General features: G+C 59.9%; 44 protein-coding genes. 35 read left to right on the forward strand and 9 right to left on the reverse strand.

The window, feature by feature from the left end:
* Nucleotides 1–723: 723 nt before the first annotated feature.
* The 20 genes from ACUTSC_RS22895 (at nucleotide 724) to ACUTSC_RS22990 (ending at nucleotide 24047) form a co-directional block, all read left to right on the forward strand.
* Nucleotides 724–966: a hypothetical protein gene (locus ACUTSC_RS22895; RefSeq protein WP_445653557.1), complete on the forward strand. Its 243-nt coding sequence runs from the start codon at nucleotides 724–726 to the stop codon at nucleotides 964–966.
* Between the two features lie 72 nt (nucleotides 967–1038).
* Complete coding sequence (locus tag ACUTSC_RS22900; RefSeq protein WP_197768693.1) at nucleotides 1039–2049, forward strand: ATP-binding cassette domain-containing protein; 1011 nt, start codon at nucleotides 1039–1041, stop codon at nucleotides 2047–2049.
* Nucleotide 2050: 1 nt separating this feature from the next.
* The gene (locus ACUTSC_RS22905; RefSeq protein ID WP_445653558.1) at nucleotides 2051–3106 is read left to right on the forward strand and encodes an ABC transporter permease; all 1056 of its coding nucleotides are present in this window, start codon (nucleotides 2051–2053) and stop codon (nucleotides 3104–3106) included.
* Nucleotides 3107–3124: 18 nt separating this feature from the next.
* Nucleotides 3125–4033, forward strand: coding sequence for a thiopeptide-type bacteriocin biosynthesis protein (locus ACUTSC_RS22910; protein ID WP_197768695.1), 909 nt, complete (start codon nucleotides 3125–3127; stop codon nucleotides 4031–4033).
* Entirely contained in the window at nucleotides 4020–5366 is a 1347-nt protein-coding gene (locus ACUTSC_RS22915; RefSeq protein WP_197768696.1) for a YcaO-like family protein, read from the forward strand. The genes ACUTSC_RS22910 and ACUTSC_RS22915 overlap by 14 nt, the downstream gene beginning before the upstream one ends.
* Before the next feature lie 6 nt (nucleotides 5367–5372).
* Nucleotides 5373–5996: a hypothetical protein gene (locus ACUTSC_RS22920; protein ID WP_197773971.1), complete on the forward strand. Its 624-nt coding sequence runs from the start codon at nucleotides 5373–5375 to the stop codon at nucleotides 5994–5996.
* Complete coding sequence (locus tag ACUTSC_RS22925; protein WP_197768698.1) at nucleotides 5996–8398, forward strand: nitroreductase family protein; 2403 nt, start codon at nucleotides 5996–5998, stop codon at nucleotides 8396–8398. The genes ACUTSC_RS22920 and ACUTSC_RS22925 overlap by 1 nt, the downstream gene beginning before the upstream one ends.
* A gap of 1 nt (nucleotide 8399) precedes the next feature.
* Nucleotides 8400–9431, forward strand: coding sequence for a PqqD family peptide modification chaperone (locus ACUTSC_RS22930; protein WP_197768699.1), 1032 nt, complete (start codon nucleotides 8400–8402; stop codon nucleotides 9429–9431).
* On the forward strand, nucleotides 9428–11965 hold the full coding sequence (locus ACUTSC_RS22935; protein ID WP_197768700.1) for a lantibiotic dehydratase: 2538 nt from the start codon (nucleotides 9428–9430) through the stop codon (nucleotides 11963–11965). The genes ACUTSC_RS22930 and ACUTSC_RS22935 overlap by 4 nt, the downstream gene beginning before the upstream one ends.
* Nucleotides 11958–12173 carry a hypothetical protein gene (locus ACUTSC_RS22940; RefSeq protein WP_197768701.1) on the forward strand — a complete coding sequence of 72 codons (216 nt, stop codon included), beginning with the start codon at nucleotides 11958–11960 and terminating at the stop codon, nucleotides 12171–12173. Before ACUTSC_RS22935 ends, ACUTSC_RS22940 begins: the two co-directional genes overlap by 8 nt.
* 6 nt (nucleotides 12174–12179) lie before the next feature.
* Nucleotides 12180–13214: an efflux RND transporter periplasmic adaptor subunit gene (locus tag ACUTSC_RS22945; protein WP_445653559.1), complete on the forward strand. Its 1035-nt coding sequence runs from the start codon at nucleotides 12180–12182 to the stop codon at nucleotides 13212–13214.
* The gene (locus ACUTSC_RS22950) at nucleotides 13207–13917 is read left to right on the forward strand and encodes an ATP-binding cassette domain-containing protein (RefSeq protein WP_197768703.1); all 711 of its coding nucleotides are present in this window, start codon (nucleotides 13207–13209) and stop codon (nucleotides 13915–13917) included. The genes ACUTSC_RS22945 and ACUTSC_RS22950 overlap by 8 nt, the downstream gene beginning before the upstream one ends.
* A 59-nt stretch (nucleotides 13918–13976) precedes the next feature.
* Nucleotides 13977–15071: an ABC transporter permease gene (locus ACUTSC_RS22955; RefSeq protein WP_443003566.1), complete on the forward strand. Its 1095-nt coding sequence runs from the start codon at nucleotides 13977–13979 to the stop codon at nucleotides 15069–15071.
* The gene (locus tag ACUTSC_RS22960) at nucleotides 15068–16237 is read left to right on the forward strand and encodes an ABC transporter permease (RefSeq protein WP_197768705.1); all 1170 of its coding nucleotides are present in this window, start codon (nucleotides 15068–15070) and stop codon (nucleotides 16235–16237) included. Before ACUTSC_RS22955 ends, ACUTSC_RS22960 begins: the two co-directional genes overlap by 4 nt.
* Before the next feature lie 354 nt (nucleotides 16238–16591).
* Nucleotides 16592–20569: a non-ribosomal peptide synthetase gene (locus ACUTSC_RS22965; RefSeq protein WP_197768706.1), complete on the forward strand. Its 3978-nt coding sequence runs from the start codon at nucleotides 16592–16594 to the stop codon at nucleotides 20567–20569.
* Between the two features lie 20 nt (nucleotides 20570–20589).
* On the forward strand, nucleotides 20590–22155 hold the full coding sequence (locus ACUTSC_RS22970; protein WP_445653560.1) for an MchC protein: 1566 nt from the start codon (nucleotides 20590–20592) through the stop codon (nucleotides 22153–22155).
* Nucleotides 22152–22586: a toxin-activating lysine-acyltransferase gene (locus ACUTSC_RS22975; protein WP_033644038.1), complete on the forward strand. Its 435-nt coding sequence runs from the start codon at nucleotides 22152–22154 to the stop codon at nucleotides 22584–22586. The genes ACUTSC_RS22970 and ACUTSC_RS22975 overlap by 4 nt, the downstream gene beginning before the upstream one ends.
* Nucleotides 22587–22631: 45 nt before the next feature.
* Complete coding sequence (locus tag ACUTSC_RS22980; RefSeq protein WP_197768708.1) at nucleotides 22632–22970, forward strand: hypothetical protein; 339 nt, start codon at nucleotides 22632–22634, stop codon at nucleotides 22968–22970.
* A gap of 106 nt (nucleotides 22971–23076) precedes the next feature.
* A complete protein-coding gene (gene speG, locus ACUTSC_RS22985; RefSeq protein ID WP_004941631.1) occupies nucleotides 23077–23628 on the forward strand; it encodes a spermidine N1-acetyltransferase in 552 nt (183 codons plus the stop codon).
* A 203-nt stretch (nucleotides 23629–23831) separates the two neighbouring features.
* Entirely contained in the window at nucleotides 23832–24047 is a 216-nt protein-coding gene (locus tag ACUTSC_RS22990; RefSeq protein WP_135638483.1) for a hypothetical protein, read from the forward strand.
* Nucleotides 24048–24076: 29 nt separating this feature from the next.
* Here ACUTSC_RS22990 and ACUTSC_RS22995 read toward each other — a convergent pair whose 3' ends face one another.
* The 4 genes from ACUTSC_RS22995 to ACUTSC_RS23010 form a co-directional block, all read right to left on the reverse strand.
* Nucleotides 24077–24898, reverse strand: coding sequence for a hypothetical protein (locus ACUTSC_RS22995; protein ID WP_197768709.1), 822 nt, complete (start codon nucleotides 24896–24898; stop codon nucleotides 24077–24079).
* 228 nt (nucleotides 24899–25126) lie between these two features.
* Nucleotides 25127–25939: a phosphate ABC transporter ATP-binding protein PstB gene (pstB, locus tag ACUTSC_RS23000; protein WP_197773964.1), complete on the reverse strand. Its 813-nt coding sequence runs from the start codon at nucleotides 25937–25939 to the stop codon at nucleotides 25127–25129.
* Nucleotides 25940–25967: 28 nt separating this feature from the next.
* Entirely contained in the window at nucleotides 25968–27617 is a 1650-nt protein-coding gene (pstA, locus tag ACUTSC_RS23005) for a phosphate ABC transporter permease PstA (protein ID WP_197768711.1), read from the reverse strand.
* Complete coding sequence (locus tag ACUTSC_RS23010) at nucleotides 27614–29785, reverse strand: ABC transporter permease subunit (protein WP_197768712.1); 2172 nt, start codon at nucleotides 29783–29785, stop codon at nucleotides 27614–27616. The genes pstA and ACUTSC_RS23010 overlap by 4 nt, the downstream gene beginning before the upstream one ends.
* Before the next feature lie 395 nt (nucleotides 29786–30180).
* On the opposite strand from ACUTSC_RS23010, the gene ppk1 reads away from it, so the two are divergent.
* The 6 genes from ppk1 to ACUTSC_RS23040 all read left to right on the forward strand — a co-directional run bounded on the left by ppk1 (nucleotide 30181) and on the right by ACUTSC_RS23040 (nucleotide 39764).
* Nucleotides 30181–32244, forward strand: a complete 2064-nt coding sequence (gene ppk1 / locus ACUTSC_RS23015) for a polyphosphate kinase 1 (RefSeq protein ID WP_033648827.1) — start codon at nucleotides 30181–30183, stop codon at nucleotides 32242–32244.
* 10 nt (nucleotides 32245–32254) lie between these two features.
* Nucleotides 32255–33805, forward strand: coding sequence for an exopolyphosphatase (gene ppx / locus ACUTSC_RS23020; protein WP_016926719.1), 1551 nt, complete (start codon nucleotides 32255–32257; stop codon nucleotides 33803–33805).
* Between the two features lie 181 nt (nucleotides 33806–33986).
* Nucleotides 33987–34169, forward strand: coding sequence for a YfgG family protein (locus ACUTSC_RS23025; protein WP_004941600.1), 183 nt, complete (start codon nucleotides 33987–33989; stop codon nucleotides 34167–34169).
* 103 nt (nucleotides 34170–34272) lie between these two features.
* Nucleotides 34273–35706 (forward strand): magnesium transporter, encoded by a 1434-nt coding sequence (gene mgtE / locus ACUTSC_RS23030; protein ID WP_197768713.1) that lies wholly within the window; start codon nucleotides 34273–34275, stop codon nucleotides 35704–35706.
* A gap of 185 nt (nucleotides 35707–35891) precedes the next feature.
* The gene (locus ACUTSC_RS23035; protein ID WP_197773960.1) at nucleotides 35892–39218 is read left to right on the forward strand and encodes a diguanylate cyclase; all 3327 of its coding nucleotides are present in this window, start codon (nucleotides 35892–35894) and stop codon (nucleotides 39216–39218) included.
* A gap of 192 nt (nucleotides 39219–39410) precedes the next feature.
* Nucleotides 39411–39764 carry a DNA-binding protein gene (locus ACUTSC_RS23040; protein ID WP_197768715.1) on the forward strand — a complete coding sequence of 118 codons (354 nt, stop codon included), beginning with the start codon at nucleotides 39411–39413 and terminating at the stop codon, nucleotides 39762–39764.
* Nucleotides 39765–39776: 12 nt separating this feature from the next.
* Here the strand turns inward: ACUTSC_RS23040 and alkA are convergent, their stop codons facing one another.
* Nucleotides 39777–41267: a DNA-3-methyladenine glycosylase 2 gene (alkA, locus tag ACUTSC_RS23045; RefSeq protein WP_197768716.1), complete on the reverse strand. Its 1491-nt coding sequence runs from the start codon at nucleotides 41265–41267 to the stop codon at nucleotides 39777–39779.
* A gap of 164 nt (nucleotides 41268–41431) precedes the next feature.
* Between alkA and yegD the strand changes: the two genes are divergently transcribed.
* Both yegD and ACUTSC_RS23055 read left to right on the forward strand, forming a co-directional pair.
* The gene (gene yegD / locus ACUTSC_RS23050) at nucleotides 41432–42784 is read left to right on the forward strand and encodes a molecular chaperone (RefSeq protein WP_197768717.1); all 1353 of its coding nucleotides are present in this window, start codon (nucleotides 41432–41434) and stop codon (nucleotides 42782–42784) included.
* A 51-nt stretch (nucleotides 42785–42835) separates the two neighbouring features.
* Nucleotides 42836–43402, forward strand: a complete 567-nt coding sequence (locus ACUTSC_RS23055) for a GNAT family N-acetyltransferase (RefSeq protein ID WP_197768718.1) — start codon at nucleotides 42836–42838, stop codon at nucleotides 43400–43402.
* Here the strand turns inward: ACUTSC_RS23055 and ACUTSC_RS23060 are convergent.
* Nucleotides 43399–44016, reverse strand: coding sequence for a pyridoxamine 5'-phosphate oxidase family protein (locus ACUTSC_RS23060; protein WP_063990495.1), 618 nt, complete (start codon nucleotides 44014–44016; stop codon nucleotides 43399–43401). The two genes, ACUTSC_RS23055 and ACUTSC_RS23060, sit on opposite strands and share 4 nt — an antisense overlap.
* Nucleotides 44017–44084: 68 nt before the next feature.
* Nucleotides 44085–45038: an aldo/keto reductase gene (locus ACUTSC_RS23065; protein ID WP_197768719.1), complete on the reverse strand. Its 954-nt coding sequence runs from the start codon at nucleotides 45036–45038 to the stop codon at nucleotides 44085–44087.
* 273 nt (nucleotides 45039–45311) lie between these two features.
* Here ACUTSC_RS23065 and ACUTSC_RS23070 point away from each other — a divergent pair, with 273 nt between their 5' ends.
* Genes ACUTSC_RS23070 through baeR form a run of 6 tightly spaced genes read left to right on the forward strand, consistent with a single transcriptional unit; the run spans nucleotide 45312 to nucleotide 56297 of the window.
* Nucleotides 45312–46565 carry an MdtA/MuxA family multidrug efflux RND transporter periplasmic adaptor subunit gene (locus tag ACUTSC_RS23070; protein ID WP_197768720.1) on the forward strand — a complete coding sequence of 418 codons (1254 nt, stop codon included), beginning with the start codon at nucleotides 45312–45314 and terminating at the stop codon, nucleotides 46563–46565.
* Entirely contained in the window at nucleotides 46565–49684 is a 3120-nt protein-coding gene (locus ACUTSC_RS23075; RefSeq protein ID WP_197768721.1) for an MdtB/MuxB family multidrug efflux RND transporter permease subunit, read from the forward strand. The genes ACUTSC_RS23070 and ACUTSC_RS23075 overlap by 1 nt, the downstream gene beginning before the upstream one ends.
* On the forward strand, nucleotides 49681–52761 hold the full coding sequence (gene mdtC, locus ACUTSC_RS23080; protein WP_197768722.1) for a multidrug efflux RND transporter permease subunit MdtC: 3081 nt from the start codon (nucleotides 49681–49683) through the stop codon (nucleotides 52759–52761). The genes ACUTSC_RS23075 and mdtC overlap by 4 nt, the downstream gene beginning before the upstream one ends.
* A 10-nt stretch (nucleotides 52762–52771) precedes the next feature.
* Entirely contained in the window at nucleotides 52772–54202 is a 1431-nt protein-coding gene (gene mdtD / locus ACUTSC_RS23085; protein WP_175089952.1) for a multidrug transporter subunit MdtD, read from the forward strand.
* Entirely contained in the window at nucleotides 54199–55581 is a 1383-nt protein-coding gene (gene baeS, locus ACUTSC_RS23090; protein ID WP_197768723.1) for a two-component system sensor histidine kinase BaeS, read from the forward strand. Before mdtD ends, baeS begins: the two co-directional genes overlap by 4 nt.
* Nucleotides 55581–56297, forward strand: a complete 717-nt coding sequence (baeR, locus tag ACUTSC_RS23095) for a two-component system response regulator BaeR (protein WP_197768724.1) — start codon at nucleotides 55581–55583, stop codon at nucleotides 56295–56297. Before baeS ends, baeR begins: the two co-directional genes overlap by 1 nt.
* A gap of 4 nt (nucleotides 56298–56301) precedes the next feature.
* On the opposite strand, the gene ACUTSC_RS23100 is transcribed toward baeR, so the two are convergent.
* Nucleotides 56302–56691, reverse strand: coding sequence for a type II toxin-antitoxin system VapC family toxin (locus ACUTSC_RS23100; RefSeq protein WP_060441149.1), 390 nt, complete (start codon nucleotides 56689–56691; stop codon nucleotides 56302–56304).
* 3 nt (nucleotides 56692–56694) lie between these two features.
* Nucleotides 56695–56958: an antitoxin gene (locus tag ACUTSC_RS23105; protein ID WP_049204860.1), complete on the reverse strand. Its 264-nt coding sequence runs from the start codon at nucleotides 56956–56958 to the stop codon at nucleotides 56695–56697.
* A 337-nt stretch (nucleotides 56959–57295) separates the two neighbouring features.
* On the opposite strand from ACUTSC_RS23105, the gene ACUTSC_RS23110 reads away from it, so the two are divergent.
* On the forward strand, nucleotides 57296–57634 hold the full coding sequence (locus ACUTSC_RS23110) for a YegP family protein (RefSeq protein WP_016926703.1): 339 nt from the start codon (nucleotides 57296–57298) through the stop codon (nucleotides 57632–57634).
* The last annotated feature ends 37 nt before the right edge of the window (nucleotides 57635–57671 follow it).

Below are 57671 nucleotides of genomic sequence, written 5' to 3' on the forward strand. Positions count from 1 at the left end.
AAGTGATCCTTAACTGATCGGCATTACAGTCAGAGACTGGCGTTTTTTTTCGCTGCCCGCCGCGATGGTTCCAAAAGGCTCGCGGCGCCGTGGCCAAACTGCCCGCTTCAGGGCCAACCCCGTCGTGAGCGCCCCCCAGCATGTCGCATCAATGCCCCGCCTGGAGCTGAACGCATCACGGGCGCTAAGCCAACTGTGGTTCCGCGTGCAATAATCCTTGTCAAAAAATAAAACTATCATAATGTTTTCCATCCTAAACAATATTAGGTGAAATTTTTCAAAAAAGAATATATTCATCCCTTATACATAGTTTTAAATTAAATAAATTAACGTAAACCCCATGATTACTGTGAGCTTCGTTGCAATAACAGAAAACACCCCTGCCAATTGTAATGATGTGTTGCCGTTCTATTACAAGTATGTAAGAGTATGTCTAACACGATAACTTGACGTTACATACATAGGATTCCTTTCATACTCGCAGGCACCAGTCATATATGACGCCTTCAAATGCAAATAATTCAACATGAAAGAATTTAGTATCGCCGCTGCTTATTTTTATATAAATTAGCGTGATATTAAAATTGATTTTTATTTTTCAGATAAATATTTAGTGGGGAATACCCCATTGAGATGAATTCGTTTGAATATATTTCAACGATATACAGCAGCTCGAATCATGTTATAGCTAACTCATCAATAAACTGATTAATAAGGATATTTATGCTTAATCATACCTCTCTGACTCGTCAATCCCACCGTTTCGATATTGTTCTCGACTCGCCTTCCATGCCCTCTGACGGCATTGATTTAATAGTCGAAGAACTGCCTGAAACGCTGCACTTTGCCAGCGATTGCGCTTCAACCGGCAGCAGCGTCAGCACCGCCTCTACAGCAGGCTGCGGCTGCATTGCAACGGCGAGCTGCATCGGCACAATGGGCAGCGTTACCAGTAGCGGCAGCTAAATCATTACCCACAACCGGTACAAGATACTGTGCCAGTTAGTTATCTGAAACTCTACTCACTGGCTTTAAACAATGAGCACGTACACTGACGCCACTTTAGATTTCGACAGCAATCATAAGCCAACCCTGGATATATCCTGGGATCGCCAACGGCCGCTATTAGACGTCGAGTCACTGAATAAGTTTTATGGTGACACGCAAGTTCTTCATGATATCTCGCTGCAAATCAAGCCGGGAGAAATCATTGGATTGGTCGGACCTAACGGTGCCGGCAAAACGACGCTCATGGAAACCTTGTACGGAGGACAGCCCTTTGAAAGCGGCTTGGTGCGCTTATTTGGCGAAGACGTTCGACAAGGGCTTAATCACGTCATCAAGCAACAGTTAGGCGTCGTTCCGCAATCCTTTAGTTTGCCTTCACTGCTGCGCGTTGAAGAGATCATTTCGCTCTATCAGGTACTTTATACGGATGCGCTGTCGGTTAAGCAGTTATTGGACATTGTGGCGCTAAAAGCGCAGCGTAAAATGCGTTTCTCGCGGCTTTCAGGGGGGCAAAAAAGACGTTTGGCGTTGGCGCTGGCCTTAGCCGGCAAGCCCAAGCTTCTTTTGCTGGATGAACCCACCAGCGATCTTGACCCGCAAAGCCGACGCTATATTTGGCGGCACATCATTGCGAATTCTCGTCAATCTGGTACTGGCGTATTGATCGCAACTCACCAAATGGATGAGGCGGAGAATTTATGCGACCGGGTGATGATCATCAACCACGGCCGGTTGCTGGAGAATGCCAGCCCACAACAGCTTATTGAGCGTTATTGTCCTGGTCATCATATCCGATTCTCAGTGCCTTTGACGTCGGTTGACGAGTTCCTTGCGCTCTTCCCTGAGGCGACGCAGGAAAGCGATGAACATGATCAAACCTTCCGCCGCCTACATATTCCCACCCAAGAATTGGCACAGGTGTTACCGCAAGTGATTGCGTTATCACAACGATTGGGTTGTGAACCCGAACAAATGCAGGTAAGCAAAAACACCCTCGAGGATGTGTTCATTCATCTGACAGGCGAAGCATTAAGGGATTAACATGAGCCATAGCTGGCAGATTTATCGGCGCTTCTTCGGCGCCAACACCAAAGAATATTTACGCGATCCGCTATCAACCTTATTTTCTCTTGTATTGCCGTTATTTTTCATCTTTACCTTTGGCATAACGGCAAAGATTATTAACGGCAATCATCAACCGTTCTCCATGCAGGTGAGCGTTGTCGGAGACACGCCGGAAACAGAGGCTCTCTGGCTTAAATTGAACAATTATCCTGGCCTTGCCGTCCAGCGCCAGCTTAGAAGCGATCCAGAAGCGCTGGTGCGCGCGAATGAAGTGAACGCGGCGGTGAGTTGGGATGCAGTACAACAGCGCCCTTCGATCACCACGACGGAATCCATGAGCTCCGTCGCTCAACTGGTTTCCGCCGCACTCAATCAGCAACCGGCCGACGCCCAGCAGCCGATACGCTTCATTACGCTGAAAACTGAGCGTTTCAACTATTTTAGTTTTATCTTCCCGTCCTTGCTGACGCTGGCCCTGTTGCAAGTCGCCTTATTTGGCACGGCGACGCCGCTGATCGCCGCGCGTGAAAAAGGCACTTACCGCTATTACGGCGTCATTCCGTTGCCGCGCTGGATCCTGCTCGCGTCGCAGGTCAGCGTCCGCCTGGTAATATCACTGGTTCAGATCGCCCTGTTAATGCTCATTAGCAGTCTGGTCTTTGGCTTTACCCTTCAGCATCCCCTGCTGTTTATCGTGCTGCTCGTCGCCGGTGCGCTGTTGCTGGTGAGCTTTGGGTATGCGCTGGCCGGCTTATTCCGCACGAATACCGTCGCGACAATCGCCCTGACCTTACTCAACTTTTGGTGCATGTGTTTCGGGCAATTGTTCCTCGATCTGAGCGCATTCCCGCCACTCAAATGGTTAATTTTGACGACGCCTGTCGGTTTTGTCTCCGATGCGCTGCGATACGCCATGAATGGCAGCGAAGGCGTATTCCCCTTCTTCATTAACTGTATCGGCATGGCGATATGGGGCGCGATCACGCTGTTTGTCGGCGTTAAGTGTTTCCTTTTTCAGCCAAAACAATCTTAAAAAAACAGGTACGCAAAGATGAAAAACAGATCGGCATCTTGGCATTTTTACAAGCTGTATATCGGTAGCCATCATGATGGAATGGACTTTCTGATCACCCAGGGATTGACCCAAGCACTGGCGTACGCTCCTGATTCTCCTTGGTTCTTCTTACGTTATATCGATGAAAAGGGATTACATTTACGCGTTCGTTTTCTGCTGCAGGAAAAGGACAGCCAGCGCCTGGAAACCGCCATTTACGCGGCGCTGCATGATGCGTTGAATAGCCTGCCGCTGCGCCCGGCCAGCCTGTGGACGCCATTGGTCAGCTTCCGTGGCAACACGCCGTTTCCCGCGCATGAACTCCCGGTTCATTGCGAACGCGCAGAATATGAGCCGGAAACGGACGTCTACGGGGGCGAAACGGGCATTGGCATCGCCGAAGCGCTGTTTCACCAATCCAGTGACATTGTCCGTGCCATATTGCTGGCCGAGGCAGGCGGTGGCATGACGCGCAAAGAGTTTGCGTTGCCTCTGATGCTGGCCATGTTGGAAACGTTCATTCCTGTTGCCCGGCGTTCCGCCTTCCTTGAAAGCTTCTCGACTTTCTGGCTGGCGGGTTCTGCGGATATCGGAATGATCAAAAACAGCTTTACCGATCGCGCATGGGAACTGATTGATGAAAACTCGGTTCTTCTGTCGCCGCAGATACGGCAAGACGCGCAAAGCGCCGAACTGGTGGATCGCTGGCAGTCTGCGCTAGACCAGACCCGGCGTAACTATGAACGCCATTGCGAACGATACAGTGACGGCCTCGCGAAAAATCTGGCATTCCAATTCATGCACCTAATGAACAATCGCCTTGGCTTAAGCACGCTGGATGAGGCCTGGCTGGCCGTGTTGCTGAGCAAAAGCCTGGAAAGCGGAGTTATTCATGCATCATCATAACTTTGCCGTTTCCGCGTCCATGCGTCAGAAATATCCGTTCATGTCGCTGCTCTCGCCGCTGACGGGCGTTGTCGGCAGCGTCTACCCGTTGGAACCGCAGGAGATGCATATCCCCCGTTTTTCGTCGGTTTTGGCCAGCCTGGGCAATCTGTCAATGCCATATCCCCATATCATTGACAATAAAGGCAACGACCTGCAAAAAATCGCGCTTGCTGGCTGCGGCGCCGATGAACACGTCGATATGGCGATCGTCCGCGCTGTCGCCGAAGCGGCAGAGCGATACGCCACCTGCGTCTACCATCCTCGCGATGTTTCGGTCGCCAGCTTCCGCGAACTCGGGGCTGACGGTTTGGCGGCCGACAGCCTGCCCCGTTGCAGCGAGGAGGAGCTCGCCGATCCGCTCTGCCCGGTCAAACCCATTGATGACGCCCAGCCGTTGCGCTGGGTGGAAGGTTACTCGTTGACGGACTCCCGCCCGCGCAAGATCCCGTTGATCATGTCGCATCTGTATGTGCGGCCCTGGGAAAGCGAGCGTTTCTGGTTGCCGATATCGACAGGCGTCGCGGCGCACACCGACCTCACCACCGCCACGGTAACCGCGATCAATGAAGTCATCGAACGCGATGCGATTGCCCTTACCTGGCTATTGCAAATGCCTTTAGCGCGCATCCGCTTCGATGAACCGGTACCGGATAGATTACAAGACAAGTTTTCACGCCTGGCGGCCAGTGGGCTGGAACAGCTGTTCTTCGATGCCACTACCGACATCGGCTGCCCGACAATCTACGGATTGCAGCTGCGCGCCGGGCATCCGACCTCGGCCCAGTTCGTCAACTGCTCTACGGGGTTCGATCCCTGGGGCAGCTGCGGCAAGATTATCCGAGAAAGCGCCATGGGGCGTTCGGTACTCGAACATCAACTGCCGGTGCCGGACGATATACGCGATTTTATCGCTCTCGAACATGGCGCCATCTTCATGGGGCGAGCCGAACAGCGCTCCGCATTCGATTTTCTCACCGCCAGCAAGCGGCAGATGCCGATTAGCCGCCTGCAGGCCGGGCAACCGCAAACACCGGCAGCACAGCTGAAAAAATTGGTGGCGCGTTTTCGTCAACTCAAGATGGACGTCGTGATAGCGGACATGACGACGGATGAACTGCGCGATGCCGGTTTACATGTGGTGCGCGCTGTCATCCCCGCCCTTTTGCCCATGACGGCATGCTATCGCGCCCGCTATCTCGGGCATCAGCGCCTACGGGAACAGCAGCAACGGTTGAGTGAACAATTAGGCAAAGCCGCCACGATAAATCCGTGGCCGCAACCTTTTGCCTGAAGGAGAGTGGTAATGATTATCGTCAGTGACACCGCGTTCGGCAATGACGTGGCCGATTATATGCACTGCCAGGAAGGGATCTCTCAACTGACATTGGCAACCGCACTGAATTATTCCTGGGCCGACAGCAAGGCTTCGTTCGTCGGGATCGCGCTATCCGGCGGCGCGCCGCTTAAGCTTGAACAGCTCACCACGCAGCTGTTTCGCGCCGGGATCCCTCACGCTTGTACCGTGCTGAACGACCATATGCTGTTTTGCGGCCCCCTGGTCATCCCAGGCCGAACCGCCTGTTATTCCTGTGCGGCGAAGCGCCTGCTCAGCCTCGCCGAAACGCCGCGTACGGCAATGATGGATTTGAACCTACAGCGATATCATGAACAGCAGCCGCAGAACGCATTGCGCGGATATACGCCGGCGCTGGTGCTGATGGCTGGATTACGGTTAAAGCAGTATGCGCAGCTCCCCGAAGACCAATTCGGCAAACTGACCGCCGTGAGCTTTGGCAGCAATCGCACCGCGAGCAGTTCCGTGGTGGCGTTACACGGCTGCAGCTGCCGTGAAAACCGGCATATTTCGCAGGCTCAGGGCACGGCCTTGTTGGCCGAACACCTGGAAGGAGCCTTACGCTAATGAAAGCCACTCACATGTCGACCGTCTTGTCGGGCGCACAGTTTAGCCACCATAACGATCTTTACGCTTTACTGCCCAAGCGCCCCAAATTAATACCGGAACTGATTTTCATTCCTGAAAGCGATACCCGCGTAGCCGTGTATGGCGCCTATCAGCCACGCATCCTGGCCTGCGTTCAGGGGATAAACACGCTGGCGGCTTTCCTCGAGCGTCTCGATGGCGTCAACGCGCTGGAAAGCGTGCTGACCGACGACGCGACCATGAGCCGCGAGAATGCCCTGGGCATGTTGTCCTTACTGTTTCGCTATGGCTTCCTTGAAGAAGGTGAAGGCCTGGATGACGGCGCCCCAAGCCATTTGGCAAGCTATTGCGGCCGCTTTGTCGACAATACCCGCCTGCACGCCAACCGCACTGCGGCGCTGAAGTCCGCCCGCCGCCGTAGGCTCGCCCTGGTTTGCCCGGAAGATGTGTCATCGCTGCTGCAACACGCGTTGGCGTCTATGGCCGCCAGCATTGACGTTCTGACCGAGCGCCCAACGTCCAGCGCCCTCCCCTGGGATGATGCACTGATCATTTTTGACGGCAGCGAGTCCGACGCTTTCCGCCAGGCATGCGCCGATGGATTGCACCAGGCCGGCGTGCGTTATCTGAGCTGCATTATTGGCGCGGATCGCACGCTGGTGGGCCCTTATACCCTCCCGAACATCAGCGCCAGTTATCAATGCGCACGCACGCAATGTGAGCAGCCATCGCCCGCCAACGATCGGCAAGAGGTGGCGTTCCGTGCCGTCTATGCCGCCCATGAGCTGGGGCAAATTCTGCTCGGGCTGTCCTCTGAAAGCTACCTCAACAAGGTCGTTTCCCATAGCCATCGGGGCGAGGGGGAGTACACCTTAGCCTATAAGGTCGCCCGCATTCCCGGCACCGTGCTAAGCGGTTTAGGCCATGCCGCCTATCTGCCGCCGGGGGAAGAGGCGTTTACTGCCTGGCAACACCATATCGGCACTCGCTTGCCGCCGCAGGGCTTGTTGCCACCGCGTTCACATCAGATGCACTTCACGCTGGATAACCTCAACCGTCACGCCTCAAGGCCGGTCAGGCTGCATGGGCAGCAGCATATCAACCTGCCCGACAGCGCATTGGCGGAGCGCTGTCCGCCGCCCTGGCGCATGTCCGCAGCGCCGCCACAGCCGTTGACGCTGGCCAATCTGGGCTGGTTGCTGCGCCACGCCACGGGTTATCAAAATGGCGCAGACGGCACATTACGCCGCATCGCGCCCAGCGGCGGGCAACTACTCTCGTGCGATATGTTTGTGGTCGTCCGCCGGCCGCTGCCGGAGATGCCTTGCGGGGTCTGGTTCTATCTCGGGGAAAAGCACCAGCTCGTCAGGATTGACGGCATTGACTGCCAGCAATTGGAACACTTGCTCCAGCATCCCGAAGAGCCGATTTCACTCATTACCAGCGGCAACCTGAACCGCGTGCGCGGCAAATATAACGACTTCAGCTATAACATCGTTAACCTTGACGCCGGAGTGGTTAATCAATATTGCGCGCTTTCCGCGCGCGCGGCGGGCTGGACGCTGAGAGAAGATCATGGCGTCGACCTGCAATGGTTGGCGTCATTGCTCTTCTTCACGCAGCAGGATAACCCCCATATCCTCTGCCAGGTCTTGCATGTGCAAGCGCCCCCGTCACAGGATGAGCCGTGCCCTGTTCCACTTTATGAAACGGCGAGCAGCCTGGTCGCCGTTAGCCACCGTCCACGGCCTGCCACCGCGCCAGCGTCGCCCGCACCCGTCGCTCTCTCATCACTGGCGGCTGTGCACCGCGATGAGCCACTCTCCGCGTTGCTGGAGCGTCGCAGGGCGACGTATGACTATGCCGATAGCCCGTTACCGGAAACCTGGCTGAATACCCTGATCGCCGTCGCGCATGTCGGTCTTGAACAAAGCCGCCTGCGCGGGATGCCGGCGTTGCCAATGGAACCCTGGATATTGCTGCCGGAAGCCAGCGGCGAACTTGCTGCGGGCATTTATCAGTGCAGTCAGGCAGACGGCCGTTACTGGCGGAAACGGGATAGCGGGTTTGGCCGCGCACATTTGGCTGATTGCATCAATCAATTGGCGTTCCATAAAGCCAGCGCCTTGCTGATGTGGGTTGCCGATCTTGAAAAGACCCTGCATGACCATGGCGCGGCGGGATACCGTATGCAGCTGCAAAACGCCGCGGCAAGCGCGATGCAGTGCTGGTTGGCGGCGCTGGACTGCGGCTTGACCGGAACGCTGGCGGGAGGCGTGATCGAAGAAGGGCTCATTCGCCACGCGGGCGCCGACGGCTATCGTGAAGCGCCGCTGTTCTGTCTGGTGCTGGCGTCCCCTCCGACGGCGGAGGATGTTTAACATGCCGCCTGCATCCACCCTGTTGCGTTTAAACGAGGATGTGAAACTGGTCTCTCCGCAGGCGAATGTGGCGCTGTTGCTGCGAGAAAACAGTAATGCGCCGTTAAAGCTGAGTGGGTTTTCTGCCCGGCTTGCCCAACAGTTGCAAGGGGGCAGCTCCATGGCGGCCCTCCTGACGGAGCTGGCAGAACACCATCCGAACGCAACGCCTGAACAGTGTCAACAGGCGCTGTCCGCGTTTCTGCTGCGGTTGAAACAGGCGAATATGATCGTTGATGGCGCGCAAAAGCGGTCTGCGGCGGCGAAAGTGGCCGGGCGATATCGGCTGCCTAACCCCGATCGCGTCGCACATAAAATCGCCACCGTGCTGCGGGTTGTCCCGCGCGGGTTAGGTTACGGTCTGCTGAGCCTCGCGATTGCCGCAGCCTTGTGGCGTTTCATCGCGTGTTTGCCAGGGCTAAACGCTTGGCTGCTGCAGGGCGAATGGGCCAGCGTCCAGCTGCTGGTGATGCTTGTCGGCATACCGTTATGGCTGTTTTTGCATGAAATGGCGCATGCCGTCGTTTGCCGTCTTTACGGCTGCCCGGTTCTGGGGGCGGGTCTGCAATTTCGCGGCTGGTGGCTGCCTTCCGCATTTGTCAATACCAGCGCCATCGCGCTATTCCCACAGCGCGGCATGAAGGCCTGGGTGGCGATGGCAGGGCCATTGATGGATCTCTTGTGTCTGGGAGCGCTCGCGGCGCTGAGTGAAAGCGCCGCCGCCACCGCGATACGGCCGTTACTGCTGTTGATACTGTTCGGCCTGCTTTTCAATCTCACCCCTTTTCGGCTTTCGGATGCCACGCGGGCATTTCGCGCCTTTGCCCAACCCGGCGCCAATAAGAAAACCCGCGTGTGGTCTGCCCGAGGCCGCCGCCTATTCCACAGTTATTGCCTGCTTTACAGCCTCTGCATGGCGGCGGCGATGGGTTGGTTAATCCTAGTGAGTTGGCAGAAGGTGAATAACTGGTTGGCATCTGGAGTATTATCATGACGTTACCCGCGCAGCCTTTGTTGCTCGTCGCCCCTTTTATCATGCTGCGTACTGCAGGCTTGCCGGCGCACTATGTCAGCCAACTTCCGGATGATTTATCCGCGATTATCCGGCAACACCACTTGCAGGAGCCGGCCTGGCGGCAACTCGGGCAGGCGCTTATCGCCAGGCTGCATGCGAATGTCGCATTACCCTCGGCGGACAGCGTTCGCCAGGAAATGATTCGCTGTCGCCGCCATATCTTCAACGATCGCTATTTCAACCTGTCTGCCGAAATGCGCGCCTGGTTGGCGCATTACGACCCAGCCGCTCTGGAGCAACTGACCGAATGGTTGGCGATAGCGGATGAACGCCGGCAGTTGGCGGCAACCTTTAACCAGCGCTGGCAGCGTGTCAACGAACAGACGCAGGCTTGGTTGCTCAAAGCCGCCAACGAACCGACCCTGCGCCGGGCGCTCTGCCTTGCCTCCCCGCAGTTGCTTTGCGATCTGGAACAAAATTGGCAGAGTTGGCCGGCCAAACGGCGCCGGCGCGTAGAGCGCTCCTTGTTTGCCTACATGATTCGAGCGGCGGGCAAAGTCAGCCCATTCAGCACCTTTTCCTCTTTTAGCCTGGTCCCGTTTGAAAGCTCGGCCGGCGAAGCCACTCTGCAAACCGGCGAAGGCAAGGTGATCTCGACCATACACCTCAACCGCTCCATCGCATTAGCCTTGCGCGACGCGCTGTATACGCAGCACTGGTTGGCGAAACATGATCTGCCGCTGTGCCGCAACCCATCCTTGCAACGCATTTCTGCCAGCCAGATGCGCGGCCATTTCTATCGCTATGAGAAACGCCACGGTTTGTTATGGAACGAAGAGCAGCAATTTGTCCTGGGCCTGGAGGCGACGGAAATCGACGCCGTTCTGAGCGCCAGCCACCAGCAAAGCTGGAGCGCGTGGCGAGCGCATTTCGAACTGGCCGGGATGGCCCCGCCCGAAGCGGAAAGACTGCTGAGAAAGCTGGTGCGCAAGGACGTATTGCGCCCGACATTACAGTGGGGAACGCATCATCCTGCCCCCCTGGTCGATGTTTTGGCGCTCATGCCGGCGGAGCTCTCCAGCGACGCTCTGCGCAGCCTGCTCGAACTGCCCGAACGCTTTGGTGCGGCGGAAAACGCGGAGCGCGTTGCGCTGCTTGAGCAGGCTCAACAGACGATTCAACAGAGCTGGGAGCAGCTGACCCGCCATCAGATGCCCGAAATTCGCAATATTTTATATGAAGACGCCTGGCGGGAAGGGATCAGTATGACATTGCCTGACGCTTTCATTCCCAATGTGCTTGCCCGCGTAGCGAAAGCGGTGGCCAAACGCGCCACGTTGTCGCAGGAGTACCTCTGGCTGCTGCAGAACTTTATCGATAAATACGGTACAGGCGGCCACTGCACCGATGTCTCATTGTTTTTGCAGCAGAGCTGGCAGGGATTTATTCAATTCACCCAACAACGCATCTCGCAGTCCGCCGCCGCAACGGCCCGCTGGCGGCAGCACAATATCAACCCCGCCGCCCTGAAGCTGCCGGTAACGCTCTTCCTGCAATTGGATGCCCGTCATGTGGGGCAGCTGGCGCATCCCCGGGGCAAAGTGGTCATCAACAATGCGTATTCGCGTATCGGCTGGCAGTTGGCGCGCACCACGTTGACCAACGACAGCCAGGCCGACAACAGGCGCCATCAGCTGCAAAACTGGCTGCGCCAGTTCGCCGCGCCGGCGCTGCCATTAACCTTCAGCGTCAGCGGCGAGTCCAGCAATCTCCAGGCCCAGGCCCGCCTGGCCGATCATCATCTGTGCCTAGATGAGCCGCCGCAGGTTGCTGGCGACCTGACGCTTGACCGGCTCCAACTGCATCATGATACGCAGAGCGGCCTGCTGAAGCTGACGGACAACCAGGGGCAAGCGTTCCAATTATGTTACCTCGGCGCGGCGACGCCGATGGTGGCCTGGGGAACCAAATACCTGCTTACCGTACTGGCCGAACCGGTGCAGATTGGCCGCCCCGCCTACAAGCGATTGATGGCCGATGAGCTGGATCATGACTTCCGCCATGCCCCGCGCATGGAGGAGGAAGACTGCGTCCTGATCCGTGAAACCTGGTGGGTGCGCTCTTCCCGCATTTTCCATGAGCTGTCCGGGCATCAGGCGGCGGAGCATCCGGCGCGCCTGTTGGCATTGTTACTGAAGAACAGCATTCCGACGGACAGCTATGTGAACGGGCAATTCAACGATCATCTTAGCTGGCAGTCATTTAACAACGACAAGATTCGCAAACCGATGTGGTGCAGGCTGGGCAATTCACATTGCCTTGACCAATTGCTGCTGCTGGCGCGAAAAGTTGACTGGTTAGTCTTCCGAGAGGCTCTCCCGTCACCGGAAAACAGTTGGATGGAAGTGAAGAATGAAACCTATCTCACTGAAATACATACTGAGATGGTCATCCCTGGCGATTACCTCGACGCCTCTCTTATATCCCCTCTGAAGGAGAAATCCCATGTATAAAGTATCAGGCTTGCTGCTTTTTATCGGCCTCGTCATGTTCGCTGTCGCCCTGGCTCTCAATATCTACAGCAGCTACACGGCGAGCAACGCCAACGGTGCGTCATTGTTCTCCACCAACTGGTGGGCGCGCTGGTTCCCGCTTTACGCTTCGGGAGCCGCTCTGCTCTTCATTGGTGTGATCTTGCGCCTGACAGTAGGGGATCGTTAAGCACCTATGCGTTCCCCATCTTCAGAGGCACCGCGCAACACCGCCCGCCAGCAGGCGCTGCACCTGCTGAACTTGCCTCATACTCCGCCGCGCGGGCGGCCATGGCGCAAAGCGGCGCTCGTCGGAGCGATTGCGCTGGCGTTAGCCGTAGGTCTCGTTGCCGGCAGGGCATGGTTTACCCAGCCAGCAGCGGCCGAGCGCGCCAGCGCCGCCGAGCCTCAGGCCAACACCGCAGCACCTGTCGCGCCAGTGGCCCCCGCGGCGGCCGCGCCTGCAATCACGGCCGCAGGATTCATCAAGGCCTCGCGCCTCTCCACCGTTTCGGCAGAGATTACGGGAACGGTGCAAGAGATTTATGTGCAACGCGGGGACAAGGTAAAAAAAGGCGAGCGATTGGCATCACTCGATGGGCGTTCGCTAAGAGCGCAGCTTGCATCGCTCCAGGCCAGCCAGCAAATCGCGGCGGGCAAACTCGCGCAGACGGAGTCCCGCCTGCCGCGCGCGCGCAATCAGCTGCATCGATTGAACCGTTTGTTGCCGCTCAACTATGTGAGCCAGGATGATGTCGACAGTGCCAAAGCGGAGTTGGATTCGTTCGAGGCGCAGCGCCGCCAATATCAGGCAGAATTACAACAAGTGGGCTGGCAGATAAAAGCCAGTGAAATCGACCTGTTGCGCACGATTATCCGCGCGCCCTTCGACGGTCAGGTGGTGTCGTTAGACGCCTCTCCGGGGGAAACGGTTTCGCCCATTTCCGCCGGCGGCGGTTTCACCCGCACCGGGATTGCCACCATTGTCGGTATGGATGACTTTGATGCCGAAGTTTGGCTGCCCGAAAGCCAGCTGGCGAAAGTCGCGCCCCAACAACGAGTGACAATCAAGCCGGATGGCCTCCCCGATCGACAGCTCTCAGGCACCGTCAGCCTTATATCTTCGGTGGTGGATGAGCAACGCGCGGCGGTTTTAGTCATTATCAAGCTCGCTCAGCAACAGCCCTGGCTGAAACATAATATGTCAATTCAGGTAGATTTTTATGAATAAAACGGCAACCGCGCCGAGCGATCCGGTCGTGCAACTGCAACAGGCCGGCAAAGACTATAAAAAAGGGCGCGAGCACATCACGGTATTGCACGATCTTGATTTTAACCTGCGCGGCGGCGAGATGGTCAGCATCATGGGGCCATCCGGCTCAGGGAAATCGACGCTGCTCAATCTGATCTCCGGCGTCAATGTCTGCGATCGGGGCGAGGTATTTTTGCAAGGGCACCCGCTGCATCGGCTGCGGCCTGAAGAACGCACCTCGCTGCGAGCCCGCCATATTGGCTTCGTCTTTCAGTTTTATAACCTGTTGCCCGTGCTCAGCGCCGAAGAGAATGTCGCCCTCCCCCTGCACCTTTGGCATATGGATGCCAAACAGCGCCGGCAACGCGTCGACGCCGCGCTGGAGCTGGTTCAGATGGAACACCGGCGCCGCCACTTGCCGGATGAACTCTCCGGAGGAGAGCGCCAGCGCGTGGCCATTGCGCGTGCGATAGCCACTAATCCGGATCTGCTGCTGTGCGATGAGCCTACCGGCGATCTCAGCCAGGAGGCGGGGGAGGAAATTATGGATATTATGACGCTACTGAGCCGGGAGCAGGGCAAGGCTATCATCGTCGTGACGCATGATATTCAGGTCGCCGCGCGGGCACAGCGTCAACTCCAACTCAGGGACGGCAAGCTGATCCGTAGGGATATGCCATGAGAGTCGTGTTTTACCTCTGGTTGTGGCGCTCCGCCACTGAGCAGTCGAGAAGATTTATCATGATCTTGCTGTTTATCGCCAGCGGCGTCATGTTGCTGCAGCTCATGCTGACCTTTGATCGCGCCTTCAGCTTAAAGGCAAACGATCCGCCCGGCGCAGACAACCGGCTACTGGTGCTGAATGCCCTCAGTTCTCAGATGCTGCTGCCGCAGTTTTATCATCAGAAAATGAGTCAACTGCCGGCGTTGGAACGGCTGAGCTGGGGAGTTTGGGTCGGTGCGTACTATCGCCACCCCGGATGGTTCGTGCCCGCTATCGCGGTAGAAGACCAACACTACTTCGCCATGATCCCCTCTTTAAAAATAGCGCCGGGCTTACTGGAGCGTTGGCAGAATGATCGACAAGGCGTGCTGGTCGACAGCCGTTTTGCGGCGCAATATCGCTTAAAAGCGGGCGATCGGCTGCCGCTTTCATCCGCGATTTGGAAGCTCGCGCCTAACCCCATTCTCGATCTTTACATTACCGGCATCGTTGAAGAAACCCAAACCGACACCCCTCCCGCGGTCTGGATGCATTATGACTACCTCGACAGCGTGAGACAAAATGGCAAGCGGCTGGTGAGTTTTTTCATGGCGACCCCTAAACCCGGCATGTCTGCCGAGAACCTCTCCCGGCAGATTGATGCCCTGTTTGGCGCGGAGCGGTTGCGCGGTACCACGCAGACAGCCCCCGTACGCATGCATATAAAATTGTTTATGAGTAAATTGTTCGATTTCCATCGCGTGATTTTTTGGGTCAATCTGGCGCTGTGCCTGTTATTGGCGCTGCTGCTCAGCACCAACTTCTATGTCATGACGCATAAAGCCTTGAGCGACTACCGCACACTTAATTATCTGGGTTTTCGCAAGTCACAGTTGATTAAAGCGGTTGCCGTGCAACTCGGCTCCATCACCTTGGCGGGCGCCATTGTGGGCATGGCGTTGTCGGTTATTTTTATTCTGCTGTTGCCGACGCTGTTCCCCGCCGTATTAAACGGCGTTGAGCCGCATTTCCAGGATTATGCCATCGGTCTCCTGCTGGTCTTTATTTTATCCCTGGTCTGCGCATTGCCCTCCCTCGTGCAAATCGTTCGCCTGCAGGAGGAGAGAAAATGAACCCGCGCTCATCCTCGAAAATCCACCAGCTCAGGATCTTGCTGGGCATTGGATTACGCAACCTGTGGCGGCGGCCGCTTTATTTCACCGCGATTCTATCCAGCTTCATTTTTCTCGCGGTCATTGTGACATCGTTATTTTCACTGCGCGCAGGGCTGATCGGCGCGCTGGAGTCGAGTGCGGAACCCGGCCTGTATTTTGCGCAAAGCAAAGACTCCTCTTCCGAACTGACCAGCACGATAACGCGAACGCAGGCGGCGCAACTTTCGCGCTTGCCCGGCCTTGTTGCGGCTTCGCCGGAGTGGGTTGTCCTGGTGCGGCTCCGCCCAGACAACGTGGAGAAAGAGTATCTGGTGCGCGGCGTGACGCCGGCGGCATTCACGCTGATGAACGCGAACAACGGGCAACCGCTGGTCACCCTCACCCGCGGCAGAGCATTTCAGCCGGGGCAAAATGAGCTCGTCGTCGGCGCGTCATTGGCGCGGCATTATCCGGCGTTCCACGTGGGCGAGACCATACGCCTGCACGACCGCGATTGGAAAATCGTCGGTGAATTTACCACCGGCGGTTCGCCGCGGCAGTCCGAGTTCATGGCCGATCTGGAACATATCCGCACCAGCTGGGGCGCGGGACTGGATTACAACCTGGTGGCATTGACCAGCAATGCCGCCTCTGTCGAGCAACTGCAACAAGCCACCCAGGGGACGCTCAATGACCGAGTCGCCATTAGCGACAGCCGAACCTACTATGCCGGCAGCAGCGAAGGGTTGGGCCAGGTGCTGCTGTGGTTCGGCCTGTTATTTTCATTGCTGGCGGGGGTGTCGGTGACTGCGGGCATCATCGCGCTGTGTGAATCGCTCATCGCCAACCAACAAGACCAGCTGGCAATAACGCTGTTGCTGGGATTCGGCAGGGTTATTGATGTGTCTTATCTCTGCCAAACCCTCTTGCTGGGCCTGGCAGGCTCTTCCATTGGCGCCTTGTTGAGCATGCTGCTGTTCAACGGCATCACGTTCACCACGTTTGGCCACGCGCATGAGCTGGTGTTCCCCATGATGGTCAGCGGAAAAATGCAGATGATCAGTATCGCTTATGGCGTATTCATCAGCTTTATCGCCTCACTGTTTGTGCTGCCGGCCATTCGCGCAGCGACAAAGGGAAAATAATGCCGGGCGCAACAGAGAGCCGGCGAAAAGCAAGCCGCGCGTCGCCGCCGGGATGCGGCCCAATAGCGATTAAAAAATGATAGCTACTTAATTTATTGCGGTATGCCCGGCGAAACGCGGCAGAAGATTTTGCGATGACCTTGGCGATAAGGGTAAGGCAATCGCCTCGCCGGTCATTGTCGCCAACGAAGAACGCAGGGCATTCATTGAATGAAATCGCGCAAGGTGAAAAACCCAAAGCACTGAATATCAATTACACAGAGATATTGACTTGATTTTGCATGCCAAAAGAAAAATGGAAAGCCTGGTAACAAGGCACTTGAGTACCATTCCAGAACAGGAGCCAGAGAAAAAATGAATGATTCATCCCTTAATAATACCCCTCTGGCGGACACCCAGCAGGGCGTATGGTACGCATCGCAAGCGAGCCACTCTTCCAAACTCTATGCGACGGCGCAAGCCCTGCGCCTGCACGGTGAAATTAATCGGACATTATTGCTCAACGCCATCGAACTGGCTCTGCAGGATATTGAGGTGCTCAACCACCGTTTCCTCGATATCGATGGCACCCCGTCTTTCGGCATCCGCCAGCCTGCTGGCCACGTGACCGTCTGCGATCTCAGCCATCACGCAGACCCGGAGGCGCTCGCCTGGCGCGCAATGGAACAAATAACGCAACGGGAACAGGGGCCGGAGAATTTACATCTTCATGAACATCAGCTGTATGTTTTGAATGAACGCGAAGCGATATGGTTTTCCCGAATACACCATATCGCTTTCGACGCCTACGCCTATTCCCTGCTCCACCGCCGTGCGGGGGAGCATTACCGGGCGCTGTTGCAAGGAACGCCGCCTCTCCCCAGCCACTTTGTCAAACTGACCACGCTCTGCCAGGACGACGTCCTCTACAGGCAGAGCGCGCAATATGCGGACGATCACCGCTACTGGATGCAGCGCTGCGCGCAGTTGCCTGCGCCGACCTTTCTGGGTGCGCCGGCGCAAGCCATGGCCGAGCACACGTTGGAAGTCGAGACCGTTATCGATACCGAGCTGGCGCTAGCCCTGGGCAACTTCTACCAAAGCAGCGGGATCGCGTTATCCGACATCTTGCTCAGCGCGTTCGCCAGCTATTTCTCCCGCTGTCAGTCGGGCGAGCGGCAACTGTTGTTCGGCCTGCCCTGCATGGGGCGGCTTGATACTTATGGCGCCCAGGCGGCGGTCACACGCAGCAATATCCTGCCGCTTCTGCTGGATTTGCCGCAACACGCGCACTTTCGCGACGTTTGCGCCGCCGTCGCCCGCAGCCGGCGCGAGCTGCTCGCGCACCAGCGCTACCGCGGAGAATGGATCGGCCGAGCCATCGGCAGGGTCGGCGATACTCTGCCCCTTTACGGCATCGAACTGAACATCTTGCCTCCGCCTGCGACGCTCGATTTTGCGGAGCTAAGCGCCACGGTCAAACATGTCGCCACCGGCCCCGTACGCGATCTTAACCTCCACCTGGAACTGGGTACGGACCTGCAACCGCGCCGCCTGCGTCTTATCGCCAATGCCGCGCGCCATCATCACGCAGAGTTGCAATTGCATGTGCAGCGGCTGTTGCATTGGATCATGCAGTTGGTTGCGGCGCCGACCCTTCCGCTGCAACAACTGACGCTGGCGGCACCGGCGGAACTGGCGTTAATCGCGCAATGGAACGACACCGCCCAGCCGTTACCCGCCAACACGATCCTCGGCCTGTTCCTCAAACAGGTTCAAGCCACGCCGCATCAGCTAGCCGTGCTCGACGAAAACGAACGGCTGAGCTATTCGGCGTTGGAACTGCGCTCTCGGCGGTGCGCACATGCCCTTGAGCGCCATCTGCAAGGCGCTCGCGGCCAGGTGATCGCCGTCACACTTGAACGCAGCGTAGCCTTAGAAGTGGTTCTGCTGGCCATTATGCGTGCCGGCGCCACGCTATTGCCGCTGTCGCCCGAACTGCCGACGCTGCGACAGCAAAAGATGCTCGAGCAGGCCAATGCGAGGTTGCTGATAGCCGATCGCGCCGATGACGACAGGTTGCCGGACAGCGTTCCCCGACTCGATCTCGCCGCGCTGTACTCACTTGCCGCCCATCAGGGCGACGCGGCATTGCCGCTCGTCACGCGGCAAAGCGGCGCAGATCCGGCTTATATTCTGTTCACCTCCGGTTCCAGCGGCGACCCCAAAGGGGTGATCGTGAGCCATCTTGCCCTGGCCAATCGCCTGCAATGGATGCAGGCCGAATATCCTCTTGGAACGCAGGATCGCGTGCTGCAGAAAACGCCGACCACCTTTGATGTGTCGATTTGGGAGTTTTTCTGGCCGCTGATCGGGGGCGCAACCTTGGTGATGGCGCGGCCCGGCGGCCATACCGATCCGGCGTATCTGCTGAATTGCATCGTGCAGCATCGCATCACAACGCTGCACTTTGTTCCATCGATGCTGGCGCTGTTTCTCGACGCCGTCGAACGCAGGCCCGAACCGCTGCCGCTGCTCAGGGTATTCGCCAGCGGGGAAGCCTTGTCGCCGGAGCTGGCCCAACGGCACCGTGCATTGCTGACGGCGCCTTTGCATAATCTTTACGGCCCGACGGAGGCCGCCATCGATGTCACTTACCACGCGCTGGGCTGCAGCGACGAGAAGCGCAGCGTGCCTATCGGGCGCCCCATTTGGAATACGCGCATCCACGTGCTGGATCCCTTCGGCAATACCACCCCCATCGGCATCGAAGGGGAATTGCACATTGAGGGCATTTGTCTCGCTGACGGCTATGCGGGCCAACCCGAGCTGACGGCAGAACGGTTTTTCGCCACGGCGGACGGCAAAAGGCTTTACCGCACGGGAGACCTGGCGCGCTGGCGCACGAATGGCGAAATAGACTATTTGGGGCGGCTGGATCACCAGATAAAAATACACGGGCAGCGTATTGAGCTGGAGGAAATTGACGCGGTTCTCAATCGACACCCGCAGGTGCTCCAGTCCTGCGCCAACATGCATGACGGGCGCATTGTCGCCTATGTCGTGGCCAGCGGCGCCGAGGCCGATGAAAAAGCCTTACTGGCGCTCTGCCGGGAATATCTCCCTGCCTACATGCTGCCGCAGTGCCTGGTGTTTCTCCCCGAACTGCCGCTCAGCCGCAATGGCAAACTGGATAGAAAAGCGCTGCCCGCTCCGCAAAGCCCGCAATCACAGGGCGGCAGCATCCCCTCCTCCCTGACGGAGCAACGGCTGTGCGAATATTTTGCCGATGCGCTGCGCCTGCCTGCCGTAGCACCTGAAGCCAACTTCTTCGAACTGGGAGGCAACTCGCTGAGCGCCGTTGATGTCGCCGCCCGTATTAACGCCGGCCTGGGTTGGCAAATTACCATCGCCAGCATCTTTGCCCATCCTTCAGCCCGGGCGCTGGCCGAACAAGGCCAGCACTCAGCGCCGGATATGCTCGATGCCACACTGCTGCTGCGCCCTGGCGCCGGCGCTTCGCGAAACGCGCTGCCGACGCTGTTTTGCATCCACCCGGCCGGCGGCATCGCCTGGTGTTACAGCGGCCTGGCGCGTTTTCTCAAAACACCGTGTGAAATCGTCGGCTTGCAAGCTCAAGGCCTGACGCGGGGCAGCAATATCACCCGAACGATGGATGAAATGGCCGCAGAATATGCCAGGCGCATACGCACCCATCAGCCCGAGGGGCCTTACTGGATCATCGGGTGGTCGGTTGGCGGCATGATCGCCCACAATGTCGCCATCCACCTGGAGCAACAAGATCAGCAGGTCGAATTGCTGGCGATGATGGATGCCTATCCCAGCGATCTGTGGCGACGCTTCGCTTTTGAAACGCTCAATGGCGAAGAGGAGGAGAGCCTGGCGCTGGCCGCCCTGTTGTTCATTGCGGGCATCGCCTTGCCCTTCGATCAAGAATTGCCTTCGCTGGTCGTGCCGAAAGGCGAGATCCTGCAACGTGCGGAAACAATTGCCCTGTTGCGAAAACACGGCAGCGCCCTAGCCAGTCTGGATGACGGCACGCTCGACCGCTTGATTGACGTGGTGATCAATAGCCGCCGCCTGGTCGGCCAGTCGGAACACGGCCACTTCTACGGTAATTTGCTGTTCTTCACGGCAGCGGCGCCGCGCGCAGAAGACTGGTTAGATTTGGAGGCCTGGCGCCCCTATGTACATGGACGAATACAAAATATCGACATCGACTGCGATCACCCGGCGATGGCCAGGGCGGAAGCATTGCGCGACATCGCCGGGCATCTGGACGCCGCTTTCGCACGTTTCGCGCAGCGCGCGTCCGTATCAGAACTGAACTAAACCATAGAGTACATCACCCAATGAGCGATTCTTTTTTACTTAAGGACCTGGCGGAAAATTTAGTGCCTTTCACGGCACACCGGGTTGCGTCCTCTCTCATTTGGTCCGCCGAAGAAAAGGCAGACGACGAAGCGCTGCACGCCGCGTGCAGCTATCTAGTCACTCCCGATACGCCAGGCGCCGCCAAAGTTTTCCACGCGGAACGTTACGGCGGCGGCGGTATTCAACGTAACGGCGGCGGTGCCCGCTGCGGTTTTGATGGCCGTTACCAGGTGAAAGGAATCGGCGCTAATCCGCTGGTCGGGCAAGGTTCGGATTGGTATCACTCCAATGGCGAACTGCGCGCCGAACAGGCGATCTATGAAGCCCTATGGAGCGAAATGCTGGCGCAGACGTTGCCTTATGGCGCCGCGCGCACCCACGCGATTTTGCTCACCGACAGCTATACCCATGGGGATTTCGCCCGCACAAAGGGCCGCTCTCGCCGCGCCCTTCTGGTTCGCGAACCCCTGGTCCGCCCGGCGCATTTTGAACGAACGCCCTACTTCCGGCCCAAAGCGGAATATGCCGGGCAGCTCATGCATGACGTTCAACGGATTAAATCCGTGCTTCGCCGCCTGCCGGACTATTTGCCGGTCCCCACCGCAGGCTTCAACGAGCAGGCCGCTCGCGATCCGCGGCGCCGCTGCCTTGAGGGGATATATGAGCTCACCAAACGTCTGGCTCGGCAAATGGCGTTTTGCCGCACCCGCTTCCTGATGTTGACCACCTCATCCTCCAACATCACCATGGACGGCAGGGTATTGGATTTTAACGGGCTAACCTGTTTATTCCCCAGCGATCATCGTTACGATTTCGAATACCAGCTCAAGTTCGCACAATTGATGAGGGAACCGGCAATCATTCAGAACAGCCTATCCGAGCTGTGCTTCTACCTTGGGAAGTACCTGTTTGATCGGCCTTTCATTGCCATCGCCCAGCAGCAGGTAAAAACCTATTTCTGGCATTTTTTTCAGCAGGCCTGTTACCGCGGCTATTTGACGCTACTGGGCATTCCCGTCGACCTGCTCTCACCGACTGAGACGCCAAAACCCTTAGAGAGGCTGGCAAACAGTTTCCTGCAGTTGCTTATCCACCGTTGCCGAAAGCTCTATGTCTCAGCGGAAATGGCTGCAGACGAATCGCCGCTGGAACGTTTGGTCGTGACCTTGATTCGCTGCAGCCAAGGGCACCCCGTCCCCGCGCATGACGATTTCTCACGGGATGCACGTTTTATGGACACCCTGCGCGCTTTCTCTCAGGTCAATCATTGGTTGGTCGAAACCTGCCGCGCCCAGGGAATCGATGCCATCGTTATTCAGAAAGGCATGGCACAACAGGCTCGCCTCAGGCTGCGGCCCCGCCCCCAGTGCGGGAAAATACAGATGCTCAACGAAATCACGGCTCTGGTGGAGGCCAATGGTGATGACGACCAACGCTTGCGGCAACTGTTAACCGACATGCGGATAAAGGCGGTGGCCTTCGCCAAAGAAACCTTTGGCGGGCAGCCGCTTGTCATACCCTCCAGGAGAAATGAACCAGCATGACGCTCTATATTCGAGAAACCGCCGGCGGCCAAGATCAATGGTCAGACTATGAGCAGCTTGGTTTTGCCGTGAGCTGCATGTTACATCACCGAAATTACAGCCTTCATCCGATAAAAAGCGTTCAAGAGCGCTTGATATTTGCCATACAGCACGGGCAGATCAAGTTTCTTTTTGACACCAATGACCAACCGCTGGCCTATGTTCTCTGGGCCTGTCTGACGGAGGACACCGAAACGCAATTGCAACGCGATCCGGGGTTCCCACTTCACCCTTCCGAATGGAATGAGGGAGACAGGATATGGCTGCTCGATTTCTGTTGCAGGCCCGGCTTCGCGCCGCAGGCAATCAAGCGCTTCAACAAGCTCAAACCCTGGGGAGAGGGCCAGGTGCGCTGGCAGAACAGAAAGAGAAAGGTAATGACGCTGGCCTGATCCGCACGGCCAGCTCCTTAAATAAAACGAATGGAGAGCCCTTCGATGGACGGATTTGTACTCATGGCGATCAAACGAATCGCGGTAGAAACGGCATTTTTCTGTGAAGGCCCCTATGACAGCGATAACGGATTTGAGCGTCTGATGGTCTGTAAAACCCGCAGCGACTTGAACAGCAGCGCGTTTGGCGATGTCTTCCTGCATCCGTTTCTTCGCGGCAAAAGCGTGGACGAAATAAAAAGCGTTGTCCTAAATTCGGCAATTCAATTGATTGTTGCGATTAAGAAAGTATCGGCGGAAATCGCCGAACAAATCTTATTGCACACCCCATCGCCACCAGAGGCCAAAAGCGTCGCCAGGCCAGCTAATACCTGCACCGTCTGAAGTCTGAACCTAGTCTAAACGGTGCCCACGCGGCGCCGTTTTTTTTCGCCTTCATCCATTCTGTGAAGTTATACTTTGCACAATTTCACGGCACAGAGGAGCCCACATGTCCAGCACTGCCAGCGTCAGGTTACGCCCATTGGAACGGGACGATCTGTCGTTCGTCCACCAGATGGACAACAACGCCAGCGTCATGCGCTATTGGTTTGAAGAACCCTACGAAGCCTTTGTCGAGCTTTCCGATCTCTACGACAAACACATCCACGATCAGAGCGAGCGCCGCTTTATCATTGAGCACGAAGGTGCCAAGGTCGGCCTGGTGGAGCTGGTGGAGATCGATCACATCCACCGCCGCGCTGAGTTCCAGATCATCATCGATCCCGCCCACCAGGGCAAAGGCTATGCCAGCACCGCCGCCCGCCTGGCGATGGACTACGGTTTCTCGGTGCTGAACCTGTACAAGCTGTACCTGATCGTCGATAAGGAGAACCCGAAGGCGATCCACATCTACAGCAAGCTGGGCTTCAACGTGGAAGGCGAGCTGATCGACGAGTTCTTCGTCAACGGCGAATACCGCACCGTGCTGCGCATGTGCATCTTCCAGCCGCAATACCTGGCGAAGTTCAAAACGCCCAATGATAAGCCGCTGGTGAAGTGACGCTTAGCGAGAAAAAAGTGAAAACCCGCGCAGGCGGGTTTTTTATTGGAAAATAAGCGACTAGTATTAATGGATGCTATTTTATCGTCAAGAAATAGCCTGATGAATGCGTAAATAAATAATATTCAGCAGAGATAATTAATCGAATAATAATTCATGTTGATAGTAAGAGTTGCCCTCTGCCTCTACAAAGGAAAAATGCCATGACAACCGTCTCAAACCTGCTGCTTTTTATCGGCCTGGCGATGCTCGCCATCGCCGCCGGTCTGAATACCTATAGCGGCTACGCGCCTGCAGATCCCAATAGCACCCCGCTGTTTTCCCCGCTCTGGTGGACGCGCTGGTTCCCGCTCTATGCCTCGGGCGCTGCGTTGTTGCTGGTGGGGTTGGTACTGCGACTCGCCGATAAAACGCGTTAAGAGCCATGTGATGGTATGGCGCTTAGAGGTTAATTATCTTTCTTGCCCAGCCTACGCATCAGCCATCCACGCAGTGGCTTTTCGGTCGGTGACAAATCGGCAGCGGTCTCCAAAGCGATATCCGGTACGTTTTCCTGCGCCGCAACATTGCGCGCATGCTGACAATGCGCCTGATACTCCGCTTCGGTTTGATACAGGTGGGGCTGCCACTTCAGCCAGAAAGCCTTAGCATGCCGCAGGGACTCCCATTCATTAATCGACCAGGCCACGACGAAAATCGCCATCATCAGATAGGCAAAGAAGAAGAATACTCCCCACAAGGGGCTGTTATCTGTCGCGCTGGCTCCGCTTTCCGCCAATGGAAACACGGTGATGTAGAATCCCCAAGTGATAGCCAACGCGCTAATGATTAGGAACACAAACAGCGAAACACGCTGGTGTAGTAGCCGGCAGCCATCCAAGGAAAAAACGTCGTTTTTGTTCGAAGTGAGGGAGGTGCGGCGCAAGAAACAGTTCAGCGCAAGATCGCTCAATGCCACTGGCGCACGGCCCAGATAATCTACCAGTTGGTGCGCCACCCAGACCGGTAAACGGATGCCGATACTTTCATAAAGTGCTTTGGTTCGCAGCGGCACCATTCCGTTCTGCGGCCCATCCCGCAACCCCTGAATGCGTGACAGAACAGACTGACGTTTAACATCGCTGACTCGGTCAAACTGGTTATTGCGGCGACTGTCGTAATTCTTTGACCAGCGTGAATACCACCATTTTACCACTGAAATAAAAACAGGAAATAATAACGTTAGCGTGGGAATAACAATATCTTTGATATAATTCGTATCAATAGTCATGCATATATGTCCTTATATATAAATTGCAGATCATTTATTAGGAATAATATAGTGAATAATTAATGATTGGATAAAGCAAACTCACAGACTGTGAGATTTATGCCAAAAATGTAATCTATATCGTCTTAATGCGTCTGTAAATCCAGATGGAATAAAAAGTCATAGACACGGCATAACAACGCCGGCATATCGATGCGACGGAGAACAAAAACCTCCGTCGCTCATCCCTCACCCATACCGCCCGGTAATATAATCCTCGGTGCGGCGCTGGCGTGGCGAGGTGAAAATCGCGTCGGTGTCGTTGTATTCCACCATCCGCCCCTGATGAATAAAGGCAGTGTAGTCGGAGACGCGCGCCGCCTGCTGCATGTTGTGCGTCACCAGCACCACGCTGTAACGCTGTTTCAGCGCGGAAATCAGCTCTTCGATGGTCAGCGTGGAGATCGGATCCAGCGCCGAGGTCGGCTCGTCGAGCAGCAATACCTCCGGCTCGATGGCAATGGCGCGCGCGATCACCAGGCGCTGCTGCTGGCCGCTGGACAAGCGGAACGCATTTTCGCGCAGCCGATCCTTCACCTCATGCCACAGCGCGGCGGCGCGCAGCGAACGCTCCACCGCTTCATCCAGCAAACGCCGGTCGCGCACGCCCTGCAGCCGCAGACCGTACACCACGTTTTCATAGATCGATTTCGGGAACGGGTTCGGCCGCTGGAACACCATGCCCACCCGCCGCCGCAGCGCCGCCACGTCGATCTGCGCGCCGGAGATCGGCGCGCCGTTCAGCTGCAGCTCGCCCTCGATGCGGCAGTTGTCCACCAGATCGTTCATGCGGTTGAAACAGCGCAGCAGCGTCGATTTGCCGCAGCCCGAAGGGCCGATCAGGGCCGTCACCCGGTGCTTCGGAATGCGCAGCGAAATATCGTGCAACACCTGTTTGTCGCCATAAAACAGGTTCAGGCCGTTGACCGCCAGCGCGGTCTGTTCATCGTCGAGATGCTGGACATCCAGCCGGGGCAAACTGCCTGGCGTCATCAAACCCATTACGCACTCCCCAAAAATAGCGTCATTGTTACTGCGACCATGCTCGGTACCGCTCCCTCAACGAATGGCGGATACCCATCGCCGCCAGATTCAAACTCACCACGATCGTCACCAGCAGGAAGGCGGTGGCGAACACCAGCGGCCGCGCCGCCTCTACGCTCGGGCTCTGGAATGCCATATCATAGATCTGGAAGCTTAAATGCATAAACTTCCGCTCCAGGTGCAGATACGGGAAAATCTCGTCCACCGGCAGCACCGGCACCGATTTCACTACCCCCACCAGCATCAGCGGCGCGGTCTCCCCGGCGGCGCGCGCCACCGCCAGAATCAGGCCGGTCATCATCGCCGGCGCCGCCATCGGCAGCACGATGCGCCACAGCGTCTCGGCCCGGCTGGCGCCCAGCGCCATCGAGCCCTGCCGCAGCGAGGTGGGAATGCGCGACAGCCCTTCCTCGGTGGCGACGATCACCACCGGCAGCGTCAGCAGCGCCAGCGTCAGCGCCGCCCACAGCACGCCGGGCGTGCCGAAGGTCGGGTTGGGCAAGGATTCAGGATAGAACAGCTGGTCGAGCGTGCCGCCTATCATATAAACGAAAAAGCCGAGGCCGAAGACGCCATAGACGATCGAGGGCACGCCGGCCAGATTGACCACCGCAATGCGGATCACTCGCGTCAGCAGATTGTTGCCGGCATACTCGTGCAGATACACCGCCGCGATCACGCCAAACGGCATCACCACGATCGACATCAGGATCACCATCAACACCGTGCCGAAAATGGCCGGGAACACCCCGCCTTCGGTATTCGCTTCGCGCGGGCTGTCGGTGAGGAACTTCTTCACCTGCTCGCCCCAGTGCGCCAGCTTCTCGCTGGTGTTCATGGCGTTCGGGTACCAGGCATCGCGCACCTGGCTGAGCGGAATGGTCAACGTCTGGCCGTGCATGTCGCGCAGCAGCAGCGCATCGCGCTGGCGATCGCGGTTCAGCCCCGCCAGGCGTTCGGACAGCAGCTGGTATTGCCGCTGCAACTCCAGCCGCTCGGCTTTGATAGCGTCCTGCGCGCGCGCGTCTAGCTTATCGTCGCGCTGCAGGCGTTTTTCCCGCAGCCGCAGCGCGTCAAACTGCTGATTGATGCGCGCCATATCGCGGAATTGAATGTCGTGCGCCTGGCGCGAGAGCGCGGCGATTTGCGGCAGCCGCTGCTGCAACGCCTGCCCGAGATTGCGGCCGGTCAGCGGTTGCCCATCCTCCAGCAGCCCCGCCAGATAGCCGTAGGCGGTACCGTGGCTGTCGCGCTCCAGCACCAGCAGGCCGCGCGGCGTGCTTTGGCTGCGGATGTCGCTGACCAGCAGCGTGCGGAAGTCCTGCCCCTCGCGCTCGCGGTTACCGACCTTGATCAGATAGCGTTCGACGCTTTGCCCCTCGCCCGGCGGCGTCACGCCCGCTTCCGTCAGCTGGCGGCGCGAAATGCTTTGCTGCTGGTACAGCTCGCCGATTACCGTCACCGGCCCGGCGCCGTTCTGATTCAACTCAAACTGATAAACCGGGCTCGGCCAGAAATAGCGCATCCCTTGCCCGGCCAGCAGCAACAGAATGCCGATCAGCGCCAACAGGCTGACGGCCACCGAACCGGCGGTCAGCCAAATCCACGGCGAGCCGCTCTTCACCCAGTTCTTCATGGCGCCTCCTGATTCGGCGTGTAGCGCTTGCGCAGCCGCAGGCGCACCGCCTCCGCCAGCGTGTTGAACACGAAGGTGAAGACAAACAGCACCAGCGCGGTCAGAAACAGCACGCGGTAATGGCTGCTGCCGGAGACCGCCTCCGGCATCTCGATGGCGATATTGGCCGCCAACGCCCGCAGCCCCTGGAACAGGCTGCCGTCGATAATCGGCGTATTGCCGGTGGCCATCAGCACGATCATGGTTTCCCCCACCGCGCGGCCAAAGCCGATCATCAGCGCGGAGAAAATGCCAGCGCTGGCGGAAGGCAGCACCACCTTGATCACCGTCTGCCATTGGGTGGCGCCCAGCGCCAAAGAGCCCTGGCTCAGGGTGGCCGGCACGCTGAACAGCGCATCCTCCGCCAGCGAGAAGATGATCGGCACCAGCGCGAAGCCCATCGCCACGCCCACCACCAGCGCATTGCGCTGGTCGTAATTATCCCCCAGCCAGAAATGCAGCGGCTCACCGAACAGCGCCACCTCCAGCCGCGGCCCCAGGCTGAGCGCCAGCCACACCGTCAACGCCAGCAGCGGCAGCAGCAACAACAGATCGACGCCCGGCCGGCAACGCGGCATAAAGCGATGGGTCAACGCGCCGCACAGCAGCACCGCCGCCGCCAGCAGCAGCGGCAACGCCAGCACCGCCAACAGATACTGCTCGATGATCGGCGCCAGCCAAATGCCGGCCACCAGCCCGATCACCACCGTCGGCAGCGCGCCCATCACTTCGATAGCCGGTTTGATCACCCGCCGCAACCCCGGCGTCATAAAGTAAGCGGTGTAAATGGCGCCGGCCAGCGCCAGGGGAATGGCGAACAGCATCGCGTAAGCCGCCGCCTTGAAGGTGCCGAAGATCACCGGCATTAAACTGAATTTGGGTTGGTAGCTGTCTTCGCCGGAGGTGGACTGCCAAACATAGGCCGGCTGCGGGTAGTTCTCATACCACACCTTGCCCCACAGTGAACGCCAGGTAACGTCCGGATACGGGTTGTCGAGCGCATAGCGCTGCCAGCCCTGTGCGCTCTCCAGCAGCAGGCCATCGCCGCGCGGCGCGAACGCCATCTGTTGCACCTCGGCGCCCAAACGGGTATTCAGCAGCGGCTGCGGTTGAATGGTAGAGAACAGCGAGAAGCCGCCATCGGGCCGCAGGGTGGCGAACACCCGGCGATAGGGCTCAGCCACCGTCAGCTCCTGCCCATCGGCGCCGTGGTCGAAATGCTGCACCGGCGTCAGGCGCCAGCGCTGCTCTTTTTCTACTTCGAACCACTCGCGCAGATTGCCGTCGACGCCTTTGATCAACAGCGCGCTGCCGCCGGGCAGCGCCGTCATCTGATACGGGGCATGTTCGCCAAGGGTACGCGTTTCACGCAGGTGCAGCTGCGCGCCGTCGATCTGATAACGCGCCAGCCGGTTGTCGGTCAGCAGGTAAAGCTGTCGGCCATCCGGCGTCAGCACCAGCTGTTCTGCATCCTGTTCCAGCGGCCGCTCGCTGAACTGCGGCAACCGGTCAGGGCTGAAACGGCCGAACACCAGCCGCCGATCGTCGGTCACCCCAGCCAGCAAATACTGCCCGCGATGCGCATCCGCCAGCGACAGCAGTTTCAGCGGCTTGCGCTGCGGATCCAGCGCCAAAGGCTGCTGCCCGAGCGGGAACAGCCACTGCGGCCGGCCGTTTTCCGCCGTCGCGAAATCCGCACGCGCCACCACCAACCGGCCTTCGGCCTGCGCCAGCGCAAACAGATCGCGCTCTCCGGCGGCCTGCGCGAGCAGCGCCGGCTTGGCCAGCAGCGTCTGCTGCACCAGCGGCGTCTGGGCCTGGCCGTTCGGTGCCGGCGTCAGGCGATAAAATTGCCCCGCGCCCTGCGCGTCGATGCGATAACCCACGCGCTGCTGCACGTCCATACCCAGCGCCAGCGCCGGGGCCGACGCCGCGATCGGCAACGGCTGCGCCTGCCCAAGCGAGGCCGGTTTGAACAGCGGCAGCACGGCAAACAGCAAATAGACGAAGATCAGCATCAACGTCATCAGCACCATCAGCCCGCTGGCGGTTACTGCCGCCTGCACGCCGCGGTCGATGCGCCCGCGCAGGCGATCTCGGGGATGTTGGTTTGCTGTCGTCTGTGTCATGTGTTTCGCTGTCGCTGATGTAATCGGACTTGCGCCGTAAGATAACCGGGCATCTTATGTCAGTTTTATGACGTTTGCATGACAAAGTTACCCGCCATAACCCAGGTTTTTACACTGCAAACAGACAATATGGCGTGGGTATATTGCTGAAAAATGAACGTAAACACGCTTGATATCTCCAAAAATGAGCCTCCTAATCGTCATTTCATGCTGCTCATTCCGCCCCCCTGCGCCCCGCCTCGGCGAAAATTTATTGCCGCCGAAAAACGCCGCGCGCCAACGCAATGGATATGTTGGACTTTCCTGTCAATCTCTCGCAATAATGATGAAGGACACTAGAGCGGCATCCGGGCGCTGCGTCCCGGATCCTATTCTAAATTTGAACTGGAGTGGCAATGGGTCAGGAAAAGCTCTACATCGAAAAAGAACTAAGCTGGTTATCCTTTAATGAACGCGTGTTGCAGGAAGCCGCAGATAAGAGCAATCCCCTGATTGAACGTATGCGTTTTCTGGGCATTTACTCCAACAACCTCGACGAGTTCTATAAAGTCCGCTTCGCCGATCTCAAACGGCGCATCCTGATCAGCGAAGAGCAAGGCTCCGCCGGCGCCTCGCGCCACCTGCTGAAAAAGATCCAGGCCAAGGTGCTGAAAACCGATCAGGAGTTCGACGGCCTGTACAACGATCTGCTGCTGGAAATGGCGCGCAATCAGATCTTCCTGATCAACGAACGCCAGGTGTCCGAGAACCAGCAAATCTGGCTGCGGCAATATTTCAAACAGCATCTGCGCCAGCACATCACGCCGATCCTGATCAACCACGACACCAACCTGGTGCAGTTCCTGAAAGACGATTACACCTATCTGGCGGTGGAGATCATTCGCGGCGCGCGCATCGACTATGCGCTGCTGGAGATCCCGTCCGACAAGGTGCCGCGCTTCGTCAATCTGCCGCCGGAAGCGCCGCGACGCCGTAAGCCGATGATCCTGCTGGATAACATTCTGCGCTACTGCCTGGACGATATCTTCAAGGGTTTCTTCGACTACGACGCGCTCAACGCCTACTCGATGAAAATGACCCGCGACGCGGAGTACGATCTGGTCACCGAAATGGAATCCAGCCTGCTGGAACTGATGTCCTCCAGCCTGAAACAGCGCCTGACCGCCGAGCCGGTGCGCTTCGTGTATCAGCGCGACATGCCGAATGAAATGGTGGAGCTGCTGCGCGGCAAGCTGGGCATTTCCAACTACGATTCGGTGATCGCCGGCGGCCGCTACCACAACTTCAAAGATTTCATCAGTTTCCCGAACGTCGGCAAGGCCAACCTGGTCAACAAGCCGCTGCCGCGCCTGCGTCACATCTGGTTCGACGGTTTCCGCAACGGCTTCGACGCCATTCGTGAAAAAGACGTACTGCTCTACTACCCGTACCACACCTTCGAGCACGTGCTGGAGCTGCTGCGCCAGGCGTCGTTCGATCCGAGCGTATTGGCTATCAAGATCAACATCTACCGGGTGGCGAAAGATTCGCGCATCATCGAATCGATGATCCACGCCGCGCACAACGGCAAAAAGGTCACGGTGGTGGTCGAGCTGCAGGCGCGCTTCGACGAAGAGGCCAACATTCACTGGGCGAAGCGCCTGACCGAGGCCGGCGTGCACGTGATCTTCTCGGCGCCGGGCCTGAAAATCCACGCCAAGCTGTTCCTGATTTCGCGCCGTGAAGGCGATGAAATTGTGCGCTATGCTCATATCGGTACCGGCAACTTTAACGAAAAAACCGCGCGCATCTACACCGACTATTCGCTGTTGACCGCCGACTCACGCATCACCAACGAGGTGCGCCGGGTATTCAACTTTATCGAGAACCCCTACCGGCCGGTCACCTTCGACAACCTGATGGTGTCGCCGCAGAACTCGCGCCTGAAGCTGTATGAGCTGATCGACAACGAAATCGCCAACGCCCAGGCCGGGGAACAGGCCGGCATTATGCTGAAAATAAATAATCTGGTGGATAAAGGGCTGGTAGATCGGTTATATACCGCGTCCGGCGCCGGCGTGAAGATCCGCCTGCTGGTGCGGGGCATGTGTTCCCTGATTCCCAACCTGCCGGGGATCAGCGACAATATTCAGGTGATCAGCATCGTCGATCGCTTTTTGGAACACGATCGGGTTTACGTTTTCGACAATAAAGGTGACAAACGGGTGTATCTGTCCTCCGCCGACTGGATGACCCGCAACATAGATTACCGTATCGAAGTGGCGGTATCGCTGCTGGATCCGGCGCTGAAACAGCGCGTTCTGGACATTCTGGAGATCCTGTTCAGCGATACGGTCAAGGCCCGTTATGTGGATAAAGAACTGAGCAACCAGTACGTGCCGCGTGGCAACCGCCGCAAAGTGCGTGCCCAGGTGGCTATTTACGAGTATTTAAAAGCTCTGGAACAACCAGGACAGTAGGCCAGCAACTATGCCGCTAAAAAACACTGCAACGAACAAACCGCAGGAAATCGCCGCCATCGACCTCGGGTCGAACAGTTTCCACATGGTGATCGCCCGCGTCGTCAACGGCGCCTTACAGGTATTGGGCCGTTTAAAACAGCGGGTGCATCTCGCCGACGGATTGGACAGCAACAACGTACTCAGTGAAGAGGCGATAGAGCGCGGCCTGGCTTGTCTGGCCCTGTTTGCCGAACGGCTGCAGGGCTTCCCGGCGGATAACGTCACCATCGTCGGGACGCACACCCTGCGTCAGGCGGTGAACGCCGAAGTGTTCCTCAAGCGCGCCGCCAAAGTGATCCCCTACCCGATCGAAATCATCGCCGGTCAGGAAGAAGCGCGTCTGATCTTCATGGGCGTGGAGCACACTCAGCCGGAGAAAGGCCGCAAGCTGGTGATCGACATCGGCGGCGGCTCTACCGAACTGGTGATCGGCGAAGACTTCGAGCCGCTGCTGGCGGAAAGCCGCCGCATGGGCTGCGTCAGCTTCGCCCAGCTGTTCTTCCCGGGCGGCGAGATCAGCAAAAACAACTTCCGCCGCGCGCGGCTGGCGGCGGCGCAGAAGCTGGAAACGCTGGCCTGGCAGTACCGCATTCAGGGCTGGCAGTATGCGCTGGGCGCTTCGGGCACCATCAAGGCCGCCCACGAAGTGCTGGTGGCGATGGGAGAAAAAGACGGCCTCATCACCCTGGATCGCCTGGAAATGCTCGCCGAACAGGTGCTGCAGTTCAAAAGCTTCGGCTCGCTGAGCCTGCCGGGGCTGTCGGAAGACCGCCAATCGGTGTTCGTGCCGGGGCTGGCTATTCTGTGCGGCGTGTTCGACGCGCTGGCGATCCGCGATCTGCGCCTGTCAGATGGCGCGCTGCGCGAAGGCGTGCTGTATGAAATGGAAGGCCGTTTCCGCCACCAGGACATCCGCAGCCGCACCGCCAAAAGCCTGGCCGATCACTACAACATCGACCGCGAACAGGCCAAGCGGGTGCTGGAAACCACCGAGCTGCTCTACTCGCAGTGGATGGCGCAAAACACCAAGCTGGTGCATCCACAGCTGGAGGCCCTGCTGAAATGGGCCGCCATGCTGCACGAGGTGGGGTTGAGCATCAACCACAGCGGCATGCACCGCCATTCGGCCTACATTCTGCAAAACTCCAACCTGCCTGGCTTCAACCAGGAACAGCAGCTGCTGCTGGCGGCACTGGTGCGTTTCCACCGCAAGGCGATCAAGCTCGAAGAGCTGCCGCGCCTCAACCTGTTCAAGAAGAAACACTACCTGCCGCTGATCCAGCTGCTGCGTCTGAGCACCCTGCTCAACAACCAGCGTCAGTCGACCACCACGCCGGAAACGCTGCGCCTGACCACCGACGACAATCACTGGACGCTGCGCTTCCCGGCCGGCTACCTGGCGCAGAACAACCTGGTGCAGCTCGATTTCGAACGCGAGCAGGCCTACTGGAACGACGTCGTCGGCTGGAAGCTGCTGATCGACGAAGAAGGCTCGCAAGACGAACAGCGCTCCGCCTGATCCCCCGCCCCCTGCCTGCCAGGGGGTTTTTCTTTCCGCCCTCGCCTCGTCAACCTAAACAAAACCCTAATGCGCCGTCCCGTACGCCGGAAAAAAATGGACAACTTTTGTCATCAGCGCCTAAAATCCGGTTACAAATTCTCGAGCGAATAACACAGGACACCGGCATACCGGGTGATATATGCGCAAGAAAACCACCGGACAGATGACGAAGATAGTGTTGTTTATCAGCTTTATCATTTTAGTCGGCCGACTGCTGTACGCCGCCGTGGTGGCGGTGCCTCATCATCAGGAAAAAAAGCAGGCCGCTGCGCAAAACGCCGCCGAAGTCAGCGCGCCGCAACAGGACGCCTCCTCTGAATAACCGCCGCGCCCCGTCCGTTTCATAAAAATGACTCCGGCACTCGCTATGCTCTATCTTTTAATGAGCCTGCGTCAGGAACGCCGAGCGCCCGTTAAGGAACACCATGTCAGCCGCAACCCATAACGTCAAAAAAGTCGCTGAACATCGCCAGCGCATTCTCACTCTGCTGTTGAACAATAAGGAATTGGTCGACGGCATTCTCGGCCGCCCGGGGGATGAAGGCGCCCTCAGCCAAAGCGAACTGCTGAACCAGACGGCAGAAATCACCGGCCTGTTGGACGACATGCACGCCGCCGACCTGGCGGACCTGCTGGAAGCGCTGCCGCAGGACGAACGTATGGCGCTGTGGCGGCTGGTGGGCAACAGCAAGCGCGGCCAGACGCTGGTGGAGGTCGCCGAGCCGGTCTGGGACAGCCTGATCGAGGAAATGAGCGACAAAGACCTGCTCAAGGCGATCAAAACGCTGGACGTCGACGAACAGGCCTACCTGGCGCAATACCTGCCGCGAAATCTGATGGGCCGGTTGCTGACCTCACTGGAGCCGGAGCAGCGCGCCCAGGTGCGCGAGATGAGCCAGTACGCCAAAGACAGCGTCGGCTGGATGATGGATTTCGAACTGGTGACGGTGCGACCGGACGTCACGCTCGGCGCGGTGCATCGCTTTTTGCGCATGCGTAAAACCATTCCCGACGCCACCGATAAACTGTTCGTCACCGACCGCAAAAACACCCTGCTGGGCGAGCTGCCGCTGACCGCAGTGCTGCTGAACGATCCGGAGATCCCGGTGCGTGACGTGATGGACAGCGATCCCGCCACCTTTCAGCCCGAAGACAAGGCCGATGAAGCGGCCGGCGCGTTTGAGCGTTACGACCTGATCAGCGCCCCGGTGGTTGACGCCAAGGGCAAACTGATGGGCCGCCTGACCATCGAAGAGATCGTCGACGCCGTCAACGAAGAGAGCGACACCAACCTGCGCCGCATGGGCGGTTTAAGCCCGGAAGAAGATGTGTTCGCCCCGGTCAGCAAGGCGGTCAAGACCCGCTGGGCCTGGCTGGCGATCAATCTCTGCACCGCGTTCGTCGCCTCGCGCGTGATCGGCCTGTTCGAACACACCATTTCCCAGCTGGTGGCGCTGGCGGCGCTGATGCCGATCGTCGCCGGCATCGGCGGCAACACCGGCAACCAGACCATCACCATGATCGTGCGCGCGCTGGCGCTGCACCAGATTGAAGTCGGCAACATCTCGCGCCTGATGCTCAGGGAGCTGGGGGTGGCCATCATCAACGGCGTGGTGTGGGGCGGCATCATGGGCGTGATCACCTGGCTGCTGTACGGCGACGCGGCAATGGGCGGGGTGATGACGCTGGCGATGCTGCTCAACCTGCTGCTGGCGGCGCTGATGGGCGTAGTGATCCCGATGACCATGCTCAAAGTGGGTCGCGATCCGGCGGTCGGCTCCAGCGTGCTCATCACCGCGCTGACCGATACCGGCGGCTTTTTCATCTTCCTCGGCCTCGCCACCCTGTTCCTGCTGTAATACGCCAAAAGCCGGCCCCGCGCCGGCTTTTTCGTCATTCTGTCGCCGGGCTTGCGTTAACGCAGTAAAGTCGGCCTTCCAGGTAGGTTTTCCTCTCACGCTGTACTACCCTTTGCCAATAAATCGTCTTAATTCATCCACGTCATGAATCCAATCACTGACAGAGGCCATCGGTAAGGGTGTCTATGGAGATCAGCGCGCCGAACACGTTCGGCACCCACAAAGGCGTCGTGCTGACGCATTCCCTGTTAGTGGCCCTGGCGACGTTTCTGCTCGCCTTACTGAGCCTGTCGCTGTCCAGCGAAGCCCGCCACTTCACGCCGCTGTGGTTCCCGACCGCCGCTGCGATCGCGGTATTGTACCGCCACGCCCCGCGCCACTGGGGCCTGCCGATGTTGGCCAGCGGCCTCGGCATCGTGCTCGCCAGCTTCTTGCTGTTCGGCGTCAGCGCCACTCCCGTCAAGCTGGCCGCCATCAACCTGCTGGAAGCGGCGGTTTGCGCCCTGCTGCTGCGCCGCATGCTACACCCTTACGATCCGTTGAATGATCTCGCCAGTTGGTTGCGTTTTGTGGTCTGCGCAGTGATTTTTACCCCGCTGTTCAGCGCGCTGCTGGCCGCCGGCCTGGTGCCCGCGCCAGACCAGCCTTTTTGGCAGCCGTTCGGTACCTGGTTCATTTCCGAAGCGATAGGGGTGCTGTCGCTGGCGCCGATCGGCCTCTCTTACAACCGTCGCACCCTGACGGCGCTGAATCCGTTTCCCTTGTTGCTGACGCTGATGGTTACGCTGGCTTTCAGCTTTATGGCGCTGACCTATCTGCCTTTTCCATTCACCTTCGTGATTTTGCCGCTGCTGTGGGCCGCCATCGCACTGCCCCGTTTTGAGGCATTCACCGTTTGCTTCTGCACCCTCTTGCTGATCACCGTGATGATTTCGCTGGGGTTGCTGCATTTTCAGGCTTCCGGCAAGCACCTTGGCGATCTCGGTCTGTACTTGCCGATGCTGCTGATTTTAATTCCGGCGCACGCAATGGCGGTGGTGATGCACGCCTTCCGGGTGGAGAAACAGCACATCGTCGAGAGCGAAAGCCGCTTTCGCAGCGCGCTGGAATATTCCGCCATCGGCATGGCGCTGGTGTCGCCACAGGGGAAGTGGCTACAGGTCAATCAGGCGCTGTGCACGCTGCTCGGCTATCCCCCTGAGGCGCTGCATAAGCTGACCTTTCAAGAAATTACGCATCCCGACGATCTCAACGCCGATCTCAGCCAGTTGCACGACCTGCTCGATGGCCACATCAGCAGCTACACCATGGAGAAACGCTATATTCGCAGCGACGGCCAGACCGTCTGGGCGCTGCTGGCGGTCTCGCTGGTGCGCGACGCCGAAGGGCTGCCGCTGTACTTCATTTCGCAGGTGGAGGACATCAGCGATTTGAAGCGCAGCCAGGCGGAAAACAACCGGCTGGTGGAGCGCATTACGCTGGCCAACCAGGTGGGCGGCGTCGGCATCTGGGAATGGGTGATGAGCCAGGAAAACTTCACCTGGGATCAGCGCATGTTCGAACTCTACGATCTCAATCCCGACCAAACGCCGACGCTGGCGCTGTGGCGCACGCTGTTGGTGCCGGAAGATCGCGACCGCACCGATCGCGAGCTGGCCGAGATTCTGGCGCAGCCAAGGCCGTTCGTCATGGAATTTCGCATCATCACGCGCGGCGGTAAATTGCGCCATATTCGCGGCCAGGGCAACGTGATCCTCGACGACCAGGGTCAGCCGCTGCGCATGATCGGCACCAATATCGACATGACCGAGCTCAAGATCCTCGCCGAGGCGCTGCACGAGGAGAAAGAGCGTTTGCACATCACCCTCGACGCCATCGGCGAAGGGGTGATCTCCACCGACAGCCACCTGCGCATCACCTTTATGAACCCGGTGGCCGAGCAGATGTGCGGCTGGCCGCTCGAGCTGGCGATCGGCATGCCGGTCGCCGGCGTGGTGCGCCTGACCAACGGCAAAGACGGCCCGGAAATCGAAAACCTCACGCAATACCCGCGGCAGTGGCCGGCGGATTACGCGCTGGTGCTGCACAGCCGCGACGGACGTTATTTCGACGTGCAGCAGTCGGTCTCACCGCTGAAAACCCTCGACGGCGAAACCATGGGCGCGGTGATGGTGCTGCAGGATGTCACCGCCTCGCGCGAACTGATGAAAAAGCTCAGCTACAGCGCCTCACACGACGCGCTGACCGGCCTGCCGAACCGTACCCGCTTTGAGAAGCAGCTGAAAGCGGCAATCGTCGCCGCCGGGGAACAGTCGCCGCCGCATTCGCTGGTGTTTCTCGATCTGGATCGGTTCAAGGCGGTGAACGACACCGCCGGCCACGCGGCGGGCGATGCCTTGCTGCGAGACATCGCCCAGCTGATGCGTCACCATCTGCGCAACAGCGACTGTCTGGCCCGGCTGGGTGGTGACGAGTTCGGCCTGATCCTGTTCGACTGCCGGCTGGAGCAGGCCAAATCGCTGATGCAACAGGTGGTCAACCAAATCAGCCAACACCCGTTCTACTGGGAAGGGAAAATTTACCGCGTCGGCGCCAGCGCCGGCATCACGCGCATCGGCGGCGACGCCAAAAGCAGCGAACTGCTGGCCCAGGCCGACATCGCCTGCTACACCGCCAAGCACCACGGGCGCGGCCAGGTGTATCTGTATGAGGCACGGCAAAAACAGCTGCTGGAGCGACAGCATGAATTACTGAGCCCACAGGAGGTACAGACGATCATCAGCGAGGGGCAGCTGCGGCTGTTGACCCGCGCGGCCGCGCCGCCGGCGACGCCGCTGTCGGCCGCTTTCCACCAGGTGAAACTGCAGGTGATGGCGCCGGACGATCGGCCGCTGCCGCACGAGGCGTTCATCGCCGCCGCGCAGCTGTATGGCCTGATGCCGGACATCGACCGGTGGACGGTGGCGCAGCTGCTGGTACGCTGCGCCGACGACATCAAACGCAAGGGGCTGTCGCTCGCGTTGCCGCTGGCCACCGACAGCCTGCTGAACACCGACTTCCAACGCGAGCTGACGGAAACGGTGCGCGCCTCCTCGCTGCCGCCGCGGGCACTGCTGTTCAGCGTCGATGAGGCCGTGGTGCTGGAACACGCCGCGCAGTGCCGGGCGTGTCTTCACGAACTGCAGCAGCTGGGCTGCCGGCTGATCGTCAATGGCTTCGGGCATAACATCAATGCCTTCGATGAGTTGGGCGATCAGAAAATAGACATCATTCGCGTCGATGAACGCTTTATCACCAACGTGCACTGCAACCAGATGGATGAATTGATGGTCTCGATGCTCAACGGCGCGGCGCACCGGATCAAGGCGCAGACGCTCGCCGGGCCGGCCCACCAGCCGGTGACGCTGCAGGCGCTGCGCGATATCGGCGTCGATCTGGCGGATGGCGATCAGGTAGCGCTGGAACAACCGCTGGCAGTGTTGCTCAGCGACGGCTACTTCGGCATTCGCTAACCCCTCCCCCTTACCAGCGCCGTCTCGCGGGCGGCGCCGCACTCCCGTTATTCACATTGTGTTAACCCATACGAGATTAGTGATATAAATAACACCTGAAGCTTAAACGATTAAGTAAGATGAAACTCCCATGCGAATATCAGCGTATACGTTGATTTTCCTCGACATGTGATGGCTCAGGGATAAGGGACTATGGAAAAGAAATGGTTTTCCGCCAGGGAACTGATGGGGAAAGCGGGGTTGCCTTCAACCCCGCAAGGGGTCAATTTGATGGCCCGACGCGAAGGCTGGCTCAGCCGCCGCCGCAGCGGCGTGCAGGGCAAAGCGCTGGAATACCATATCGACAGCCTGCCGTACGGCGCGCGCAGCCTGTCGGCCTTACGCGAGGCCGACCATCCGGACTACGACATCAAACGCCAGGATCCTATTCGGGTCTGGATCGAGTATTACTACCACCTGACGCCGGCCGAGCGGGAAAAGCTGCTGGCGTTCCTGATGCGCGAAGGCATGAGCCGCCTGCTGCAGCTGATCGACGCCCCCCGCTAGCCCGAATGCGCCTCACTCCTCCCCTTCCGGCGCCCAGCCGTCGTTGTGCCACAGATGCAGCGTGGCGTAAGAACGCCACGGGCGCCAACGTTCGGCGTAGCGTTCGATCTGGCGCGGCGTCATGCCGGGAAAACGCTGTTTGATCAGGTAGTCGCCGGCCAGGAACACATCCGGCCACGACCAGGCTCGCATCGCGATATAGCTGGCGGTCCAGTTGCCGATACCCGGCAGCGCGGTCAGCGCCTTGATGCCCTGTTCGATATCCAGCACGTTATCGAGCTGCAGCCGCCCTTCGCCCAGCGCCCGGGCGATCTCGATCAGCGCCGCCGCACGCTTCAGCTGCACCCCAAGCGGGCGCAGTGCTTCGGGCTGCAGCTGTGCCACCCGTTCTGCGGTGGGGAAAACATGGGTGATGCCCTCGTGCGGCGCCGCCAGCGGTTCTCCCCAACGTTCGGCCATTCGCCCGGCGAAGGTTGCCGCCATTTTCACGCTGACCAACTGGCCCAGCACCGCACGCGCCGCCTGCTCGAAGCTGTTCACGCAGCCCGGCAGGCGCAGCCCCGGCGCATCGGCCGCCAGCGAACCCAGCGCCTCATTGATGCGATCCGGCGCGGCGTCCAAATCGAACAGCAAGCGTACGCGGCGCAGCACCTCCGTCGTCACCAAACTGAGCGCCGGCGCGATCTCGACCCTGACCCGGTTGCGCGCTTCTTCCGGCTGCACGCTGAGCCAGCCGCAATACTCCGTACCGCCCTGGTTGACTGAGATCGAACGCAGATAGCGCCGGCCCTCGACCCGCTCGACGCCCTGCACGGCGCGGGCCTGCAAGAAGTTCAGCATGCGATCCCAGTCATAGGGCGGCCGATAGCCCAGGTGAAACACCAGGCCGCTGGCGGCGGCCCGTTCACCGCGCGCGCCGCCGCTGCGCAGCGCCGACGGAATCAGGCGATAGCGCGCCTTGAACAACTCGTTGAAACGGCGCAGGCTGCCGAAACCGGCGGCGAACGCCACCTCGCTGAGCGGCAGGTCGGTATCCGCCAGCAGGCGTTTGGCTTGCAGCAACCGGTGCGACTGCGCGTAATCGATCGGCGAAGCGCCAAACTGTTCGGCGAAGATGCGCCGCAGGTGGCGATCGGAAATGCCAAGCCGCGCCGCCAGCGCTTCGCAGCTGTGTTCGGACAGATAGCCCTGCTCGATGAGCTGCACCGCCACCTGCGCATAGCGGTTGCCCAGATCGATCAGCGCCAGGCCGGGCGCCAGTTCCGGCCGGCATTTAAGACAGGGGCGAAAGCCCGCCAGCTCGGCCGCCGCCGCGCTCGGATAAAAGGTGCAGTTTTCCAGCTTCGGCGTGCGGGCACTGCACACCGGGCGGCAATAAATGCCGGTGGAAGAGACGCCGACGAAAAAACGGCCGTCGAATTTGCGGTCACGCGCGCGCAGCGCGTCGTACAACGCTTGTTGTTGGGTATTCATGGCAACGCTCGGGTTCGGTTTTTTCTGCATTATGGGGCTCGGCTGGCGCGCTGACGTGCGGAATTCGGACATTAAGTTAAGCACGCCGCCGCCGCGCCCGCTAAATTTTTCGACACTCGCGCATTGGCGCATTGCCCGCCGGCCCCGTCTCGGGTAAAGTCGCCCCCCTTCATTGGCATGGGGACAAAAAAGAGATGTTTATTGGATTCGATTACGGGACAGCCAACTGTTCCGTTGCAGTGATGCGCGACCACGGCCCCGAGCTGTTGACGCTGGAAAACAACGCGCCGTATCTGCCTTCGATGCTGTGCGCGCCGACCCGCGAAGCGGTGAGCGAATGCCTGCACCGCCATTGGCAGGTGCCGACCGGCAGCGAAGAAAACCAGCAGTTGCTGCGCCGCGCTATCAGTTACAACCGCGAAGAAGACATTCCGGTCAACGGCGACAGCGTGCTGTTCGGCCTGCAGGCGCTGGCGCACTACATGGAGGATCCGGAAGAGGTGTACTTCGTGCGCTCGCCGAAATCCTTCCTCGGCGCCAACGGCCTGAAGCCGCAGCAGATCGCCCTGTTCGAAGACCTGGTGTGCGCCATGATGTTCCACATCAAACGCCAGGCGGAAAACGTGCTGCAGACCGGTATCGAGCAGGCGGTGATCGGCCGGCCGATCAACTTCCAGGGCATCGGCGGCGAAGAGGCCAACCGGCAGGCGCAGGGCATTTTGCAGCGCGCCGCCGAACGCGCCGGTTTCAAAGCCATTGAATTCCAGTTCGAGCCGGTGGCGGCAGGGCTGGACTTCGAGGCGACGCTGAGCGAAGAGCAAACCGTGCTGGTGGTAGACATCGGCGGCGGCACCACCGACTGCTCGCTACTGCTGATGGGGCCGCAGTGGCGCGATCGCGCCGATCGCCAGCAGAGCCTGCTGGGCCACAGCGGCTGCCGGGTCGGCGGTAACGATCTGGACATCATGCTGGCCTTCAAACAGCTGATGCCGCTGTTCGGCCTGGGCGGTGAAACTGCGAAAGGTATCGCCCTGCCGGCGCTGCCTTACTGGAACGCGGTGGCGACCAACGACGTGCCGGCGCAAAACGACTTCTACAGCGCCGCCAACGGCCGCGTGCTGCGCGATCTGATCCTCGACGCGGCGGAGCCGGAAAAGGTCAAGCGCCTGCTGAAAGTGTATCAGCAGCGCCTGAGCTACCGACTGGTGCGTGCGGCCGAAGAGAGTAAGATAGCCCTGTCCGGCCAAACCGCCATCAGCGCGCCGCTTAATTTCGTGCAGGCCGATCTGGCGGAGAGCATCAGCCAGGCTCAGCTCGCCGACGCCATCTCGCAGCCGTTGATGCGCATTCAGGAGCAGGTCAGCGCCGCGCTGGCCAGCAGCCAGACCGCGCCGCAGGTGATCTACCTGACCGGCGGCAGCGCGCGTTCGCCGCTGCTGCGCGCCGCGCTGCAACAGCAGCTGCCGGGCATTCCGATCGTCGGCGGCAACGACTTCGGCTCGGTCACCGCCGGGCTGGCGCGCTGGGCGCAAACGCTGTTCCGTTGACGGCCCAAGGGCGCGGCAAGCCGCGCCCTTGTTCATTGGAGGCTATGCATCATGTCAACCATCCTTACCCTCGACAGCGCCAGGCTGCGGTTGCGCCCCTGGCGCGACGACGATCTGCCGGCCTTCGCCGCGCTTAACGCCGATCCGCAGGTGATGCGCTATTTCCCGGCGACGATGACGGCCGAGGAAAGCCGCACGCAGGCCGGACGCATCCGCGCCTTCATGCAGCAACATGGCTGGGGGCTATGGGCGGTGGAAGTGAAAAACGGTGCGCCCTTTATCGGCTTTGTCGGGCTGGCGCGGCCGGGCGACGATCTGCCTTGCTCCCCCTGCGTGGAGATTGGCTGGCGGCTGGCGGCGGCCCACTGGGGCAACGGCTACGCCGCTGAAGCGGCGCGCGCGGCGCTGGCGTGCGCCTTCGACACGCTGCACTTGCCGGACGTGGTGTCCTTCACCGCCGAAGAGAATCAGCCGTCGCGCCGGGTGATGACGCGCATCGGCATGCAGTTTGACGGCGAAACCTTCCTGCACCCGCGCCTGCCGGCGGGCCATCCGCTGCAAAAGCACGTCTTGTACCGGCTGAACCGACAAAGGTGGCGTGAACGCCACGGCGATTAATACAGCGTATCCTTCAGTCGCTGCGGCAGCGCGCTGTCGTACTCCTCACCGTCGAAGCGCGTTTGGCTCACCGCGGCCAAAATATGGCCGGGGCTGGGCAGCGCCGAACGTTCGAGGCGGCTGCCCTCTTCCCAGAGTCCCGAACGCAAGATCGCCCGGCTGCACTGGAAGAACACCGCCTCCACCCGAATGCGCAGCACCGAACGCGGCAGCTGATTGCGGTGGGCGAAGCGCTGAAGCACCGCCGGCGCCACCACGATATCCGCCCGCCCGTTAATCCGCAGCGTTTCGCCGATGCCGGGGATCAGCAGCAATAGCGCCACCCGGTTGTCGTGCAGGATATTGCGCAGGCTGTCGATGCGGTTATTGCCGCGCCGGTCTGGCAGCAGCAGGGTTTTCTCGTCTTCGATATGGATAAAACCGGCCGGATCGCCGCGCGGGGAGACATCCATGCCGTCCGGCCCGACCGTCGAGAGGGCGGCAAACGGCGCCGCCTCGATAAACGGGCGGTACGCCGGGTGGATATAGCTGACTTCTTTAAAAACCGAGGGCGCGGCGGGTTTGCCGTAAAGCTGTTCCAGCGTCGCGAGGTCGTTGATGATATCACCAGACATTGCGGTTTCCTGAATGGGCCATGTTGACCCCTTCAGCATAGAGCAAAATCGCCGCCGGGTAACGCGCCCTACTCGGCGCTGGCGTGGTCCAGCGCCTGAATGTCGTCCGCATCCAGCGTCAGGCGGGTGGCGCTGACCAACTCATCCAGCTGCGGCAACGAGGTAGCGCTGACGATCGGCGCGGTGATGCTCGGGCGCGCAATCAGCCAGGCCAGCGAGACCTGCGCCGGGGAGGTGCCGTGCTTGCCGGCCACCTGATCCAGCGCCGCCAGAATGCGGAAACCGCGCGGGTTAAGGTAGCGTTCGACGATGCGATCGCCGCGCTGGCTTTTGCCCTCGTCCGCTTTGCTGCGGTATTTGCCGGTCAGGAAGCCGCTGGCCAGCGCGAAGAAGTTGATCACCCCGAGCCCGTGGCGCTGCGCCACGCCTTCCAACTCGGCTTCATAGCCTTCACGCGCATACAGATTGTATTCCGGCTGCAGGGTTTCGTAACGCGCCAGCCCGTTGCTTTCGCTCACCCGCAGCGCCTCTTCCAGACGGTCCGCCTGATAGTTGGAGGCGCCGATCGCCCGCACCTTGCCGGCCTTAATCAGCGCATCGAACGCCGCCAGCGTCTCTTCCAACGGCGTATCGCGGTCATCGTCGTGCGACTGATAGAGGTCGATGTGGTCGGTTTGCAGGCGGCGCAGCGAGTCCTCCACCGCCTGCTGAATATAGCGCGGCGACAGCCCCTGTTTGCCTTCGCCCATCGGTTTGCCCACCTTGGTGGCGATGATCACCTGGTCGCGCTTGCCGCTCTTCTTGAGCCATTCGCCGATGACGGTTTCCGATTCGCCGCCCCGGTTGCCCGGCACCCAGCTGGAATAAACGTCGGCGGTATCGATAAAGTTAAGTTGATTGTCCACCAGCGCATCCAGCAGGCTGAAAGAGGTCGTTTGATCCGCCGTCCAGCCGAACACGTTGCCGCCGAAGGTTAACGCCGGCACCTGAATGCCCGAACGGCCCAGTTGTTTTTTGCTCATTGATAGAGGCTCCATGGGTTAAATAATTCGCTCGTTAATTATTAGCGCCAAATACAGGAAATCGTTAAAACGTATTGGCTATAAGCCGGAATAAATCACTTATAAACATAGCACGCTCAAATCACCCACTTATTAAGACAATGCTGACGGTTCCTCCATATTTCCTTCATTTTTATGCCGTCTTCGCTGGCTAAACTAGTATCCTGTAAGGAGTGTCATTTTTGTGGCAATGAGTGCCCGCGCCCCTGCCTTTTGGAGAGAATTTTCACCACCATGAATGCAAAACCCCAACGTCGTTCCCTGCTGCTGCGCCTGCTGGTTGCGGCGATTGCGATCATCGTCGCCGTTCTGGCCTGGCGCCATTTCAGCGCCGCCCAACCGACCGCCGGGACGACGCCGGGTGCGCACCAGGCCGCCGGTAAAACGGGAGCCGGCCGCGCGGCGGGCGGCAGACGCGGCGCGCCGATGTCGCCGGTGCAGGTGGCGATCGCCACCCGCCAGACGGTGCCGCGCTATCTTTCCGGCTTGGGCACCGCCACCGCCGCCAATACCGTGACCGTCACCAGCCGGGTCGATGGCCAGCTGATGGCGATCCACTTTACCGAAGGCCAGCAGGTCAAAGCCGGCGATCTGCTGGCGGAAATCGATCCCCGGCCGTTCCAGGTTCAGTTGACCCAGGCTCAGGGGCAGTTGGCAAAAGATCAGGCCACGCTGGCCAACGCCCGACGCGATCTGGCGCGCTATCAGCAGCTGGTGAAAACCAATCTGGTTTCCCGCCAGGAGCTGGATACGCAGGCCTCGCTGGTGCAGCAGACCGAAGGCGCGATCAAGGCCGATCAGGGCGCGGTCGACAGCGCCAAACTGCAGATCACCTACAGCCGCATCACTGCGCCAATCGACGGCCGCGTCGGCCTGAAACTGGTCGACGTCGGCAACTATGTCACCAGCGGCAGCACCACCGGTCTGGTGGTGATCACGCAGACGCACCCGATCGACGTGGTGTTCACGCTGCCCGAAGGCAACATCGCCGATCTGCTCAAGGCGCAAAAAGCCGGGCCGGTGAGCGTCGAAGCCTGGGACCGCACCAACCAGAACAAGCTGACGACCGGTTCGCTGCTGAGCCTGGACAACCAAATTGATACCACCACCGGCACCATCAAGCTGAAAGCGCGCTTCACCAACGAAGATGACGCACTGTTCCCCAACCAGTTCGTCAACGCGCGGTTGCAGGTGGATACCCTGCACGATGCGGTGGTGATCCCGACCGCCGCGCTGCAGATGGGCAACGAGGGTAACTTCGTCTGGACGCTCGGTGAAGACAACAAGGTCAGCAAACATCGGGTCACCGCCGGCGTGCAGGACAGCCGGCAGGTGGTGATCAGCGCCGGCCTCAACGCCGGCGATCGGGTGGTGACCGACGGCATCGATCGCCTGACCGAAGGCATGCAGGTGGAAGTGCTCGCGCCGAGCGAAGCGCCGGCGGCGGCCAACGCCAAGCGCGAACCTGACGTTCAGAGGAAGTCCTGATGCAGGTGATGCCTCCCAACGCCGGCGGCGGTCCGTCCCGCCTGTTTATTCTGCGTCCGGTCGCCACCACGCTGCTGATGGTGGCGATATTGCTGGCGGGGATTATCGGCTACCGCGCGCTGCCGGTGTCCGCCCTGCCGGAGGTGGATTACCCCACCATCCAGGTGGTGACGCTGTACCCCGGCGCCAGCCCGGACGTGGTGACCTCCGCCATTACCGCGCCGCTGGAGCGCCAGTTCGGCCAGATGTCCGGCCTGAAACAAATGGCGTCGCAAAGCTCCGGCGGTGCCTCGGTGGTCACCCTGCAGTTCCAGCTGGCGCTGCCGCTCGACGTTGCGGAGCAGGAAGTGCAGGCGGCGATCAACTCCGCCACCAACCTGCTGCCGACCGATCTGCCCTACCCGCCGATCTACAGCAAGGTTAACCCCGCCGATCCGCCCATCCTGACGCTGGCCGTGACCTCCACCGCCATGCCGATGACGCAGGTGGAAGACATGGTGGAAACCCGCGTGGCGCAAAAAATTTCTCAGGTGACCGGCGTCGGCCTGGTGACGCTGGCCGGCGGCCAACGCCCGGCGGTGCGCGTAAAATTGAACGCCGCGGCGGTCGCCGCCTATGGCCTGAACAGTGAAACCATCCGCGCCGCCATCAGCAACGCCAACGTCAACTCGGCGAAAGGCAGCCTTGACGGCCCGACCCGATCGGTCACCCTGTCCGCCAACGACCAAATGAAGTCTGCCGACGACTATCGCCAGCTGATCGTCGCCTATCAGAACGGCGCGGCGATCCGCCTGCAGGATATCGCCACCATCGAACAAGGGGCGGAAAACACCCGGCTGGCGGCCTGGGCCAACAAGCAACAGGCGATCGTGCTGAACATCCAACGCCAGCCTGGCGTCAACGTCATCACCACCGCCGACAGCATCCGCGAAATGCTGCCGACGCTGATTAAAAGCCTGCCCAAGTCGGTCGACGTCAAGGTGTTGACCGATCGCACCACCACCATCCGCGCCTCGGTCAGCGACGTGCAGTTCGAGCTGCTGCTGGCGATCGCGCTGGTGGTGATGGTGATCTACGTGTTCCTGCGCAACGTGCCGGCGACCCTCATTCCCAGCGTGGCGGTGCCGCTGTCGCTGGTCGGCACCTTCGCCGCCATGTACTTCCTCGGCTTCTCCATCAACAACCTGACGCTGATGGCGCTGACCATCGCCACCGGCTTCGTGGTGGACGACGCCATCGTGGTGATCGAGAACATCTCGCGCTATATCGAGAAAGGGGAAAAACCGCTCGACGCCGCGCTGAAAGGCGCCGGCGAGATCGGCTTCACCATCATCTCGCTGACCTTCTCGCTGGTGGCGGTGCTGATCCCGCTGTTGTTCATGGGCGACATCGTCGGCCGCCTGTTCCGCGAGTTCGCCGTCACGCTGGCGGTGGCGATATTGATCTCCGCCGTGGTGTCGCTGACGCTGACGCCGATGATGTGCGCACGCATGCTCAGCCACGAATCGCTGCGCAAGCAGAACCGTTTTTCCGCCGCCTCCGAACGCTTTTTCGACCGGGTGATCGCGCAATACGGCAAGTGGTTGAAAACGGTGCTTAACCATCCCTGGCTGACGCTCGGCGTGGCCGTGGGCACCCTGGCGCTGACGGTATTGCTGTACCTGCTGATCCCGAAAGGTTTCTTCCCGGTGCAGGACAACGGCATCATTCAGGGCACGCTGGAGGCGCCGCAGAGCGTCTCATTCAGCAATATGGCCGAGCGCCAGCAGCAGGTCGCGGCGCAGATCCTCAAAGATCCGGCGGTGGAGAGCCTGACGTCGTTCGTCGGCGTCGACGGCAGCAACGCCACGCTTAACAGCGGCCGGCTGCAGATCAACCTGAAGCCGCTGAGCGAACGCAGCGACCGCATTCCGGCGATCATCAACCGCCTGCAGCAGCAAACGGCGCAGTTCCCCGGCGTGAAGCTGTATCTGCAGCCGGTGCAGGATCTGACCATCGATACCCAGGTCAGCCGCACCCAGTACCAGTTCACCCTGCAGGCGATGTCGCTGGACGATCTCAGCCTATGGGTGCCGCAGCTGATGGATGAGCTGAAGCAAACCCCGCAGTTGGCGGACGTCACCAGCGACTGGCAGGATCAGGGGCTGGTGGCCTACGTCAACGTCGATCGCGATTCGGCCTCTCGCCTCGGCGTCACCATGAGCGACGTGGACAATGCGCTGTACAACGCGTTCGGCCAGCGCCTGATCTCCACCATCTACACCCAGGCCAACCAATACCGCGTGGTGCTGGAGCACGACGTCAGTGCGACGCCGGGGCTGGCGGCGCTCAATGAGATCCGTCTGAGCGGCAACGACGGCGCCGTGGTGCCGCTGAGCGCCATCGCCAAAATCGAAGAGCGCTTCGGCCCGCTGTCGGTCAACCATCTCGACCAGTTCCCGTCGGCCACCGTTTCGTTCAACGTCGCCGACGGCTACTCGCTCGGCGAGGCGGTGGACGCGGTCACCCAGGCAGAAAAAAATCTCAACATGCCAAGGGACATCACCACCCAATTCCAGGGGGCGACCCTGGCCTTCCAGGCGGCGCTCGGCAGCACGCTGTGGCTGATTTTGGCGGCGGTGGTGGCGATGTACATCGTGCTGGGCGTGCTGTATGAAAGCTTCATTCACCCGGTCACCATCCTCTCTACCCTGCCGACCGCCGGGGTCGGCGCGCTGCTCGCGCTCATGATGGCCGGCAGCGAGCTGGACGTGATCGCCATCATCGGCATCATCCTGCTGATCGGTATTGTGAAGAAGAACGCCATCATGATGATCGACTTCGCGCTGGCGGCGGAACGCGAGCAGGGTTTATCGCCGCGCGACGCCATCTATCAGGCCTGCCTGCTGCGTTTTAGGCCGATCCTGATGACCACGCTGGCGGCCTTGCTCGGCGCGCTGCCGCTGATGCTGAGCACCGGCGTCGGCGCGGAGCTGCGGCATCCGCTTGGCGTCTGTATGGTCGGCGGTTTGATCATGAGCCAGATCCTGACGCTGTTCACCACGCCGGTGATCTACCTGCTGTTTGACAAACTGGCGCGCAACACGCATCGTCAGCCGGATACGCAGGAGCTGCCGTGAAATTCTTCGCCCTGTTCATTCACCGGCCGGTGGCCACCACCCTGCTGACGCTGGCCATCGCCATCAGCGGCGCGATCGGCTTTCGCCTGCTGCCGGTGTCGCCGCTGCCGCAGGTGGACTTTCCGGTGATTTCGATCAGCGCGTCGCTGCCGGGCGCCTCGCCGGAAACCATGGCGTCCTCGGTGGCGACGCCGCTGGAGCGCGCGCTGGGCCGCATCGCCGGGGTTAACGAAATGACCTCGATGAGTTCGCTCGGCAGTACCCGGGTCATTTTGCAGTTCGATCTCGATCGCGACATCAACGGCGCCGCGCGCGACGTACAGGCGGCGATCAACGCCGCGCAAAGCCTGCTGCCGACCGGCATGCCGAGCCGCCCCAGCTACCGCAAGGTCAACCCTTCCGACGCGCCGATCATGATCCTGACGCTGACCTCGGACACCTACAGCCAGGGGCAGCTTTACGATTTCGCCTCCACCCAGTTGGCGCAGAAAATCAGCCAGACCGAGGGCGTCGGCGACGTTTCCGTGGGCGGCAGCTCGCTGCCGGCGGTGCGGGTGGAGCTGAACCCTTCGGCGCTGTTCAATCAGGGCGTGTCGCTGGACACCGTTCGGCAGGCCATCGCCAACGCCAACGTGCGCCGCCCGCAGGGCGCCGTGGAAAACCCGCAGCAGCGCTGGCAGATCCAGGCCAACGATGCGCTGAAAACCGCCGATGCTTACCGTCCGCTGATCATTCATTACAACAACGGCTCGGCAGTGCGTTTAGCCGACGTGGCCGAGGTCAAAGACTCGGTGCAAGACGTGCGCAACGCCGGGATGACCGACGCCAAACCGGCGATCATTCTGGCCATCAGCCGTGCGCCGGACGCCAACATCATCGAAACCGTCGATCGCATTCGCGCCGAGCTTCCCGCCCTGCAGGAGAATATCCCGGCCTCGATAAAACTCAACGTCGCGCAGGATCGTTCGCCGACCATTCGCGCGTCGCTGGCCGAGGTCGAACAGTCGCTGGCGATCGCCATCGGGTTGGTGATCCTGGTGGTGTTCATCTTCCTGCGCTCCGGGCGCGCCACGCTGATCCCGGCGGTCGCCGTGCCGGTGTCGCTGATCGGCTCGTTCGCCGCCATGTATCTATGCGGGTTCAGCCTCAACAACCTGTCGCTGATGGCGCTGACCATCGCCACCGGCTTTGTGGTGGACGACGCCATCGTGGTGTTGGAAAACATTTCCCGCCACGTCGAGGCCGGCATGAAACCGATCAACGCCGCGCTGCTGGGCGCGCGGGAAGTCGGCTTCACCGTGCTGTCGATGAGCGTTTCGCTGGTGGCGGTGTTTATCCCGCTGCTGCTGATGGAAGGCCTGCCCGGCCGGCTATTCCGCGAGTTCGCCGTCACCTTGTCGGTATCGATCGGGCTGTCGCTCATCGTCTCGCTGACGCTCACGCCGATGATGTGCGCCTACCTGCTGCGCCACCAGCCGCTGCGTTCGCAGCGGCGCGCGCGCGGCTTCGGCAAAATGCTGCTGGCGCTGCAGCAGGGCTACGGACGCTCGCTGAACTGGGTGCTCGGCCACTCGCGCTGGGTGCTGGCGGTGTTCCTCGCCACCCTTGCGCTCAACGTCTGGCTGTATATCAGCATCCCGAAAACCTTCTTCCCGGAACAGGATACCGGGCGCCTGATGGGCTTTATCCAGGCCGACCAAAGCATCTCGTTCCAGGCGATGCGCGGCAAACTGGAAGACTTCATGAAAATCGTGCGCGAAGATCCGGACGTGGAAAACGTCACCGGTTTTACCGGCGGCTCGCGCACCAACAGCGGTTCGATGTTCATCTCACTGAAACCTCTGTCGGTACGCAGCGACGACGCGCAGAAAGTGATCGCCCGCCTGCGCGCTCGCCTGGCCAAAGAACCGGGCGCCAGCCTGTTTCTGATGGCGGTGCAGGATATCCGCGTCGGCGGCCGGCAGGCCAACGCCAGCTACCAATATACGCTGCTGGCGGACGATCTCGCCGCACTGCGCGAATGGGAGCCGAAGATCCGCACCGCGCTGGCCGCATTGCCCGAGCTGGCGGACGTCAACTCGGATCAGCAGGATAAAGGTTCGGAGATGGATCTGGTCTACGATCGTGAAACCATGGCGCGCCTTGGCATTTCGGTGTCCGACGCCAACAACCTGCTGAACAACGCCTTCGGCCAGCGGCAGATTTCGACCATCTATCAACCGCTCAACCAATACAAGGTGGTGATGGAAGTGGCGCCGCCCTACACCCAGGACGTGAGTTCGCTGGACAAAATGTTCATCATCAACAACGAAGGCAAGGCGATACCGCTCTCCTACTTCGCCAGTTGGCGGCCGGCCAACGCGCCGCTGTCGGTCAACCATCAGGGGCTGTCCGCCGCCTCGACCATCTCCTTTAACCTGCCGGACGGCGGCAGCCTGTCGGACGCCACTGCCGCGGTAGAGCGCACCATGACTCAGCTCGGCGTGCCGTCCACGGTACGCGGCGCGTTCGCCGGCACCGCCCAGGTGTTCCAGGACACCCTGAAGTCGCAGCTGATTCTGATCCTGGCGGCGATCGCCACGGTGTACATCGTGCTCGGCGTGCTGTATGAGAGCTATATCCATCCGCTGACCATCCTTTCCACGCTGCCTTCCGCCGGCGTGGGGGCGCTGCTGGCGCTCGAGCTGTTCGGCGCGCCGTTCAGCCTGATCGCGCTGATAGGCATCATGCTGTTGATCGGCATCGTAAAGAAAAACGCCATCATGATGGTCGACTTCGCGCTCGAGGCGCAGCGCAACGGCGGCATCAGCGCCCGCGAGGCAATTTTCCAGGCCAGCCTGCTGCGTTTCCGGCCGATCATGATGACCACGCTGGCAGCGCTGTTCGGCGCGCTGCCGCTGGTGCTGACCAGCGGCGACGGCGCGGAGCTACGCCAGCCGCTCGGCATCACCATCGCCGGCGGCCTGGTGATGAGCCAGCTGCTGACGCTGTACACCACGCCGGTGGTCTATCTTTACTTCGACCGGCTGCAGGCGAAGTTCCGCCGCAACAAGCAACTGGCCCCGCTGCCACACTAATGGCCGACCGATGCTGATGAAACACGCCGCCACGGTACGCTGGCAACTCTGGATAGTGGCATTCGGCTTCTTTATGCAGACGCTGGATACCACTATCGTCAACACCGCTCTGCCCTCAATGGCCGCCAGCCTGGGGGAGAACCCGCTGCGCATGCAGTCGGTGATCGTCTCCTATGTGCTGACGGTGGCGGTGACGCTGCCGGCCAGCGGTTGGCTGGCGGACAAGGTCGGCGTACAGCGGGTGTTTTTCAGCGCCATCCTGCTGTTCACCCTCGGCTCCCTCCTCTGCGCCCGCTCGGAAACCCTGAACGAACTGATCGCCTCGCGCGTGATTCAGGGCATCGGCGGCGCGATGATGGTGCCGGTCGGGCGCCTGACGGTGATGAAGATCGTGCCGCGCGAGCAGTACATGGCGGCGATGACCTTCGTGACGCTGCCGGGGCAAATCGGCCCGCTGATGGGGCCGGCGCTGGGTGGCTTCCTGGTGCAATACGCCAGCTGGCATTGGATTTTCCTGATCAACATTCCGGTGGGCATCGTGGGCGCCATCGCCACGCTACTGCTGATGCCCAACTACCAAATGCAGACCCGCCGCTTCGATCTCAGCGGTTTTATCCTGCTGGCGATCGGCATGGCGTCGCTGACGCTGGCGCTCGACGGCCACAAGGGCATGGGGCTCTCCGGCGGCGCCATCGCCGGTCTGGTGGCGCTGGGCGTGGCGGCGCTGTTGGGGTATGTTTGGCATGCCTACGGCAATAGCCGCGCCCTGTTCTCGCTGCGGCTGCTGCGCACCCCGACTTACAAGATCGGGCTGCTGGCCAGCCTGCTGGGGCGCATCGGTAGCGGCATGCTGCCGTTCATGACGCCGCTGTTTCTGCAGGTGGGCATGGGCTTTACGCCATTCCACGCCGGGCTGATGATGATCCCGATGATCATCGGCAGCATGGGCATGAAACGCATCGTGGTGCAGGTGGTCAACCGCTTCGGCTATCGCAACGTGCTGGTGGCCGCCACGCTGCTGCTGGCGCTGGTCAGCCTGAGCTTCCTGCTGGCGGCGATGCTCGGCTGGTTGTGGCTGCTGCCGGTGGTGCTGTTCTTCCAGGGAATGGTCAACTCACTGCGCTTCTCGGCGATGAACACCCTGACGCTGAAAGATCTGCCGGACCGGCTGGCCAGCAGCGGCAACAGCCTGCTGTCGATGGTCATGCAGCTGTCGATGAGCCTCGGCGTCAGCGTCGCCGGCATCTTGATCGGCAGCTTTGCCCATCATCAGGTTGTGGCCGATAGCCCGGCCATTCACGGCGCATTTATTTACAGTTACTGCTGTATGGCGTTGATTATCGCTCTGCCCGCGCTGGCCTTCGCGCGCGTGCCGGCCGATAGCGCGCCCAACCGCACGCTGACCAAAGAGCCGGGTACCGGCTCAACGAGGTTGCAATGAGGATAGGCATTACCGGGAAACTGTTCCTGGCCATTTTCGCTACCTGCATGCTGGTGTTGATCACCATGCATTGGGGGGTGCGCGTCAGCTTTGAGCGCGGCTTTATCGATTACATCAAGAGCAGCAACGAGCAGCGCATCAACATGCTGAGCGAAGCGCTGGAGGAACAGTACAGCCATCATGGCAACTGGATATTCCTGCGCAACAACGATCAGGTGGTCTACCAGATCATGCGTTCGTTCGAGCAGAACAGCGACAGCAGTCACAATCTGCCGCCCAAAGGTTGGCGCACCCAGTTTTGGGTGGTGGACAGCCAGTTCAATCGCTTGGTCGGGCATTCGGGCCCCTTGCCGAAGGAGGGGCCGCGCCACCCGATCCGCTACAACAACGAGATCGTCGGCTGGGTGCTCACCACCCCGGTCGAGCGCCTGACGCGCAATACCGACATCAACTTCGATCGCCAGCAGCGGCGCACCAGTTGGATTATCGTCGCGCTCTCCACCCTGTTGGCGGCGGCGGTGACCTGGCTGCTGTCGCGCGGCATGCTGGCCCCGGTCAAGCGCCTGGTGGCCGGCACCCACCGCCTGGCGGCGGGCGATTTCACCACCCGCGTGGCGGTCAGCAGCCAGGATGAACTGGGCCGGCTGGCGCACGACTTCAACCAACTGGCCACCTCGCTGGAAAAAAACGAGCAGATGCGCCGCGCCTTTATGGCCGATGTATCGCACGAGCTGCGCACGCCGCTGGCGGTGTTGCGCGGCGAGCTGGAGGCGCTGCAGGACGGCGTGCGCCAGCCGACGCCGGCGTCGCTCAGCTCGCTGCAGGCCGAGGTATCCACCCTGACCAAACTGGTCGACGATCTGCATCAGCTGTCGCTCTCCGATCTCGGCGCGCTGGCCTATCGCAAGTCGTCAGTGGACTGCGTGCACCTGGTGCAGATCGCCGTCGCTGCCTTTCGCGAACGCTTCCGCGCCAAAGGGCTGGAGATCGTCACCCATCTGCCGGCCCAGGCGCCGCTGTTCGGCGATCCCGATCGCCTGAACCAGCTGTTCAATAACCTGCTGGAAAACAGCCTGCGTTACACCGACGCCGGCGGCCGGCTGGAGATCGGCGCCGAGCTGCAGCCGGGGCGCCTGATCCTCTTTTGGCAGGACAGCGCGCCGGGCATCAGCGATCAGCAACTGAAGCGCATTTTCGAACGCTTCTACCGGGCGGAGGGTTCACGCAACCGCGCCAGCGGCGGTTCCGGGCTGGGGCTGGCGATCTGCCACAACATCGTGGAAGCGCACGACGGGAAAATCCGCGCCGAGCATTCGCCTTTAGGCGGCGTGCGCATTACAGTAGAATTTGCTACCCCGATAAAAAATAAGGCGCCCTGATGGACATTCAGAATCACCCCGTGCAGATCATGATTGTTGAAGATGAGCCCAAGCTGGGCCAGCTGCTGGTGGATTATCTGCAGGCGGCGGGTTACGCCACCCGCTGGCTGACCAACGGCAACGAGGTGGTGCCGACCGTGCACCAGCATCCGCCGGCGCTGATCTTGCTCGACCTGATGTTGCCGGGCGCCGACGGTCTGACAGTGTGCCGCGAGCTGCGCCGCTTCAGCGACGTGCCCATCGTGATGGTGACGGCGAAAATCGAAGAGATCGATCGCCTGTTGGGGCTGGAGATCGGCGCCGACGATTACATCTGCAAACCCTACAGCCCGCGCGAAGTGGTGGCGCGAGTGAAAACCATTCTGCGTCGCAGCTATCGGCCGCAGGAGAGCGCGCGGGAAGATGACCTGCTGCACATCGATGAGCCGCGTTTCCAGGCCAGCTATCAGGGGCAGTTGCTGGATCTGACGCCGGCGGAATTCCGCCTGCTGAAAACGCTGGCCAGCCAGCCGGGCAACGTATTTTCTCGCGAGCAATTGCTGAACAACCTGTACGACGACTACCGGGTGGTCACCGATCGCACCATTGACAGCCACATCAAAAACCTGCGCCGCAAGCTGGAACTGATCGACGGGGAAAAATCCTTTATCCGCTCGGTATACGGCGTGGGCTACCGCTGGGAAGCCGAACCCTGCCGGCTGATGAATGGGGTTTAGGGGATCAGCGCGTCCAGTCTTCAACCGCCAACCCGGGCACCATGGCGAATGCGCGATCGTTGGTCACCAGCGTCGCGCCACGGCTCTGCGCGTGAGCGGCGATCAGTTGATCCAGTGCGCCCATGATTTTGCCCTTTCTCTCCATGTTCGCGCGCATTTCACCGTAGCAGCGGGCGGCCTCGCTATCCCATGCATAGACCGTCACTGCGGCAAGAAAGGCCTCGACACTGCTTTGCAACGCCTTGTTCCGCCGCTTAGCGACACCGTAAAGCAGTTCCGCCTCCGTGACGCTGGAAATGCACACGGCAGAAGGCGGAAGCTTTTCCATGATGCTTAGCACCTGCGGATGCTGCCGAAACAGGTGGCTGACAGTATTGGTATCAAACATGTACATCGCCTACTCTTCCTCTGAGAAAGGATCGCGCTCTGCAACCCCTTGCTGACGATCTTCCGCGCCAAGAAACTCTTGCGGCACTGGCGTTTGGGCGATAATGCTCAGCAGCGGTGCCCAGCTGTCCGGCTTTGCCGGATATTTGGATAAAATCACGTTTCCCTCCCGATCGCGACGGATATACACACGATCCGTATCAAATTCAAATTCCACCGGTAACCTCACCGCCTGATTTCTACCGTTTTTAAACAGCTTTGCGATTCTTTCCATCTCAACACTCCACAGCAGGCATAGGCCAAAGCATATGCCTGCAGCGCGTCGATGCCAAGATCTATCGCTCACTTTTCACTCACCTTTACGTAGCGAGCAAACGGTAACGCGCAATGCTACTCGATGAAACCACGTAATTGTCATTATGCGGCGCACTGCGCAATCATCGCGCCTTTCCTTAGCTTCCCGTGCGGCGGCGGGCTCACCGAATGAAAACTCCGCGCCGGCGCAAAAAAACTGCGCATTTTTTCGACTAAGCTGCTGTGAGGTTTAGCCGCCGATTTTCAAGCGATTGGCTACACTTACATCACGAATCGGAACCTACAGGAGAAGAACCATGGCAATCGGTCATTACGAGCTGAAAAAAGCAAAGAACGGACAGTACCACTTCAACCTGAAAGCCAGTAACGGCGAGATCATTCTGGCCAGCGAGATGTATGCCAGCAAAGCCTCGGCGGAGAACGGCATCGCCTCGGTGCAGACCAACTCGCCGCATGAAGCGCAGTACGAACTGAAGCACAGCGCCAGCAATCAGCCCTATTTTGTGCTGAAAGCCAAGAACCATCAGGTGATCGGCGTCAGCGAAATGTACAGCTCCGAAAGCGCGGCCAAAAACGGTATCCAGTCGGTGACGAAAAACGGCCCGACCACCGATATCCGCGATTTGAGCGCCTGATCCCCCGTTTCGCCCGCGCGGTGGCCGCCACCGCGCG

This window comes from Serratia sp. TSA_105.2, assembly GCF_052692115.1.

What these genes read in the sequence shown, in the direction of transcription:
- ACUTSC_RS22895 (WP_445653557.1), top strand. Translation starts at nt 724, where the DNA reads ATGCTTAATCATACCTCTCTGACTCGTCAATCCCACCGTTTCGATATT.
- ACUTSC_RS22900 (WP_197768693.1), top strand. Translation starts at nt 1,039, where the DNA reads ATGAGCACGTACACTGACGCCACTTTAGATTTCGACAGCAATCATAAG.
- ACUTSC_RS22905 (WP_445653558.1), top strand. Translation starts at nt 2,051, where the DNA reads ATGAGCCATAGCTGGCAGATTTATCGGCGCTTCTTCGGCGCCAACACC.
- ACUTSC_RS22910 (WP_197768695.1), top strand. Translation starts at nt 3,125, where the DNA reads ATGAAAAACAGATCGGCATCTTGGCATTTTTACAAGCTGTATATCGGT.
- ACUTSC_RS22915 (WP_197768696.1), top strand. Translation starts at nt 4,020, where the DNA reads ATGCATCATCATAACTTTGCCGTTTCCGCGTCCATGCGTCAGAAATAT.
- ACUTSC_RS22925 (WP_197768698.1), top strand. Translation starts at nt 5,996, where the DNA reads ATGAAAGCCACTCACATGTCGACCGTCTTGTCGGGCGCACAGTTTAGC.
- ACUTSC_RS22930 (WP_197768699.1), top strand. Translation starts at nt 8,400, where the DNA reads ATGCCGCCTGCATCCACCCTGTTGCGTTTAAACGAGGATGTGAAACTG.
- ACUTSC_RS22935 (WP_197768700.1), top strand. Translation starts at nt 9,428, where the DNA reads ATGACGTTACCCGCGCAGCCTTTGTTGCTCGTCGCCCCTTTTATCATG.
- ACUTSC_RS22940 (WP_197768701.1), top strand. Translation starts at nt 11,958, where the DNA reads ATGTATAAAGTATCAGGCTTGCTGCTTTTTATCGGCCTCGTCATGTTC.
- ACUTSC_RS22945 (WP_445653559.1), top strand. Translation starts at nt 12,180, where the DNA reads ATGCGTTCCCCATCTTCAGAGGCACCGCGCAACACCGCCCGCCAGCAG.
- ACUTSC_RS22950 (WP_197768703.1), top strand. Translation starts at nt 13,207, where the DNA reads ATGAATAAAACGGCAACCGCGCCGAGCGATCCGGTCGTGCAACTGCAA.
- ACUTSC_RS22955 (WP_443003566.1), top strand. Translation starts at nt 13,977, where the DNA reads ATGATCTTGCTGTTTATCGCCAGCGGCGTCATGTTGCTGCAGCTCATG.
- ACUTSC_RS22960 (WP_197768705.1), top strand. Translation starts at nt 15,068, where the DNA reads ATGAACCCGCGCTCATCCTCGAAAATCCACCAGCTCAGGATCTTGCTG.
- ACUTSC_RS22965 (WP_197768706.1), top strand. Translation starts at nt 16,592, where the DNA reads ATGAATGATTCATCCCTTAATAATACCCCTCTGGCGGACACCCAGCAG.
- ACUTSC_RS22970 (WP_445653560.1), top strand. Translation starts at nt 20,590, where the DNA reads ATGAGCGATTCTTTTTTACTTAAGGACCTGGCGGAAAATTTAGTGCCT.
- ACUTSC_RS22975 (WP_033644038.1), top strand. Translation starts at nt 22,152, where the DNA reads ATGACGCTCTATATTCGAGAAACCGCCGGCGGCCAAGATCAATGGTCA.
- ACUTSC_RS22980 (WP_197768708.1), top strand. Translation starts at nt 22,632, where the DNA reads ATGGACGGATTTGTACTCATGGCGATCAAACGAATCGCGGTAGAAACG.
- speG (WP_004941631.1), top strand. Translation starts at nt 23,077, where the DNA reads ATGTCCAGCACTGCCAGCGTCAGGTTACGCCCATTGGAACGGGACGAT.
- ACUTSC_RS22990 (WP_135638483.1), top strand. Translation starts at nt 23,832, where the DNA reads ATGACAACCGTCTCAAACCTGCTGCTTTTTATCGGCCTGGCGATGCTC.
- ACUTSC_RS22995 (WP_197768709.1), bottom strand. Translation starts at nt 24,898, where the DNA reads ATGACTATTGATACGAATTATATCAAAGATATTGTTATTCCCACGCTA.
- pstB (WP_197773964.1), bottom strand. Translation starts at nt 25,939, where the DNA reads ATGGGTTTGATGACGCCAGGCAGTTTGCCCCGGCTGGATGTCCAGCAT.
- pstA (WP_197768711.1), bottom strand. Translation starts at nt 27,617, where the DNA reads ATGAAGAACTGGGTGAAGAGCGGCTCGCCGTGGATTTGGCTGACCGCC.
- ACUTSC_RS23010 (WP_197768712.1), bottom strand. Translation starts at nt 29,785, where the DNA reads ATGACACAGACGACAGCAAACCAACATCCCCGAGATCGCCTGCGCGGG.
- ppk1 (WP_033648827.1), top strand. Translation starts at nt 30,181, where the DNA reads ATGGGTCAGGAAAAGCTCTACATCGAAAAAGAACTAAGCTGGTTATCC.
- ppx (WP_016926719.1), top strand. Translation starts at nt 32,255, where the DNA reads ATGCCGCTAAAAAACACTGCAACGAACAAACCGCAGGAAATCGCCGCC.
- ACUTSC_RS23025 (WP_004941600.1), top strand. Translation starts at nt 33,987, where the DNA reads ATGCGCAAGAAAACCACCGGACAGATGACGAAGATAGTGTTGTTTATC.
- mgtE (WP_197768713.1), top strand. Translation starts at nt 34,273, where the DNA reads ATGTCAGCCGCAACCCATAACGTCAAAAAAGTCGCTGAACATCGCCAG.
- ACUTSC_RS23035 (WP_197773960.1), top strand. Translation starts at nt 35,892, where the DNA reads ATGGAGATCAGCGCGCCGAACACGTTCGGCACCCACAAAGGCGTCGTG.
- ACUTSC_RS23040 (WP_197768715.1), top strand. Translation starts at nt 39,411, where the DNA reads ATGGAAAAGAAATGGTTTTCCGCCAGGGAACTGATGGGGAAAGCGGGG.
- alkA (WP_197768716.1), bottom strand. Translation starts at nt 41,267, where the DNA reads ATGCAGAAAAAACCGAACCCGAGCGTTGCCATGAATACCCAACAACAA.
- yegD (WP_197768717.1), top strand. Translation starts at nt 41,432, where the DNA reads ATGTTTATTGGATTCGATTACGGGACAGCCAACTGTTCCGTTGCAGTG.
- ACUTSC_RS23055 (WP_197768718.1), top strand. Translation starts at nt 42,836, where the DNA reads ATGTCAACCATCCTTACCCTCGACAGCGCCAGGCTGCGGTTGCGCCCC.
- ACUTSC_RS23060 (WP_063990495.1), bottom strand. Translation starts at nt 44,016, where the DNA reads ATGTCTGGTGATATCATCAACGACCTCGCGACGCTGGAACAGCTTTAC.
- ACUTSC_RS23065 (WP_197768719.1), bottom strand. Translation starts at nt 45,038, where the DNA reads ATGAGCAAAAAACAACTGGGCCGTTCGGGCATTCAGGTGCCGGCGTTA.
- ACUTSC_RS23070 (WP_197768720.1), top strand. Translation starts at nt 45,312, where the DNA reads ATGAATGCAAAACCCCAACGTCGTTCCCTGCTGCTGCGCCTGCTGGTT.
- ACUTSC_RS23075 (WP_197768721.1), top strand. Translation starts at nt 46,565, where the DNA reads ATGCAGGTGATGCCTCCCAACGCCGGCGGCGGTCCGTCCCGCCTGTTT.
- mdtD (WP_175089952.1), top strand. Translation starts at nt 52,772, where the DNA reads ATGCTGATGAAACACGCCGCCACGGTACGCTGGCAACTCTGGATAGTG.
- baeS (WP_197768723.1), top strand. Translation starts at nt 54,199, where the DNA reads ATGAGGATAGGCATTACCGGGAAACTGTTCCTGGCCATTTTCGCTACC.
- baeR (WP_197768724.1), top strand. Translation starts at nt 55,581, where the DNA reads ATGGACATTCAGAATCACCCCGTGCAGATCATGATTGTTGAAGATGAG.
- ACUTSC_RS23100 (WP_060441149.1), bottom strand. Translation starts at nt 56,691, where the DNA reads ATGTACATGTTTGATACCAATACTGTCAGCCACCTGTTTCGGCAGCAT.
- ACUTSC_RS23105 (WP_049204860.1), bottom strand. Translation starts at nt 56,958, where the DNA reads ATGGAAAGAATCGCAAAGCTGTTTAAAAACGGTAGAAATCAGGCGGTG.
- ACUTSC_RS23110 (WP_016926703.1), top strand. Translation starts at nt 57,296, where the DNA reads ATGGCAATCGGTCATTACGAGCTGAAAAAAGCAAAGAACGGACAGTAC.